This window comes from Streptomyces sp. NPDC046308 (assembly GCF_055588065.1).
Genome location: NZ_JBVJFB010000004.1, coordinates 531197 through 587118 on the forward strand (window position 1 = coordinate 531197; position 55922 = coordinate 587118).

General features: G+C 72.6%; 54 protein-coding genes, 6 tRNA genes and 1 other RNA gene (2 of these 61 running past the window's edge). 39 read left to right on the plus strand and 22 right to left on the minus strand.

All coding sequences use genetic code 11. From position 1 onward, the window contains the following. From ACZ6JT_RS19975 to ACZ6JT_RS20040, 14 genes are all read left to right on the plus strand, one after another. On the plus strand, window positions 1–158 hold the end of the coding sequence (locus ACZ6JT_RS19975; RefSeq protein ID WP_365468224.1) for a LysR family transcriptional regulator. It extends 748 nt beyond the left edge of the window; the window shows 158 of its 906 coding nt (coding positions 749–906); the start codon falls outside the window, past its left edge; its stop codon occupies window positions 156–158. A 79-nt stretch (window positions 159–237) separates the two neighbouring features. After that, entirely contained in the window at window positions 238–786 is a 549-nt protein-coding gene (locus ACZ6JT_RS19980) for a cysteine dioxygenase family protein (RefSeq protein ID WP_469211412.1), read from the plus strand. Next, window positions 786–1832 (plus strand): YeiH family protein, encoded by a 1047-nt coding sequence (locus ACZ6JT_RS19985; RefSeq protein ID WP_469211414.1) that lies wholly within the window; start codon window positions 786–788, stop codon window positions 1830–1832. Before ACZ6JT_RS19980 ends, ACZ6JT_RS19985 begins: the two co-directional genes overlap by 1 nt. 218 nt (window positions 1833–2050) lie before the next feature. Further along, window positions 2051–2998, plus strand: coding sequence for a trypsin-like serine peptidase (locus tag ACZ6JT_RS19990; RefSeq protein ID WP_469211415.1), 948 nt, complete (start codon window positions 2051–2053; stop codon window positions 2996–2998). A 150-nt stretch (window positions 2999–3148) separates the two neighbouring features. Next, a tRNA-Ser gene (locus ACZ6JT_RS19995) sits at window positions 3149–3233 on the plus strand. 371 nt (window positions 3234–3604) lie between these two features. Continuing rightward, entirely contained in the window at window positions 3605–4030 is a 426-nt protein-coding gene (locus ACZ6JT_RS20000; RefSeq protein WP_469211416.1) for a DUF6344 domain-containing protein, read from the plus strand. 517 nt (window positions 4031–4547) lie between these two features. Further along, window positions 4548–4859 carry a hypothetical protein gene (locus ACZ6JT_RS20005; RefSeq protein ID WP_469211418.1) on the plus strand — a complete coding sequence of 104 codons (312 nt, stop codon included), beginning with the start codon at window positions 4548–4550 and terminating at the stop codon, window positions 4857–4859. 209 nt (window positions 4860–5068) lie between these two features. After that, window positions 5069–6226, plus strand: coding sequence for an acyl-CoA dehydrogenase family protein (locus tag ACZ6JT_RS20010; RefSeq protein ID WP_469211419.1), 1158 nt, complete (start codon window positions 5069–5071; stop codon window positions 6224–6226). Continuing rightward, window positions 6223–7212: a bifunctional MaoC family dehydratase N-terminal/OB-fold nucleic acid binding domain-containing protein gene (locus ACZ6JT_RS20015; protein WP_469211420.1), complete on the plus strand. Its 990-nt coding sequence runs from the start codon at window positions 6223–6225 to the stop codon at window positions 7210–7212. The genes ACZ6JT_RS20010 and ACZ6JT_RS20015 overlap by 4 nt, the downstream gene beginning before the upstream one ends. Further along, on the plus strand, window positions 7212–8258 hold the full coding sequence (locus ACZ6JT_RS20020) for an acyl-CoA dehydrogenase family protein (RefSeq protein WP_469211422.1): 1047 nt from the start codon (window positions 7212–7214) through the stop codon (window positions 8256–8258). The genes ACZ6JT_RS20015 and ACZ6JT_RS20020 overlap by 1 nt, the downstream gene beginning before the upstream one ends. Continuing rightward, window positions 8255–8638 carry a MaoC family dehydratase gene (locus tag ACZ6JT_RS20025; RefSeq protein ID WP_469211424.1) on the plus strand — a complete coding sequence of 128 codons (384 nt, stop codon included), beginning with the start codon at window positions 8255–8257 and terminating at the stop codon, window positions 8636–8638. Before ACZ6JT_RS20020 ends, ACZ6JT_RS20025 begins: the two co-directional genes overlap by 4 nt. Then, entirely contained in the window at window positions 8635–9801 is a 1167-nt protein-coding gene (locus ACZ6JT_RS20030; RefSeq protein WP_469211425.1) for a lipid-transfer protein, read from the plus strand. The genes ACZ6JT_RS20025 and ACZ6JT_RS20030 overlap by 4 nt, the downstream gene beginning before the upstream one ends. Window positions 9802–9935: 134 nt before the next feature. After that, window positions 9936–10469, plus strand: coding sequence for a SigE family RNA polymerase sigma factor (locus tag ACZ6JT_RS20035; RefSeq protein WP_469211427.1), 534 nt, complete (start codon window positions 9936–9938; stop codon window positions 10467–10469). A gap of 152 nt (window positions 10470–10621) precedes the next feature. Next, window positions 10622–12271: a long-chain fatty acid--CoA ligase gene (locus ACZ6JT_RS20040; RefSeq protein ID WP_469211429.1), complete on the plus strand. Its 1650-nt coding sequence runs from the start codon at window positions 10622–10624 to the stop codon at window positions 12269–12271. Window positions 12272–12285: 14 nt separating this feature from the next. Here the strand turns inward: ACZ6JT_RS20040 and ACZ6JT_RS20045 are convergent, their stop codons facing one another. The 3 genes from ACZ6JT_RS20045 to ACZ6JT_RS20055 all read right to left on the minus strand — a co-directional run bounded on the left by ACZ6JT_RS20045 (window position 12286) and on the right by ACZ6JT_RS20055 (window position 16824). Beyond that, on the minus strand, window positions 12286–12861 hold the full coding sequence (locus ACZ6JT_RS20045) for an antibiotic biosynthesis monooxygenase (RefSeq protein WP_469211430.1): 576 nt from the start codon (window positions 12859–12861) through the stop codon (window positions 12286–12288). Window positions 12862–12874: 13 nt separating this feature from the next. Beyond that, complete coding sequence (locus tag ACZ6JT_RS20050) at window positions 12875–16273, minus strand: response regulator (protein WP_469211432.1); 3399 nt, start codon at window positions 16271–16273, stop codon at window positions 12875–12877. 119 nt (window positions 16274–16392) lie between these two features. Beyond that, window positions 16393–16824, minus strand: coding sequence for an SSI family serine proteinase inhibitor (locus tag ACZ6JT_RS20055; RefSeq protein WP_469211434.1), 432 nt, complete (start codon window positions 16822–16824; stop codon window positions 16393–16395). Between the two features lie 186 nt (window positions 16825–17010). Here ACZ6JT_RS20055 and ACZ6JT_RS20060 point away from each other — a divergent pair. The 12 genes from ACZ6JT_RS20060 to ACZ6JT_RS20115 all read left to right on the plus strand — a co-directional run bounded on the left by ACZ6JT_RS20060 (window position 17011) and on the right by ACZ6JT_RS20115 (window position 28063). Further along, window positions 17011–17101: transfer RNA gene (locus tag ACZ6JT_RS20060), tRNA-Ser, on the plus strand. 219 nt (window positions 17102–17320) lie between these two features. After that, window positions 17321–17393: transfer RNA gene (locus tag ACZ6JT_RS20065), tRNA-Arg, on the plus strand. A gap of 206 nt (window positions 17394–17599) precedes the next feature. Then, entirely contained in the window at window positions 17600–17965 is a 366-nt protein-coding gene (locus ACZ6JT_RS20070; protein ID WP_319723656.1) for a PH domain-containing protein, read from the plus strand. Window positions 17966–18611: 646 nt separating this feature from the next. Beyond that, a complete protein-coding gene (locus ACZ6JT_RS20075; RefSeq protein ID WP_469211437.1) occupies window positions 18612–19046 on the plus strand; it encodes an Lrp/AsnC family transcriptional regulator in 435 nt (144 codons plus the stop codon). After that, window positions 19043–19927, plus strand: a complete 885-nt coding sequence (locus tag ACZ6JT_RS20080; protein WP_469211439.1) for a DUF2797 domain-containing protein — start codon at window positions 19043–19045, stop codon at window positions 19925–19927. Before ACZ6JT_RS20075 ends, ACZ6JT_RS20080 begins: the two co-directional genes overlap by 4 nt. 148 nt (window positions 19928–20075) lie before the next feature. Next, the gene (locus tag ACZ6JT_RS20085) at window positions 20076–20414 is read left to right on the plus strand and encodes an antibiotic biosynthesis monooxygenase family protein (protein ID WP_469211441.1); all 339 of its coding nucleotides are present in this window, start codon (window positions 20076–20078) and stop codon (window positions 20412–20414) included. Next, a complete protein-coding gene (locus ACZ6JT_RS20090; protein ID WP_469211443.1) occupies window positions 20398–21279 on the plus strand; it encodes an amidohydrolase family protein in 882 nt (293 codons plus the stop codon). Before ACZ6JT_RS20085 ends, ACZ6JT_RS20090 begins: the two co-directional genes overlap by 17 nt. Before the next feature lie 99 nt (window positions 21280–21378). Next, on the plus strand, window positions 21379–22146 hold the full coding sequence (locus ACZ6JT_RS20095) for a response regulator transcription factor (RefSeq protein ID WP_030707909.1): 768 nt from the start codon (window positions 21379–21381) through the stop codon (window positions 22144–22146). A 92-nt stretch (window positions 22147–22238) separates the two neighbouring features. Next, window positions 22239–23735 (plus strand): sensor histidine kinase, encoded by a 1497-nt coding sequence (locus tag ACZ6JT_RS20100; protein ID WP_469211445.1) that lies wholly within the window; start codon window positions 22239–22241, stop codon window positions 23733–23735. A gap of 25 nt (window positions 23736–23760) precedes the next feature. Then, window positions 23761–25029: a bifunctional glycosyltransferase family 2/GtrA family protein gene (locus tag ACZ6JT_RS20105; protein ID WP_469211447.1), complete on the plus strand. Its 1269-nt coding sequence runs from the start codon at window positions 23761–23763 to the stop codon at window positions 25027–25029. Further along, the gene (locus ACZ6JT_RS20110) at window positions 25026–27269 is read left to right on the plus strand and encodes an ArnT family glycosyltransferase (protein WP_469211449.1); all 2244 of its coding nucleotides are present in this window, start codon (window positions 25026–25028) and stop codon (window positions 27267–27269) included. Before ACZ6JT_RS20105 ends, ACZ6JT_RS20110 begins: the two co-directional genes overlap by 4 nt. A 119-nt stretch (window positions 27270–27388) precedes the next feature. After that, entirely contained in the window at window positions 27389–28063 is a 675-nt protein-coding gene (locus ACZ6JT_RS20115; RefSeq protein WP_469211451.1) for a TetR/AcrR family transcriptional regulator, read from the plus strand. A gap of 79 nt (window positions 28064–28142) precedes the next feature. Here the strand turns inward: ACZ6JT_RS20115 and ACZ6JT_RS20120 are convergent, their stop codons facing one another. Further along, window positions 28143–29714: an MDR family MFS transporter gene (locus tag ACZ6JT_RS20120; RefSeq protein ID WP_469211584.1), complete on the minus strand. Its 1572-nt coding sequence runs from the start codon at window positions 29712–29714 to the stop codon at window positions 28143–28145. An 86-nt stretch (window positions 29715–29800) separates the two neighbouring features. Then, a complete protein-coding gene (locus ACZ6JT_RS20125) occupies window positions 29801–30259 on the minus strand; it encodes a MarR family winged helix-turn-helix transcriptional regulator (protein ID WP_469211585.1) in 459 nt (152 codons plus the stop codon). A 171-nt stretch (window positions 30260–30430) separates the two neighbouring features. On the opposite strand from ACZ6JT_RS20125, the gene ACZ6JT_RS20130 reads away from it, so the two are divergent. Continuing rightward, entirely contained in the window at window positions 30431–30673 is a 243-nt protein-coding gene (locus ACZ6JT_RS20130) for a hypothetical protein (protein ID WP_469211453.1), read from the plus strand. Between the two features lie 71 nt (window positions 30674–30744). On the opposite strand, the gene ACZ6JT_RS20135 is transcribed toward ACZ6JT_RS20130, so the two are convergent. The 10 genes from ACZ6JT_RS20135 to ACZ6JT_RS20180 form a co-directional block, all read right to left on the minus strand. Then, window positions 30745–31542: a hypothetical protein gene (locus ACZ6JT_RS20135; protein WP_469211454.1), complete on the minus strand. Its 798-nt coding sequence runs from the start codon at window positions 31540–31542 to the stop codon at window positions 30745–30747. A 50-nt stretch (window positions 31543–31592) separates the two neighbouring features. Next, a complete protein-coding gene (locus tag ACZ6JT_RS20140; RefSeq protein ID WP_376611786.1) occupies window positions 31593–32435 on the minus strand; it encodes an RNA polymerase sigma factor SigF in 843 nt (280 codons plus the stop codon). A 230-nt stretch (window positions 32436–32665) separates the two neighbouring features. Beyond that, on the minus strand, window positions 32666–33487 hold the full coding sequence (locus ACZ6JT_RS20145; protein WP_469211586.1) for an RNA polymerase sigma factor SigF: 822 nt from the start codon (window positions 33485–33487) through the stop codon (window positions 32666–32668). Window positions 33488–33951: 464 nt separating this feature from the next. Further along, window positions 33952–34113, minus strand: a complete 162-nt coding sequence (locus tag ACZ6JT_RS20150) for a hypothetical protein (protein ID WP_469211456.1) — start codon at window positions 34111–34113, stop codon at window positions 33952–33954. A gap of 364 nt (window positions 34114–34477) precedes the next feature. Beyond that, window positions 34478–34768 carry a hypothetical protein gene (locus ACZ6JT_RS20155; protein WP_469211457.1) on the minus strand — a complete coding sequence of 97 codons (291 nt, stop codon included), beginning with the start codon at window positions 34766–34768 and terminating at the stop codon, window positions 34478–34480. 108 nt (window positions 34769–34876) lie between these two features. Further along, window positions 34877–34963: transfer RNA gene (locus ACZ6JT_RS20160), tRNA-Ser, on the minus strand. A 59-nt stretch (window positions 34964–35022) separates the two neighbouring features. Further along, a complete protein-coding gene (gene tadA, locus ACZ6JT_RS20165; protein ID WP_051836524.1) occupies window positions 35023–35451 on the minus strand; it encodes a tRNA adenosine(34) deaminase TadA in 429 nt (142 codons plus the stop codon). Between the two features lie 59 nt (window positions 35452–35510). Continuing rightward, window positions 35511–36059: a tRNA adenosine deaminase-associated protein gene (locus ACZ6JT_RS20170; RefSeq protein WP_469211459.1), complete on the minus strand. Its 549-nt coding sequence runs from the start codon at window positions 36057–36059 to the stop codon at window positions 35511–35513. 337 nt (window positions 36060–36396) lie between these two features. Next, a complete protein-coding gene (locus ACZ6JT_RS20175; protein WP_030027564.1) occupies window positions 36397–36576 on the minus strand; it encodes a hypothetical protein in 180 nt (59 codons plus the stop codon). Window positions 36577–36660: 84 nt separating this feature from the next. After that, on the minus strand, window positions 36661–37602 hold the full coding sequence (locus ACZ6JT_RS20180; RefSeq protein ID WP_469211460.1) for a universal stress protein: 942 nt from the start codon (window positions 37600–37602) through the stop codon (window positions 36661–36663). 163 nt (window positions 37603–37765) lie between these two features. Between ACZ6JT_RS20180 and upp the strand changes: the two genes are divergently transcribed. Then, window positions 37766–38401, plus strand: a complete 636-nt coding sequence (upp, locus tag ACZ6JT_RS20185; RefSeq protein ID WP_030010426.1) for a uracil phosphoribosyltransferase — start codon at window positions 37766–37768, stop codon at window positions 38399–38401. Window positions 38402–38494: 93 nt separating this feature from the next. Here upp and ACZ6JT_RS20190 read toward each other — a convergent pair whose 3' ends face one another. Both ACZ6JT_RS20190 and ACZ6JT_RS20195 read right to left on the minus strand, forming a co-directional pair. Then, complete coding sequence (locus ACZ6JT_RS20190; protein ID WP_469211463.1) at window positions 38495–39166, minus strand: LytR C-terminal domain-containing protein; 672 nt, start codon at window positions 39164–39166, stop codon at window positions 38495–38497. Between the two features lie 93 nt (window positions 39167–39259). Continuing rightward, complete coding sequence (locus tag ACZ6JT_RS20195; RefSeq protein WP_030010424.1) at window positions 39260–39556, minus strand: type II toxin-antitoxin system VapB family antitoxin; 297 nt, start codon at window positions 39554–39556, stop codon at window positions 39260–39262. Between the two features lie 88 nt (window positions 39557–39644). Between ACZ6JT_RS20195 and ACZ6JT_RS20200 the strand changes: the two genes are divergently transcribed. Both ACZ6JT_RS20200 and opcA read left to right on the plus strand, forming a co-directional pair. After that, complete coding sequence (locus tag ACZ6JT_RS20200; protein WP_469211465.1) at window positions 39645–41288, plus strand: helicase HerA-like domain-containing protein; 1644 nt, start codon at window positions 39645–39647, stop codon at window positions 41286–41288. A 77-nt stretch (window positions 41289–41365) separates the two neighbouring features. Next, window positions 41366–42298: a glucose-6-phosphate dehydrogenase assembly protein OpcA gene (gene opcA / locus ACZ6JT_RS20205; protein ID WP_469211467.1), complete on the plus strand. Its 933-nt coding sequence runs from the start codon at window positions 41366–41368 to the stop codon at window positions 42296–42298. Here the strand turns inward: opcA and ACZ6JT_RS20210 are convergent. Then, a complete protein-coding gene (locus ACZ6JT_RS20210; protein ID WP_365468327.1) occupies window positions 42247–42720 on the minus strand; it encodes a cupin domain-containing protein in 474 nt (157 codons plus the stop codon). The two genes, opcA and ACZ6JT_RS20210, sit on opposite strands and share 52 nt — an antisense overlap. Before the next feature lie 55 nt (window positions 42721–42775). After that, complete coding sequence (locus tag ACZ6JT_RS20215; protein WP_469211470.1) at window positions 42776–43378, minus strand: HhH-GPD-type base excision DNA repair protein; 603 nt, start codon at window positions 43376–43378, stop codon at window positions 42776–42778. Window positions 43379–43490: 112 nt separating this feature from the next. Between ACZ6JT_RS20215 and ACZ6JT_RS20220 the strand changes: the two genes are divergently transcribed. The 3 genes from ACZ6JT_RS20220 to ACZ6JT_RS20230 all read left to right on the plus strand — a co-directional run bounded on the left by ACZ6JT_RS20220 (window position 43491) and on the right by ACZ6JT_RS20230 (window position 46873). Further along, complete coding sequence (locus ACZ6JT_RS20220) at window positions 43491–44303, plus strand: VOC family protein (protein WP_469211471.1); 813 nt, start codon at window positions 43491–43493, stop codon at window positions 44301–44303. Window positions 44304–44436: 133 nt separating this feature from the next. Further along, window positions 44437–45207: a hypothetical protein gene (locus tag ACZ6JT_RS20225; RefSeq protein ID WP_469211472.1), complete on the plus strand. Its 771-nt coding sequence runs from the start codon at window positions 44437–44439 to the stop codon at window positions 45205–45207. Between the two features lie 130 nt (window positions 45208–45337). Then, window positions 45338–46873, plus strand: a complete 1536-nt coding sequence (locus ACZ6JT_RS20230) for an MFS transporter (protein ID WP_469211474.1) — start codon at window positions 45338–45340, stop codon at window positions 46871–46873. Between the two features lie 80 nt (window positions 46874–46953). Here ACZ6JT_RS20230 and ACZ6JT_RS20235 read toward each other — a convergent pair. Next, window positions 46954–47041 (minus strand) — tRNA-Ser (locus ACZ6JT_RS20235). A 108-nt stretch (window positions 47042–47149) separates the two neighbouring features. Between ACZ6JT_RS20235 and ffs the strand changes: the two genes are divergently transcribed. The 6 genes from ffs (at window position 47150) to ACZ6JT_RS20265 (ending at window position 55775) form a co-directional block, all read left to right on the plus strand. Further along, an RNA gene (gene ffs / locus ACZ6JT_RS20240) (signal recognition particle sRNA small type) lies at window positions 47150–47244 on the plus strand. Window positions 47245–47311: 67 nt separating this feature from the next. Continuing rightward, the gene (locus ACZ6JT_RS20245; protein WP_469211477.1) at window positions 47312–49537 is read left to right on the plus strand and encodes a DNA polymerase III subunit gamma and tau; all 2226 of its coding nucleotides are present in this window, start codon (window positions 47312–47314) and stop codon (window positions 49535–49537) included. 61 nt (window positions 49538–49598) lie between these two features. Then, a complete protein-coding gene (purD, locus tag ACZ6JT_RS20250) occupies window positions 49599–50852 on the plus strand; it encodes a phosphoribosylamine--glycine ligase (RefSeq protein ID WP_469211479.1) in 1254 nt (417 codons plus the stop codon). Window positions 50853–51161: 309 nt separating this feature from the next. Continuing rightward, window positions 51162–52967 carry a M48 family metalloprotease gene (locus ACZ6JT_RS20255; protein ID WP_469211588.1) on the plus strand — a complete coding sequence of 602 codons (1806 nt, stop codon included), beginning with the start codon at window positions 51162–51164 and terminating at the stop codon, window positions 52965–52967. Between the two features lie 317 nt (window positions 52968–53284). Then, on the plus strand, window positions 53285–54772 hold the full coding sequence (locus ACZ6JT_RS20260; RefSeq protein WP_469211480.1) for a N,N-dimethylformamidase beta subunit family domain-containing protein: 1488 nt from the start codon (window positions 53285–53287) through the stop codon (window positions 54770–54772). A 97-nt stretch (window positions 54773–54869) separates the two neighbouring features. After that, on the plus strand, window positions 54870–55775 hold the full coding sequence (locus ACZ6JT_RS20265; RefSeq protein ID WP_469211483.1) for a phosphoribosylaminoimidazolesuccinocarboxamide synthase: 906 nt from the start codon (window positions 54870–54872) through the stop codon (window positions 55773–55775). Between the two features lie 48 nt (window positions 55776–55823). Here ACZ6JT_RS20265 and ACZ6JT_RS20270 read toward each other — a convergent pair. Continuing rightward, window positions 55824–55896 (minus strand) — tRNA-Gly (locus ACZ6JT_RS20270). A gap of 24 nt (window positions 55897–55920) precedes the next feature. Continuing rightward, on the minus strand, window positions 55921–55922 hold a 2-nt sliver of the coding sequence (locus ACZ6JT_RS20275) for a response regulator transcription factor (RefSeq protein WP_030707959.1). 610 nt of this gene lie beyond the right edge of the window; only 2 of the gene's 612 nt are visible here; its start codon lies beyond the right edge, outside the window; its stop codon straddles the right edge of the window (only 2 of its three bases are visible, at window positions 55921–55922).

Below are 55922 nucleotides of genomic sequence, written 5' to 3' on the forward strand. Positions count from 1 at the left end.
CCTCCCTCTCGCTGAACCGGGTCTGCGGGCGGGCGCTCCAGCCCGCCGCCCGCCGGCACATCGCCGCCTACGTCTACCGGGACCACCTGCGGATACCGGCGACGGCCGTGGTGCTCGACGCGCTGAAGCAGGTGGCGGCGAACCGGATCGGCTGCTGACCAACCCATAAGCGCTGTTTGGTATTTCAGGTCATAACTGTCGTTGGACGTGATGAAACGGCGGCAGCACGCTGCCGATATGACCACCACCACACCGGCCCGCACCACCACGAGGATGGCCGCCCTCGTCAGTGAGATCCGCACGGTCGTGGAACGGGGCCTGGCTCCCGATCTCACCGCGTACCTGGTGGGTGAAAGGCTCGCCCCGCACCTGGGTGCGCCCGACCTGCTGGCGCCGGCGCAGCAGGAAGGCGACCCGGAGCGGTACCGCCAGCACATCCTGCACGCGGAGTCGGACGGCAGCTTCTCGGTGGTGGCCCTGGTCTGGCTGCCCGGACAGGAGACCTGTATCCACGACCACGTGTCGTGGTGCGTGGCAGGGGTGCACCAGGGCGAGGAGAGCGAACGCCGCTTCCGTCTGGCACCGGGTGTCGGCCCGGCCCGCCTGGTGGCCACCGAGGACGTGGTCAACGCCCAGGGCGAGGTCTGTGGCTTCGCCCCGCCGGGAGACATCCACAAGGTGCGCAACTCCTGCGGCACCAAGGCGATATCCGTGCACGTCTACGGCGCCGACGTGTCCCGGCTGGGTACCAGCATCCGCCGCGTCTACGCACTCCCCGTCGACTGATGGCCCTCCTTCACCGCCCTCACGGAGCGGCGGTCCGGCATGTTTCACGTGAAACATCCACCCCCTGGCCCGGGTTGGCGATGGCTGCGGGCGGAGCGCTGACCGCGTGGTGCATCCACCGCGCCGTGCCCGCCGTGCCCATGCTGACCGCCTCCGTGATGCTGGGCATCGCGGCGGCGCATCTCCCCGGTCTGCGGGGCTTCGTACGGGGAACGGCGCGCCCGGGCCTGTCCCTGGCCGGCCGGCGGCTGATGCGCATGGGCATCGTCCTGCTGGGCCTCGGTCTGGGGCTGGACCAGGTGCTCCGGCTGGGCTGGACCACGGTGGCGATGGTGGTGGGGGTGGTCGCGGCCACCTTTCTCGGCACCGTCTGGCTGGGGCGGCGCCTCGGACTCCCAGGAGACCAGCCCTTGTTGATCGCCACCGGGTACTCGATCTGCGGGGCCTCGGCGATCGGCGCGGTGAGCGAGGTGTCGGGCAGCGACGAGGAGGACGTGGCCGCGTCGGTGGCCCTGGTCACCCTCTGCGGAACCCTCGCCATCGCGGTACTCCCCCTCCTCCAAAGTCCGTTGGGACTCTCCGATCCGGCCTTCGGCCGGTGGGTCGGCGCCGGCGTCCACGACGTCGGCCAGGTGGTGGCGACCGCGCAGACCGCGGGCCCGGACGCCCTGGGCGAGGCGGTACTGGTCAAGCTCATGCGCGTGGCCCTGCTCGCCCCGCTGGTGGCGGCCGTGGCCTTCTCCGTACGGGCCCGGCGGCGCGGGGTGCGCAAGGCCTCGGGCCGCCGCCCGGCCCCGGTTCCGCTGTTCGTGGCCGGCTTCCTGGCCGCGGCCGCGCTGCGCGCCACCGGCGCGGTGCCCGACGTAGCGCTGGAGTGGGCGCACACCGCACAGGAGGCACTGCTAGCAGCGGCGCTGTTCGGCCTGGGGAGCGCCGTGCACCTGCCGACGCTGGCGCGGACCGGGGGGCGGGCGGCGGCGCTCGGACTCGGGGCGTGGGTGGTGGTGGCCGGCGTCTCGTACGCGGGCGTGCTGCTCACCGTATGACGGCACAACGGCGCCGAGTTGGCCATTTCCTGGCCGGAACCGACCGAACGTTCCGACTGGCCGCTGACATTGACGCGCGGCCGTGCCACTCTGCCCCGGCAGGGCCGCACCATGCACCGCAGGCGCCCCGCACCAGGCACAGCCGATCCGCACCGACCGCTCTTCACCCCCACCCTGCCCGGCTTCCACCGGACCGGGCACGGCAGAAGGAGTCATGCGTGAATCGTCATCGCACGGCCTTATCCGTCCTGCTCTCGGCGGGCGCCCTGGTCGCGGGCGTCCTGACGGCGGCCACCCCCTCCCTCGCGGCGGACGCCCCAGCGTCCTTCCGGCAGCAGCACACCTCCGGCTTCTGGACCGCCGAGCGGATGCGGAGCGCCACCCCGCTGGACGTGACGGCTGCCCCTGGCACCGCCCGCACGGCGGTCGCCACCTCGGCGGCGCCCACCAGGGTCGCGCCGACGGCTGCCGCGTCCCCCACGGCCTTCCCGCAGGCGGGCGGCGCGTGGACGGGCGGTGGCGCGGTCGTGAAGACCTCGGGCCGGGTCTTCTTCACGATGGGTGACCGGACCGCCTCCTGCTCCGGGGACTCGGTGACCAGTGCCAACGGCAGCACCGTCATCACGGCCGGCCACTGCGTGAAGTACCAGGGCGCCTGGCACACGAACTGGGTCTTCGTCCCCGCCTACAACAACGGGTCCGCGCCCTACGGCCAGTGGTCGGCCACCAAGACCTTCGCCACCGACCAGTGGGCGGCGAGCGAGGACATGAACATGGACGTCGGCCTGGCCGTCGTCGCCCCGCTGAACGGGCAGACCCTCAGCCAGGCCGTCGGCGCCCAGGGCATCCTCTTCAACGGCGGCTACAACAAGAAGATGTACTCCTTCGGCTTCCCCGCGGCCGCCCCGTACGACGGCACGAAGCTCGTCTACTGCAGCGGCAACAGCGGCAAGGACTTCCTGCTGACCAAGGACCACAGCCTGGGCTGCAACATGACGGGCGGCTCGAGTGGCGGCCCCTGGTTCCAGGACTTCAACGAGGCCACGGGCCTGGGCACCCAGGTCTCGGTGAACAGCTTCGGCTACACCTTCCTGCCGAACCGCATGTACGGCCCCTACTTCGGCAACGAGGCGAAAGCGGCCTACGACAAGGCCCAGACGTCCTGACGCGGTGTGGGAGCCCGGCGGAGCCCCCGCTCAGCTGCGGGTGAGCAGGGCTCCCCGCCGGGCACGTGCCAACGGTGAATCAACGGAGCCGCGAGCATCCCCGCCAGCCGGTACGCTGTACCCGCTCCGCCGCTGGTCGGCAGGGGCGAGGGTGGGTTGCCCGAGCGGCCTAAGGGAACGGTCTTGAAAACCGTCGTGGCGCGAGTCACCGTGGGTTCAAATCCCACACCCACCGCTTGCAGGTCAGAGAAGTAGCAGGTCACAAGGGGCGTCCCTCAGCGAGGGGCGCCCCTTCGTCGTCCGCTCCGTCTCACCCCGGATCCCGATCACGGCCACCAACGCCGGCAAAGAGGAGTCGGGAAAACGTCCATGACGGATGACCTTCCGGCGGGGTGACCTCTCTGGAGCGCCTGGTGCCACCGAACTGGCGGCACCCCTTCGCTGTTCCAGGTGTTCGGAGCGGGCCTGCTTGGCGTCCATACGTCCTTCCGGGTGGTGTTTGTCGGAACATCGGCGCGGAAGGTGGGGGCGGTGCGGTTGCGAACACATCATGACGAATGTATGCAGATCCGCCCGTCGGAACATCGCGAATCGAGGCACCCCGTCATGGCTCACCGCAGCGTCCTCACGTCGATCTGGACCTCCCTCCTCACCGCCCTCGTGGCCTTCCTCTCCTCCCTCGGCCTCGGCGGCAAGGCGGCTCTGGCCGCCGCCCCGGCCGGCGACTTCGCGGCCCAGCCCGCCGCGGCCGCCCTCTCCGTCGCACGGCCGGCCGTCGCGGCCCGGCGGACCTGGAGGGCGATGATGCGGGGCGGTTCGCTGCCGCCGACCATCAAGCAGCGGATCCGCGCCGAGGCCCACGGCAAGTCCCCCTCCGTCCGCCGCTCCACCACCGCCGCGGCCATGGGTGCCGGACAGGGAACCACCGCGCCGCTCCTGACCCCGGCCGCATCCCCAGTCGGAGCACGCGTCGGGGCCGCAGTGGGAGTCCCGGTGGCCACCGCCCGAGGAGCGCTCGCGCTGGCCGCGTGACCCCGCAGTCGCAGTCGTAGCCGTAGTCGTAGTTCTGGACGTACCCGTAGTCGTAGTCGTAGTCGTACGGCGCTGGAGCCCGGTCGGTCGCGACCGTGGATCGCGCCGCGTGGTGTCCCCGGAGCGGGGCACGGATGGATCACCCCGGCGTGCGCCGGGTGGTGCAGGGGGCGTGAAGCTTGGCAGTGCAGGGCCGCAGGCCCGGGAGACGGTGGGGTTCCCGGACGGCGCGGCCCTTTTCGGCATGTCCGGGGCCGGCCGGTCTGGCGGAACGATTTTTCCCGTGTGCAACACGGGCCGCAGCCGCTCCCAAGGCGCTGACCTGGGCCTTCGAGGGCGCGAATGAGGTTTATCCGATGTTGGTCATACTTGCGGGGGAATCGGGGACTCCGGGGTGGTTCGCCGGGGATTCGGTGGGCAACTCTGGTCTCGCGACGTCGTCACCACGAACGACCGAGGCGGTCGGCCAACTGCCTTGGAGCGAATCCCACTTCGGTTTTCTGGAGGAAAAGAAGACATGGCAAGCATCCGTACCGCCCGCGTCATCGCCGTCGTCGCCGCTCTGCCCCTCGCCGTCGCACTCTTCGGCGGTGTGGCATCGGCCGACAACGGATCTTTCGCGAACGACGGATCGAATGCGAGCGTCGCCGGCATCATCGGCAGCGGCGTGGGTGGGAACAACACCGGCAACTCGTCCACCTCGCAGCAGGTGGCCACCGGTTCCGGTGCCTCCAACCAGAACAACACAGCGCAGGTCAACGGCTCGGCCCTCACAGCGATCCACCAGGCCAACTCGAACGTGGCGGTCAACTTCCACCCCTGGTGGTAGATGCGGCCTGAGCCGCCGCTCCGATTCTTGAGGGCGTCTGTGCGACCGGACCGGCTGGGGTCCGGTAGCGCAGGCGCCCTCGCGCATGCCCGCCCTCCCGGCCCGAGGGCAATCCCTCCGCCCCGCCTCCTCTCCCGACCTTGACACCACAGGTAAATCTGACGGACAGTCAGATGTCCTCGATGATGTGATGCCGGGAGGCCAGCGCCGTGCACCTCGCTCCGACCGAAGGCCAGTCGCGGCTCCGCGCCGAACTGCGGGAGTACTTCCAGGACCTGCTGCCGGACGGAGTCCCCGAAGACCCGGCCCGCCAGCGCGAACTGCTGCGCCGCATCGGCGCCGACGGGTTGCTCGGCCTCGGCTGGCCCGTCGAGTACGGCGGCCAGGGGCGCGGCGCGGACGAGCAGTTCGTCTTCTTCGACGAGGCCTACCGGGCCGGCGCCCCCGTCTCCATGGTCACGCTCAACACCGTCGGCCCGACCCTGATGAAGTACGGGACGCAGGAGCAGAAGGACTACTTCCTGCCCCGGATCCTCGCGGGCGACCTCGTCTTCGCCATCGGCTACTCCGAACCCGAGGCCGGCACCGACCTCGCCTCCCTGCGCACCCGCGCTGTCCGCGACGGGGCGGACTGGCTGATCGACGGACAGAAGATCTTCACGTCCAACGCCCAGAACGCGGACTGGATCTGGCTCGCCTGCCGCACCGACCCCGAGGCCCCGAAACACAAGGGCATCTCGATCATCCTGGTGCCCACCGGCGACCCCGGCTTCTCGTGGACCCCGATCGAGACCGTCGGCGGCCTCACGACCACCGCGACGTACTACGACTCCGTCCGCGTGCCCGCCGGTAACCTCGTCGGCCCCGAGCACGGCGGCTGGGGCCTGATCACCAACCAGCTCAACCACGAGCGCGTGGCCCTCGCCGCCATCGGCATGCAGGCGGAGGACTTCTACGGGTACGCCCTGAGCCGTGCCCGCACCCCCGACCCGGTCACCGGCGAGCGGCCCGCCGACCTGCCCTGGGTGCAGGCCCGCCTGGCCGAGGCGCACGCGCGACTGGCCGCCGCACGCCTCCTCAACTGGCGCCTCGTCCAGGACGTGGCCGGCGGCAGCCTGGCCCCGGGCGATGCAAGCGGCGTGAAGTTCCTCGGCACCGAGTCCACCGTCGAGGTGTACCGGATGTGCCAGGAGGTGGTGGGCGAGGAGGCCCTGATCCGTGGGCCGGGCCCCGGCGCCTTCGCGGGCGGCGAGCTGGAGCGGATGAACCGGGCCGCCCAGATCAACACCTTCGGCGGCGGGGTCAGCGAGGTCCAGCGGGAGATCGTCGCCATGATGCGGCTCGGCATGAAGGGGAGGAAGCGATGACCGCGGACGCCACGCGCACGGGAACCGCCACGGGCACGGGCTCGGGGACCGAACCCGGAACCGGCGGGGCCGAGGAGGCCGCCCGGTTCCACGCACTCCTGGCGGCCTTCGAGGGACAGCCGGCCGCCATCGCGGGTCGGGGCAAGGACGCGGTCAACGCGCCCATGATCCGCCACTGGTGTGAGGCGATGGGCGATGCCAACCCCGCCTACACCGGGCCGGACGCCATCGCTCCGCCCACCATGCTCCAGGCTTGGACGATGGGCGGTCTCTCCGGCCACTCCGACCGCTCATCCGCCTACGACGAACTGTTCGCGCTCCTCGACGGCGCCGGCTTCACCTCCGTGGTCGCCACCGACTGCGAGCAGGAGTACCTCCGCCCACTGCGCCCGGGTGACGCGATCACCTTTGACGCCGTCATCGAGTCCGTGTCACCTCGCAAGACGACCAAGCTGGGCACCGGCCACTTCGTGACCACCCGCATGGACGTCCAGGCGAACGGGGAACCGGCCGGCACCCACCGTTTCCGGATCCTCAAGTACGCCCCGGCTGCCAAACGGGAGAGGAAGCCGGAGAAGAAGCCAGAGGCCCGCCGCCCCCGCCCGGTGGTCAACCGCGACAACCAGGGATTCTGGGACGGGGTCCGGGACCACAGGCTGCTGATCCAGCGCTGCACCTCCTGCGCCGCCCTTCGCTTCCCGTGGCTGCCCGGCTGCAACGCCTGCGCGAGCCCCGACTGGGACACCGTCGAGGCCTCGGGAGCCGGCACGGTGTTCAGCTACGTCGTGATGCACCACCCGCCCTTCCCGGCGTTCGACCCGCCCTACGCGGTCGCCCTCGTCGAGCTCGCCGAGGGCGTCCGCATGATCAGCAACATCACCGGTGTGCCGTACGACAAGGTGCGCATCGGCCTGCCCGTCCAGCTGGAGTTCCTGCGCGTCGACGACGACCTCGAACTCCCCGTCTTCCGCGGGAGTGAGGGCTGATGGACTTCCACCCCACCGAGGAACAGGCCGCCGCGGCCGGTCTCGCCGCCCGGATCTTCGCCGATCTCGCCACCCACGAACGCCTCGCCGCCGCCGGCACCGGCAGCGACGCCGAACTGTGGAAGGCCCTCACCACGGCCGGACTGACCGCCGCCGTCGAGGAGGTCGGCCTGCTCGGGCTGGTCCTGCTGCTGGAGGAACAGGGCCGCACCACCGCGCAGGTTCCGTACGCCGCCACCTGCGCGTACGGCATCCTCCCCGTGGCCGCGCACGGCAGCCCCGAACAGCGCGCCCGGCTGCTGCCCGCCCTTGGTACGGGCGAGGCGGTCGCCACCGGCGCCTTCCCGGCAGGCGGCCGGATCACCGCCTCCTCCGACGGCCGCCTCACCGGCACCGCCCCCGCCGTGCCCTGGCTGCGCGACGCCACGCACGTACTGGTCCCGGACGCGGACCGGGTGCTGTGGCTCGTACGGACCGGCGCGCCCGGAGTGGAGACGGCACCGGTGGAGACCACCGCCCCCTGGTCGGCGGGCCGGCTGACCCTGACCGGAGCCAGGGGCGAACGCCTCGGGACCAGCTCCAGCGCCTACGAGGACACCCTCGCCGCCGCCCGGACCGCCTTCGCCGGCCTCCAGGCGGGCGTCTGCGCGGGCTCGCTCGCCCGGGCGGTGGAACACACCTCCACCCGTGAGCAGTTCGGCCGGCCGCTCTCCACCAACCAGGGGGTGATGCTCCGGGCGGCCGACGCCTACATGGACACCGAGGCGATCCGGGTGACCGCCTACGAGGCGGCCTGGCGCATCGACCAGGGCCTGCCGGCCCGTGAGCACGCGCTGACGGCGGCCTGGTGGGCCTCGGAGGCGGGCAAGCGGGTCGTGCACGCGGGCCAGCACCTGCACGGCGGCATGGGCGCCGACCTGGACCATCCCGTCCACCGGCACTTCCTGTGGGGGCGCCAGCTGGACGCCTACCTGGGCTGCGGCAGCGAGCTGCTGGCCGAACTGGGAGCTTCGATCGCTTCGACAGCCGAGGGAGAACACGCATGATCATCGGCGACACGCTGCCGCCGCTGGAGATCCCGGTCACCCGCACGCTGATCGTCGCGGGCGCGATCGCCTCCCGCGACTACCAGGACGTGCACCATGACGCGGCGCTCGCGCAGGAGAAGGGCTCCCCGGACGTCTTCATGAACATCCTGACCACGAACGGCCTGGTCGGCCGGTACGTCACCGACCACCTGGGGCCGCACGCCGTCCTGCGCAAGGTGGCCATCCGCCTCGGTGTCCCCAATTACCCGGGCGACACCATGACCCTCACCGGGACGGTCACCGCCGTGTCCGGGAACACCGTCGAGATCCGGGTCGTCGGTGCCAACGGCATCGGCCACCACGTGTCGGGGACGGTCACCGCGGAGGTGCCGGCATGAGCGTCCGCACCCGGGACGAGCTCGGCGGCCGGGCCGCCATCGCGGGCATCGGCGCGACCGAGTTCTCCAAGGACTCTGGCCGCAGTGAGCTCAAGCTGGCCGTCGAGGCCGTGCACGCAGCCCTCGACGACGCCGGGCTCACTCCCGCCGACGTCGACGGCATGGTCACCTTCACGATGGACAGCAGCCCCGAGATCACCGTCGCCCAGGCGGCCGGGATCGGGGACCTGTCCTTCTTCTCCCGCATCCATTACGGCGGCGGCGCGGCCTGTGCCACCGTCCAACAGGCCGCCCTCGCCGTCGCCACCGGGGTCGCGGAGGTCGTGGTCTGCTACCGCGCCTTCAACGAGCGCTCCGGGCGCCGCTTCGGCTCCGGGGTACAGCAGCGCGAGCCCTCGGCGGAGGGGGCGGCCCTCGGCTGGTCCCTGCCGTGGGGGCTGCTGACCCCCGCCTCCTGGGTGGCCATGACCGCCCAGCGCTACCTGCACACCTACCACCTCACCCCCGAGGCCTTCGGGCACGTCGCGGTCACCGACCGCCGGCACGCCGCGAACAACCCGGCCGCCTACTTCCACGGCAAGCCCATCACCCTCGCCGACCACGCCGCCTCACGCTGGATCGTGGAGCCGCTGCGGCTGCTGGACTGCTGCCAGGAGACCGACGGCGGCCAGGCCCTCGTCGTCACCACGGCCGAGCGGGCCCGGGACCTGCGGCACGCGCCCGCCGTGATCACCGCGGCCGCGCAGGGAGCCGGACGCCGCCAGGAGGCCATGACCTCCTTCTACCGCGACGACCTCACGGGGCTGCCGGAGATGGAGGTGGTCGCCCGCCAGCTGTGGCGGACCAGCGGACTGCGCCCCTCGGACATCGACGTGGGCATCCTCTACGACCACTTCACCCCCTTCGTGCTGATGCAGCTTGAGGAGTTCGGCTTCTGCGGGCCCGGCGAGGCCGCCGATTTCGTGGCTGCGGACGCCCTGCCGATCAACACCCACGGCGGTCAGCTCGGCGAGGCGTACCTGCACGGGATGAACGGCATCGCCGAGGCCGTCCGCCAGCTGCGCGGCACCTCCGTCAACCAGGTGGCGGGCGCGGCGCACGCCCTGGTCACGGCCGGGACCGGGGTGCCGACCTCAGGGCTGATCCTCGGAGCCGACGGCTGAGACCCGGTCCTCTGGGCCCCCGCTCCCTCCACCTTCAGGGGGTGGGGCCCGCCCTACTCCTACAACCTGAGATGGATCCCCCATCGGCACCTGCGGCCGATCCCAGGGCGGGCGGGCGCTCCTAGCGTGGAGACATGACCACGCCTGTGTGCACGCTCGCCTCGAATCCGACGCCGTACCCGTCGTTCTCGGCGTACGTCCGGACCCGCGGCACGGTCCTGATGCGCACCGCGCGCTCCCTCACCGCCAACCCGTGTGACGCGGAGGACCTGCTCCAGACCGCCCTGGCCAAGACGTACGTGGCCTGGGACCGCATCGAGGACCATCGCGCCCTGGACGGCTACGTCCGGCGGACCCTGGTCAACACCCGTACCTCCCAGTGGCGCAAGCGCAAGGTCGACGAGTTCGTCTGCGACGAGCTCCCGGAGACCGAGGAGATGCCGGCCTCCGATCCGGCGGAGGCACAGGCCCTGCGCGACGCGATGTGGCGCGCCGTGACCCGGCTGCCGGACCGGCAGCGGGCCATGGTCGTCCTGCGCTACTACGAGGACCTGAGCGAGGTGCAGACCGCGGAGCTGCTGGGCGTCTCGGTCGGCACGGTCAAGAGCGCTGTCTCCCGCGCATTGGGCAAGCTGCGCGAGGATCCGGAGCTCACTCCGATCCGATGAGGCGCGGAATGTTTCACGTGAAACCAGAGGATGTTTCACGTGAAACACGGCTCGGTTTCCACCCCCGGGTAGTGACATGCCGAGCGGTATGTGCGCAGAATCGGCAGCATCCGTAGCCGCCGCAGCGCCGCAGCGCTCATCGGGAGGACGCTTTGCTCAGCACCATGCAGGACGTACCGCTCCTCGTCACCCGCATACTCCGTCACGGGATGACGATCCACGGGAAGTCCCAGGTCACGACCTGGACCGGGGAGGCTGAGCCGCACCGCCGCAGCTTCGCCGAGATCGGCACCCGCGCCACCCGCCTCGCAAGCGCCCTGCGCGACGAACTCGGCGTGCAGCAGGACGACCGGGTCGCCACGCTCATGTGGAACAACGCCGAGCACGTCGAGGCGTACTTCGCGATCCCTTCCATGGGCGCCGTTCTGCACACGCTCAACCTCCGGCTGCCTCCCGAGCAGCTGGTCTTCATCGTCAACCACGCCGCAGACCGGGTCGTGTTGGTCAACGGCACCCTGCTGCCGCTGCTCGCGCCCCTGCTGCCGCACCTGCCGACCATCGAGCACGTGGTGGTCTCCGGCATCGGCGACCGCTCCGCGCTCGACGGCCTGAACGTGCGCGTGCACGAGTACGAGGAGCTGCTGGAGGGCCGCCCGGACAGCTACGACTGGCCCGAGCTGGACGAGCGCCAGGCGGCGGCCATGTGCTACACCTCCGGCACCACCGGGGACCCCAAGGGCGTCGTCTTCTCCCATCGGTCGCTCTACCTGCACTCCATGCAGGTCAACATGACCGAGTCGATGGGGCTGACCGACCGGGACACCACCCTCGTGGTCGTCCCGCAGTTCCACGTGAACGCGTGGGGGCTGCCGCACGCCACCTTCATGACCGGCGTCAACATGCTGATGCCGGACCGCTTCCTGCAGCCCGCGCCGCTCGCCGAGATGATCGAGCGGGAGAAGCCCTCGCACGCCGCGGCCGTCCCCACCATCTGGCAGGGTCTGCTGGCCGAGGTAACCGCCAACCCGCGCGACCTGACGTCGATGAAGCACGTCACCATCGGCGGCTCGGCCTGTCCGCCCTCCCTGATGGAGGCGTACGACAAGATCGGCGTCCGCGTCTGCCACGCCTGGGGCATGACCGAGACCTCCCCCCTCGGCACGATGGCCCACCCGCCGGCCGGGCTGACCGCCGAGGAGGAGTGGCCCTACCGGATCACCCAGGGTCGCTTCCCCGCAGGCGTCGAGGCCCGCCTGGTCGGTCCCGCCGGCGACCTCCTGCCCTGGGACGGAGCGTCGGCGGGCGAGCTGGAGGTACGCGGCAACTGGATCGCGAGCTCCTACTACGGTGGGGCGTCCGGCGAACCCTTCCGGCCCGAGGACAAGTTCAGCGCCGACGGCTGGCTCAAGACCGGGGACGTCGGTGTCATCAGCCCCGACGGCTTCCTCACCCTCACCGACCGCGCCAAGGACGTCATCAAGTCGGGCGGCGAGTGGATCTCCAGCGTGGAGCTGGAGAACGCGCTGATGGCACACCCCGAGGTCGCCGAGGCCGCTGTCGTCGCCGTCCCGGACGAGAAGTGGGGCGAGCGTCCGCTGGCAGCCGTCGTCCTCAGGGAGGGCGCGACCGTGCACTACACCGGACTGCGCGAGTTCCTCTCCCAGTCCATCGCCAAGTGGCAACTGCCGGAGCGCTGGACGGCGATCGAGGCCGTGCCGAAGACGAGTGTCGGCAAGTTCGACAAGAAGGTGATCCGTCAGCAGTACGCGGACGGCGCGCTGGAAGTCACCAAGCTCGACTGACGCCCGCCGCGTGGCTAGCCCCGCGTGAGCCACGGCCGCAGCAGCCTGCTGACGGCGGGCATGGCCACGTAGGTCATCAGGGTGCTGAAGACGACGGCGAAGGCCGCCGTCCGCAGCACGAAGTGCAGATCCACCAGGTACGGCCCGAGCACCGCGTTGCCCACGAGCGAGATCGGGAAGATCGCCAGCCCTGAGCTGATCGCCATCTTCCACCGGGGCGGCGCGGGCCGGGTCGTACCCGGCTTGGCGAACCACGTCTCCATCCCGTGCAGTTCCCGGCGGGCTATCTCCGTGTGGTGGTGGCCGAGGCAGTTGGAGAACCACTGGGCCCGCTCCGGGGAGTCCTGCCAGCGCTGGAACGCCGCCTGGTTGCGGAAGCGGTGGACCAGGAACCACGGCCCGCCCTCCGTCGCCGGACGGAAGAGCCCGTACCCCAGGTGGTCGGGGAAGCCTGCGGCCGTCTCCAGGATCCCGTGGGCCCAGGCCTCGAAGGTCTCCTCGTGCCCCGGGTCCACCTGACGCGCGATGAGCAGGTTCACCTCCCCGTTGTCGGCGGGGACGGTGTGCTCGCTGGTATGGGTGATGGCCATCGGGCCAGGATTACTAGTTGGTGCCGATCTTGGCCAGCAGGTCCACGATGCGGCCCTGTACGTCCGCCGTGGTGGCCCGCTCGGCGAGGAAGAGCACGCTCTCGCCGGAGGCCAGCCGGGGCAGGTCCGCCGGGTCGATGCCCGTCGTCGTGTAGACGACCAGCGGGGTCCGGTTCAGCTGCCCGTTGGCGCGCAGCCAGTCCACGATCCCGGCCCGGCGTCGGCGCACCTGCATCAGGTCCATCACCACCAGGTTGGGCCGCATCCGGGTCGCCAGCTCCACGGCATCGGTGTCGGCGCCCGCCCGGGCGACCTGCATGCCGCGCCGTTCCAGGGCAGCGGTCAACGCGGTCGCGATCTCGTCGTGCTCCTCGATCAGCAGGACCCTCGAGGGGTGCTGCTCGCTGTCGCGCGGTGCCAGCGCCTTGAGCAGGACGGCCGGATCGGCGCCGTACGCCGCTTCGCGCGTGGCGTGCCCCAGCCCGGCCGTGACCAGTACGGGCACCTCGGCGGCGACCGCGGCCTGGCGCAGGGACTGCAGGGCGGTCCGGGTGATCGGACCGGTCAGCGGGTCGACGAACAGCGCGGCGGGGAACGCGGCGATCTGCGCGTCCACCTCCTCGCGGGAGTGCACGATCACCGGACGGTAGCCGCGGTCGCTGAGCGCCTGCTGCGTCTGCACATCGGGCGCGGGCCACACCAGCAACCGACGCGGATTGTCCAGGGGCTCCGGCGGGAGCTCGTCGTCCACGGGCTGGGGCACGGGCCGGTTGACCACCTCGACGGCGCCGCCCGGGCCGTCGAGCGGCTCGGGGCCCTCGTCGGAGCCCGCCTCGGGGGCTCCTATGGCGAACGCCCGGCCCTGCGGGGCGGGCTCGGCGAGCCGGCGACGGCGGCCGGATCCGGAGCCGCCGCCGGCCCCGGTGGCGTTGGGGTCCACGGAGATGCCCTGCCCGAGGGTGCCGAGGGCGCGCACGCTGATCGGCTGCGCGGCCTGACCCTCCGCCGGGGCGTCCTGCGGCCGACGCGCTCCGGGCGCGGCGGCCGGGCCGGAGGGCTCGTCGTCCTCGGAGCCGGTACGGGCCGCCGGAACCGGCCAGGCCGGCGTGCCGGGCAGTGCCCGGCGCCGGCCGGTCGGATTTTCGGCGGACTCGGCGGGCTGCGGGGCGGGGGCTTCGGGCGCGCCGCCGCCGGGAGCGGCCAGCACGCGGCGGCCGCGGCGCCCGGCCGGGGTGTCGCCGTCGCCGTCGGCGGGAGCGGCGGCCGGGCCGGCCATGGCGGGGGCCTGCGGAGCGGAGGGAGCCGGAGTCGGACCGGCGGGCAGCGCGAAGCCGCCCTCGGGGGCGATGGGCCGCGCGGGCGCGGGCGTCGGCCCGAGCCCGGTCGCCGGAACGGGGCCGCCGGACTGCGCCGGACCGGCCGGACCCAGCGTCCGCCGTCGCCCCGCAGGGTGCTCGGTCAGCGGAACCGGGGGCACCGCGGGTACGGGTGGGAGGGCGGGCATGGCGGTGCCCTGCGGGGGCACGGCCCGCCCGGATCCACCCTGGCCGCCCTGGCCGTCGGGACCGCCCGGGCCTCCGAGGCCGCCGGGGCCGCGGACTCCGCCCGGACCGCCGGTGCCGTCGGCCTCGCCGTTGCCGTCGCCGGCCCGGCCGCGCCTGCGCCCGGTACCGAGTCCGGCCGGATTCACCGGGGACTGGGCGAGCTCCGGGCCCGCGTCTAGAAGGCCTGCCTCCCCCGCCCGCCGCCGTCCGGAGGGCAGTGCCAGCGCGCTCCCGCCCTGGCCGGCCGGCGCGGCGGCCGCACTCGGTACCTCGTCGTCCAGGAAGGCGTCCACTCCGCGCCGGCCCCGCCGGCCGCCGGAGACCTTGCCGGGGGCGGCGCCCCCGGACGTCCCGGCGCCGTCCGTGGTCGGGCCGGCCGGGGACTCCTCCGCCGGCTCCGGCAGCGTGACCGTCCCGGCACCCGAGCCGAGCGGGAGCTCCAGCACGTACGCCCCGCCGGGCGCACCCGGAACCTCCACCGTCTGCAGCACGCCTCCGTGCGCGGTCACGATCCCCCGCACGATCGGCTCGTGGACCGGGTTCCCGCCCTCGTACGGCCCGCGCACCTCGATCCGTACGACGTCTCCGCGCTGGGCGGCGGCCACCACGATCGTCGAGTCGCCGTACCCGCTGCCCTGGGCGGTCTTGCCGGTGGCGTCCACCCCGGCGACGTCCGCGACGAGGTGCGCGAGCGCGGTCGCGATCCGGGCGCCGTCCACCTCGGCCTCGATGGTCGGCGCGTGGACCGCGAACTGCACGCGGCCCGGCCCGATCAGTTCGACCGCGCCGTCGACGCCCGCCGCCACGACGGTGTTGATCAGGACCTTCTTCTTGGCGAGCCGGGCCTGGCCGGAGTCCAGGCGCTGGAAGCCGAGGACGTTGTCCACCAGCGTGGTCATCCGCGAGTACCCGGCGGCCAGGTGGTGCAGGAGCTGGTTGGCCTCCGGCCACAGCTGTCCCGCGTCGTCGGCGGCCAGGGTCGCCAGCTCACCGCGCAGCTCGTCCAGCGGTCCGCGCAGCGAGTCGCCGAGGACGGCCAGCAGCTGCGCGTGCCGCGCGGCCAGGGCGTCGTAGGGCCGCCGGTCGGTGAAGGTCATGACGGCGCCGACGAGCTGCTCCCCGTCGCGTACGGGAGAGGTCGTCAGGTCGACGGCGACCGGCTGCCCGGCCTTGTTCCACAGCACCTGCCCGCGCACGCGGTGCTTGCGCCCGCTGCGCAGGGTGTCGGCGAGCGGGGACTCCTCGAAGGGGAACGGCGAGCCGTCGGCGCGGGAGTGCTGGACCAGGCCGTGCAGTTCGCGGTTGCCGAGGTCGGTGGCGCGGTAGCCGAGGATCTGGGCGGCGGCCGGGTTGACCAGTACCACCCGGCCGTCGGTGTCGGTGCCCACGACCCCCTCGGCGGCGGCGCGCAGGATCATCTCGGTCTGCCGCTGGGAGCGGGCCAGCTCGGCCTCGGTGTCCACGGTCTGCGAGAGGTCCCGGACCACGAGCATCAGCAGCTCGTCACCGGTGTACGAGGGTTGCGGCTCGCGGTAGGCGTCGCGGCCGTCGAGATGGGCGCTGGTGATCTCGACGGGGAACTCGGAGCCGTCGGTGCGGCGCGCGATCATCCGCTTTGGTTTGGCGCGGCCGCCTTCGTCCTCGCCGGGCCGGCGCATGGAGCCGGGGATCAGCTTGGAGTCGAACTCGGGCAGGAGGTCGAGCACGCCGCGGCCGACGAGCCCCGTGCCGGGGCTCTCCATCACCTCGAGGGCGATCGAATTGGCGTTGACGACCGTGCCGTTGGCGTTGACGAGCAACAGCGCGTCCGGAAGAGCGTCGAGTATTGCTGCGAGGCGAGCAGCGCCTCGGGATGGCCTGCTGCTCACGACGAGCTTCCTCCCTGACCACAACTACCGGCAAGTCACGGGAGGAGTCTAAGGCCACAGGCCCGCGGCGGGGCGGCCGATGTGCGGTGGATACCGCACATTCCGCGCATCCTCCCAGGTCAGGAACGCCCACTCGGAAGCAGAGGTTCCAGCTCGTCCCAGCGGCTGATTTCGCATCCGTTCGTCCGCCGAAACGTGGCGTCCACTTTGTGGCCGTTCCAGGTTCCGGTGATGCGGGCGGTGGCGGGGCCGCCGTGCTGCATGGTGCAGAGCTGCCGCTTGGAGACCGGGGCGAAGGGGTCCTTCCCCTCCTTGGCGAGCTGGTCCAGCCGTGCGCAGGCGCCCGCGGCCTGTGGGTGGTCGCCGCCGACGGGGTCGCATTCGAGCCGGTACTCCCGGTCCAACTGACGGTTCCCGGTGTCGGCCATGGCGATGGTGAGGCGGTCGGGCGGCGCCAGCAGCTCGCCCAGGGGCCCGGGCAGCGGTGGGAGCGGCCCAGCGGCCGCGGCGGCCAGGGCGGAGGTGACGGCGAAGGCGGCGAGACGCAGCATGGGGCACTCCAGGTCGTCCGTACGTCGTACGCCTGACCAACGACGGGGGCCCGCCGACGTTGCGTGCCGTGGCCGCTTTAAGGCTTTGCCCTCCGCCCGTCCCTCCTAGTACCGTGGGAGCGGATTGGTGAGGGGCCCTGCGCCTGTGTCATCATCTGCACGCACCCTCGTACGCGAGGGTGTGCTGGAGGCGTCGCCTAGTCCGGTCTATGGCGCCGCACTGCTAATGCGGTTTGGGGCTTACCCCCCATCGAGGGTTCAAATCCCTCCGCCTCCGCACCTCATCGAAGCCCCGGTCCTGACGGACCGGGGCTTCGATGCGTTCCGGGGCAATCCGCTCGGCTCCGACCTCTGTGCGAACCCCATGCGGACGATCTTCATCCGAGGTGTTTCCGCAGGTCAGCAAGGGTTTGGCTAATGGATTTCGCGTCCCGGCGAGGTCCATGTATTGTTGTTCTCGCAAGGCCAACGGGGCGCAAAACCCCGAGAAGCCCAAGCACTCGTAGCTTAACGGATAGAGCATCTGACTACGGATCAGAAGGTTGCAGGTTCGAATCCTGCCGAGTGCACAGCAGGATGAAGGCCCCCAGGAGAAATCCCGGGGGCTTTCGTCGTATGTCCTGTGCATGCCCTGTCGGGGGTGTCTCCTCCTTGATGGGGAGGGGGTCCCCCGGAGGTAGTCAGGGGCGGGATGGCTCTGGCGGGTGACGCCGACTACCCGGCGGCCTCGGTACGGTTTTCGAAGATCGTCCGAAGTCGGAAAACGGGGGCACTCATGGGACTGTTCGGGAATGCGCACACCGTCGACCCCGTGTCGGCGCAGCGGGACTACGCGCGACTGCTGGGGCAGGGGGAGCAGGTGCACGCCGCCTTCCTGTTGATCCGGGACACGATCCTGTTCACCGACAGGCGGCTGGTGCTCGTCGACAAGCAGGGGCTCACGGGAAAGAAGGTGGAGTACCACTCCGTCCCCTACCGGAGCATCACCCACTTCTCCGTGGAGACCGCCGGCCACTTCGATCTCGACGCCGAGCTCAAGATCTGGATATCCGGCAGCCCGGCGCCGATCGAGAAGACCTTCACCAAGGGTGTCGACATCTACGAGGTGCAGGCGATCCTGACGCAGTTCGTCGCTCGGTAGCGGGAGCCTCCGGGGTTGGAGGACGCGGGGGAGGCCGGTCACGCGGACGGCGGCCGAGGGGGGTGCCGTCCGGGGCCTGACACAGGACGCCGTTCTCCGTCGCGGCCGCCCACAGCCGGCCCTCGTCGTCGAAGCCGATGTTGTCGACCCGCGCGCAGGCGGTGAAGGCTCGGTCGTCGGTGGGGTGGTGCCGTCGTCGGTGACCTTGAAGGCGCGGATGTGGCCCGCGCCCGTGTACGCGGCGTACAGCACCTCTCGTCATGCTGCCGTCCGGCTCGGTGCTGGGGACGTGCCGGTTGCCGTGCTCACTGGTGATCAGGCGGCCTTCGCGGTCTACGGGTTGCCGTTGGAGTGGCCGGCGGGGGGCGGAAGACCGAGACCGCGCCGCTCTCCTCGTCCCAGCGGAACATGCGGCCGTTGGGGCGTCGCTCCACACGAGCTGCCGCCAGGCAGGGAGGTGCAGCGGGCCCTCCGCCCAGCGGCAGTCGTCGTAAGGCCGCTCCAGCCGGGCGTCTCCGTTGGCTCAGCGGCCGGTCCGGAATTCCTCCTGCGGCAGTTTTGCCGAATTCCGTTCGGTCTGATGGTGAGATTGCAGGATCAGGTACCGTCTTGGCGAGGGTCGACAGGCCCACGAGAGGGAGACTGCGTGGACGACATCGACCGTGCGCTCGTCCTGCGCCTGCAGCAGGACGCCGGCCAGTCCTACGCCGCTCTCGGCACGGCCGTCGGCCTCTCGGCCGGGGCCACCCACGAGCGCGTACGCAAACTGCGGGAGCGCGGGGTGATCCGGCGGACCACCGTCGACGTCGACCCGGCGGCCGTCGGCAGTGGGGTCCTCGCCTACGTGATGGTCGACTCCAACGCCTGGATGGGCGAGGCCGGTGCCGACTTCGCCGCGATTCCCGAGATCCAGGAGGCGCACATCATCGCGGGCAGTGCCTCCGTGCTGGTCAAGGTGCGCACGGCCTCGACCGAGCAGCTGCAGGACGTCCTGCGCCGCCTCTACGCCATCGAGGGAGTGAGCGGCACGCATGCCACGGTCGTGCTGGACACCTTCTTCGAACGGCCGCTCCCGCTGTGACCTGGTGGTGCACCGGGATCCGGTGGAAGGACGGCCGGCCGGCCATCGGGTGGTACGGCGAGGGGCGCGGCGAGCGGACGAGCGTGCCGGCGTACGGGCAGCGGCTGGCCTTCGCGGCGAGCGGGGAGCGGCACTGCCTCGGTGTGTGGCGGGCCGGGAGGCGGACGCCCTGTCCGACCGTGGCCCTCGTGCCCGGCCGCTCCGGAAGCGCGCAGTGCCCCGAATGCGCCCGCCTCGACAGGTCGTTCTCCGTGGCGGCCGATACCAACGCCGCCGATCCGCGCACCTACCGGGTCTACCTGGCCTGGTTCGGGCCCGGCATGGTCAAGGTGGGGATCACCGCCGAGGAGCGTGGCTCCGCCCGGCTGCTGGAGCAGGGCGCGGTGGCCTGGTCCTGGCTGGGCCGCGGGCCGTTGATGGCGACCCGGCGCACCGAGGAGCTGCTGCGGGCGGCGCTCGGGGTGCCGGACCGGATCGCGTACGCCCGCAAGCGCGCCGTACGGACCCAGCTGCCGTCGGGGCCGGACCGGGCCCGGGAGGTGGCCGAGCTGCACGCGCGGGCGGCGGCGCTGCCCGGGTGGCCGGAGTCGCTGGAGCGGGTGGGGTGCGAAGTGGTCGACCATGCCGAGGCATTCGGGCTGGACGGGTTGCCGGCGGCCGCGCGGGTGCTCACCGAGATGGTTCCCGGCGGGGCCGTCGTGGGGCGGCTGGTGGGCGCGGCCGGTCCCGATCTGCACCTCGAGGACGGGCTCGTCGTGGACACCCGGCTGCTGGCCGGCTGGGAGCTCACCGCCCCGGAGGACGGGGCGGTGACATCGGTCCCGGTGGCGGAGATCCCGTCGGCCGCCGGCGCGCCCGCCGAGCAGGACGGGCTGTTCTGAGGCGTACCGCCCGCCCCGGTTCGCCCCCCGGTCAGCCGCGTTCGGCGCCGGTCAGGCGCGGTCGGCCAAGGTCAAAACTTGGATCCCTTTGGCCTTCGGGAGCCGTTTGCGGTGGACACGCCAGGGCCGTCCACGGAGGGTGGAGGGCATGAGCATGCAGCCGGTACCGGCCTTCGAACCGCCTTATGTCATGGCCGTTTTCAGCAATGTCCGTACGGACGACGACAGCGGATATCCCGAGACCCTCGCCCGGATGGAGGAGATGGTCGCGGCGAATCCCGGATACCTCGGGTACGAGTCCGCCCGCACCCCGGGCGGTCTCGGCATCACCGTGGCCTACTTCCGTGATCACGAGTCCCTCACCGCCTGGCGGGAGGACCTGGAGCACCGGGCGGCCATCAAGCAGGGCCGCGCCGACTGGTACGAGAGCTACACCCTGCACGTCGCGACCGTCGAGCGGAGCCACGGCTTTGCCCGCAACGGCTGAGGCGGTCCGCGCCTTCCGGGAGCGCCTCGGGCTGCCCGGACTGGTCGACGTCCACACGCACTTCATGCCCGAGCGGGTCCTGGACAAGGTCTGGGAGTACTTCGACGCGGTCGGCCCGCTGACCGGCGTCGAGTGGCCCATCACCTACCGGCACGAGGAGGAGCAGCGGGTCGCGCTGCTGCGGGAGTTCGGGGTCCGGGCCTTCACGGCCATGCTCTATCCGCACAAGCCGGAAATGGCCGCCTGGCTCAACGCATGGTCCGCCGATTTTGCCGCCCGCACCCCCGACTGCCTGCACACCGCGACCTTCTTCCCGGAGGGGGGCGTCGCGGCGTACGTCCGCCAGGCCGTCGACTCGGGGGCCCGGATCTTCAAGGCACACCTCCAGGTCGGTGACTACGACCCCAACGACGACCGGCTGGATCCGGTGTGGGGGCTGCTCGCCGAGGCCGGCATCCCGACCGTGATCCACTGCGGGTCGGGCCCCGTGCCGGCCAAGTACACCGGCCCCGAGCCGGTCGGTCGGCTGCTGGCCCGCCACCCGCGGCTGCCGCTGGTCATCGCCCACATGGGGATGCCCGAGTACGCCGACTTCCTGGACCTCGCCGACAGGTACCCGGAGGTGCGCCTGGACACCACCATGGCCTTCACCGACTTCGCCGAGCGGATCAGCGCCTTCCCGCCCGGTGACCTGGGTCGGCTCGCCGATCTCGGCGACCGGATCCTGCTCGGCACCGACTTCCCGAACATCCCCTACCCCTACGAGCACCAGCTCGTGGCCCTCGAACGGCTCGGCCTCGGCGACGACTGGCTCCGGGCGGTCTGCCACGACAACGGCGCCCGGCTCTTCCGGCTCGACGGCTGAGAGTCCTTTCCGCGGCTGAGGTCCGGCCCCTGCCGTTTCTCAGGAAATTCACAGACTGGGACAAGAACGCTCTCAGAGGTCCCGGCCAGCGTGGTCGGTATGACTGCGACGACCACCTCCCACGCGTCCACGTCCACCAGCAACCACACGGCCCTCGTGCGGCCCGACGGCGGACCCTGCCGGGTGCTCGTCGTCGACGACGAGGCCTCGCTCTCCGAGCTGCTGTCCATGGCCCTGAGGTACGAGGGCTGCGAGGTCCGGAGCGCCGGCGACGGTGCGGGTGCGGTCCGGGCGGCGCGGGAGTTCCGGCCCGACGTGGTGGTCCTCGACATCATGCTCCCCGACATGGACGGTCTCGCCGTCCTCGGGCGGCTGCGCCGGGAGATCCCCCAGGTCCCCGTGCTGTTCCTGACCGCCCGGGACTCCGTGGAGGACCGGATCGCCGGTCTCACGGCGGGCGGCGACGACTACGTCACCAAGCCGTTCAGCCTGGAGGAGGTCGTGGCCCGGCTGCGCGGCCTGGTCCGGCGCTCGGGCGCGGCGCAGGCGGCACGCGGCGGCTCGGTGCTGGCCGTCGGCGACCTGCGGCTCGACGAGGACAGCCACGAGGTGGTGCGGGGCGGCCGGGAGATCCACCTGACCGCCACCGAGTTCGAGCTGCTGCGCTACCTCATGCGCAACCCGCGTCGGGTGCTGAGCAAGGCGCAGATCCTGGACCGGGTGTGGTCGTACGACTTCGGCGGCCAGGCCAATGTGGTCGAGCTCTACATCTCCTACCTGCGCAGGAAGCTGGAGAGCGGGCCCGGCCTGGCTCCGATGATCCACACCCGGCGCGGCGCCGGATACCTGATCAAGCCGGCCGAGTAGTGCGCTTCCGCTTCCGCTTCCCTTCCCGCGGAGGTCGGCGACCGCGTGCGCGCCGGCCCTGGTCCCTGCGGACCCGGCTCGTCGTCTCGGCCGTGGCACTGATCGCCGTGGTGGGCGCGGCCATCGGGACCGTCACCACCCTCGCCCTGCGCTCGTACCTGGTCAACGAGCTCGACGACCAGCTGAAGACCTCGGTCAGGATGGCCGCCCGCGGGCCCGTCGGGAAGCCGTCCTGGCAGAACGGCGTCGGCTTCGTCACGGCCCCCGGAAGCCCGCTGAACGCCACCGGGGTGCGTCTGGACCCCGCCGGGACGGTGCTCGGGACCGCCCGCAACGTTCGTGTCGAGGGCGTGCCCGACGAGGCGCCGGGCCTCACCGAGGCCCAGAGCAAGGTGCTCGCCGCGACCGCCCGGAAGGCCGCCCAGGCCGCGCAGGGCGGGCCGGGCGCGCCGGCCGGGACCGGGCCGGTGGACGCCGATCTCCCCGGCCTGGGCTCCTACCGGGTCCTGGCCGCGCCGGACGGGAGCCTCGCCCTCGCTTTCCCGCTGCGCGAGGTCGACTCCATCGTGGGCACCCTGGTCGGGGTCGAGGTCTGTGTCACCCTGGCCGGGCTGATCGCGGCTTCCCTCGCCGGGCAGGCCCTGGTCGGGGTCGCGCTGCGTCCGTTGCGCCGGGTGGCCGCCACTGCCACCCGGGTCTCCGAACTCCCCCTGCACAGGGGCGAGCCCGCCCTCCACGAGCGGGTCCCCGATGCCGAGGCCGACCCGCGCACCGAAGTGGGCCAGGTCGGCGCGGCCATCAACCGGATGCTGGGGCACGTCTCCTCCGCCCTCACGGCCCGCCAGCAGAGCGAGATGCGGGTCCGGCAGTTCGTCGCCGACGCCAGCCACGAGCTGCGCACCCCGCTGGCCTCCATCCGCGGCTACGCCGAACTGACCCGCCGCGGACGGGAGGAGCCGGGCCCCGACACCCGGCACGCCCTCGGCCGGATCGAGTCCGAGGCCACCCGGATGACCGGCCTCGTCGAGGACCTGCTGCTGCTGGCCCGGCTCGACGCGGGCCGTCCGCTCTCCACCGCCGACGCCGAAACCGACCTGGCCCCGCTCGTCGTCGACGCCGTCAGTGACGCACGGGCCGCAGGGCCGGGACACCACTGGCGCCTGAACCTGCCCGAGGAGCCCGCGCCCGTACGGGCCGACCCGGCCCGGATCCAGCAGGTCCTCGTGAACCTGCTCGCCAACGCCCGCACGCACACCCCGCCCGGCACCACCGTCACCGCCCATGTTTCACGTGAAACATCGGCCGTCCGGCTGTGCGTCGAGGACGACGGGCCCGGCATTCCTCCGGAGCTGCTCCCCCACGTCTTCGAGCGCTTCGCCCGCGGTGACGCCTCCCGCTCCCGCACGGCCGGCTCCACCGGCCTCGGGCTCGCCATCGTCCAGGCCGTGGTCGCGGCGCACGGCGGGCGGGTCGGCGTACAGAGCGAGCCCGGGCGGACCCGGTTCGAGGTCGTGCTGCCGCTCGCCCGGGCCGCCGCCACGGCGGAGCCGGACTCACAGACGGGGCACAGGCTCACCACACAGCGGTGACAGGCCGCTCCACGAGGGTCGGAGCATGCCAACCGACACCTCTCCCGGGGCCCTTCCGGCACGGATGCCCCTCGCGCCCGTGCCGGGTGAGCCCGTCCTCGACGTGGTGATCCCGGTCTTCAACGAGCAGAAGGACCTCGGCCCGTGCGTCCGCCGGCTGCACGAGCACCTCACCAGGACCTTCCCCTACCCCTTCCGGATCACGGTCGCCGACAACGCGAGCACCGACCGCACCCCCGAGGTCGCGGCCGGCCTCGCCGCCGCACTGGACGGCGTACGCAGCACCCGGCTGGAGGAGAAGGGCCGGGGCAGGGCGCTGCGTACCGTGTGGTCCGAGTCCGAAGCACCCGTCCTCGCCTACATGGACGTGGACCTCTCCACCGACCTGAACGCCCTGCTGCCGCTGGTCGCCCCGCTGATCTCCGGTCACTCCGACCTGGCCATCGGCACCCGGCTGGCCCGGTCCTCACGGGTGGTGCGGGGCGCCAAGCGGGAGTTCGTCTCCCGTGCCTACAACCTCCTGCTGCGGTCCTCGCTCGCCGCCCGGTTCAGCGATGCCCAGTGCGGGTTCAAGGCCATCCGTCGCGAGGTCGCCGAGCGGCTGCTGCCGCTGGTGGAGGACACGGGCTGGTTCTTCGACACCGAACTGCTCGTGCTCGCGGAGCGGGCCGGGCTGCGGATCCACGAGGTGCCGGTGGACTGGGTCGACGACCCCGACTCCACCGTCCACATCGTCAGGACCGCCACCGAGGACCTGAAAGGGGTCTGGCGCGTGGGGCGGGCGCTGGCCGTCGGAGCACTCCCGCTCGACCGGCTCGCCCGCCCCTTCGGCGACGATCCGCGCGACCGCACCGCGCTGCCCGGGGTGGACGGCGGACTGGCCCGCCAGCTCCTCGGCTTCTGCGCCGTCGGAGCCCTGTCCACCCTGCTCTACCTGCTGCTGTACTCCGCCTTCCGCGGCGGGACCGGCCCGCAGGCGGCCAATGGAGCCGCCCTGCTGCTCTCCGCCGTCGCCAACACCGCTGCCAACCGCCGGCTCACCTTCGGTGTCCGGGGCCGGGACCGGGCCGTGCGCCACCAGGCCCAGGGGCTGGTGGTGTTCGGCATCGGGCTGGCCCTGACGAGCGGTTCCCTCGCGGCGCTCGGAGCGGCCACCGCCGATCCCGCGCACGGCACCGAACTGGCCGTCCTGATCACCGCCAACCTCGCCGCAACCGTGCTGCGGTTCCTGCTCTTCCGCGCCTGGGTCTTCCCCGACCGGCGCGACACTCCTGCGAAGGACGACATTCGATGACCACCGCGGCAACTCCGCTCTTCCCGGTCCCCGAGACCCGGGTCCGTACCGGCCGGCGCGCCGTGGACCGGCCCCGCTGGGAACGGCCCGCCCTCGCCGGACTGCTGATCGCCACCGCCGCCCTGCTGCTGTGGGACCTGGGCTCCTCCGGTTACGCCAACTCCTTCTACTCCGCCGCCGCGCAGGCGGGCAGCGAGAGCTGGAAGGCCTTCTTCTTCGGCTCCTCCGACGCCGGGAACTCCATCACCGTGGACAAGCCCCCGGCCGCCCTCTGGCCGATGATGCTGTCGGTCCGGCTGTTCGGGCTCGGCTCCTGGCAGATCCTCGTCCCGCAGGCCCTGATGGGCGTCGGCACGACGGCCGTGCTGTACGCCGCCGTACGCCGCCAGTTCGGGCCCGGTGCGGCGCTGCTGAGCGGAGCGGCCTTCGCGCTCACGCCCGTCGCCGCGCTGATGTTCCGCTTCAACAACCCCGATGCGCTGCTGACGCTGCTGCTGACCGTCACGGTGTACTGCGTGCTGCGGGCCCTCGACGGCGCCCGCACCCGGTGGCTGGTCTGGGCGGGTGTCGCCGTCGGCTTCGCCTTCCTCACCAAGACCCTGCAGGCCTTCGTGATCCTGCCGCCGCTCGCGCTGCTGTACGCGGTCTGCGCGCCGACCCGGCTGCGCAGGCGCCTGGGCCAGCTGCTGCTGGCCGGGCTCGCGATGGTGGCGGCCGGCGGCTGGTGGGTGGCGATCGTGGAGCTGTGGCCCGCGTCCTCCCGCCCGTACATCGGAGGCTCGCAGAACAACTCCTTCCTGGAACTGACCCTGGGCTACAACGGCCTGGGCCGGATCAACGGCAACGAGACCGGCAGTGTCGGCGGCGGGACCCGTACCGGCGGGGCCGCCGCCTACGGCCTGCCCGAGGGCGCCGTCGGCGGCCCGGGCGGCAGGGCCGGGGGAGGCGGCTGGGGGGAGACGGGCTTCGACCGACTGTTCGCGGGCAACATCGGCGGGCAGATCTCCTGGCTGCTCCCCGCGGCGCTGGTGCTGCTGGTGGCCGGGCTGGTGGTGACCTGGCGGGCCCGCCGGGCCACCGACTCGCTGGACGGGATGGCCCGGGCGGCCTTCCTGGCCTGGGGCGGCTCGCTGCTCATCACCGCGATCGTCTTCAGCTACATGCAGGGCATCTTCCACGAGTACTACACCGTGGCCTTGGCGCCGTTCGTGGCCGCGCTGATCGGCATGGGCGTCGCCGTCCTGTGGGAGGAGAGGGGCAGCGCGGTCGCGGCGATCACCCTTTCCGGCACGTTGGCCCTCACGGCTGTCTGGTCGTACGTCCTGCTGGACCGCGCCACCGGCTATCTGCCGTGGCTGCGCTGGACGGTGCTGGTGGGCGGGCTGCTCGCTGCGGCCGCACTGCCGTTCGCCGCGCGGGTGGGCCGCCGGATGCTGCCGGCCGTGGCGGCGCTGGGAGTGGCGGCGGCCCTGGCCGGGCCGCTGGCGTACTGCCTGACCACGGTGAGCACCGGGCACACCGGTTCCATCGTGACCGCCGGACCGGCGGTGGCGGGCGCCCGGGGCGGGCCCGGCGGCATGATGGGCGGCTTCCGGGGCGTCGCAGGCGGGATGCCGCAGGCAGGGCCGGGCGGCCAGGGTGCCCAGGGCGGTCAGCCGGGCACGGGCGGGCCGGGCGGCGGTCAGCCGGGTGCCGGACAGCCGGGTGCCGCACCGGGCGGCGGGCTGCCACAGGGCGGTATGCCGCCGGGCCAGGGCACCGCGGGCGGACGCGACGGCGGCCGCGGCGGCGCACGCACGGGCGGCGGGCCGGGCGGGGCGGGCGGTCTGCTGAACGGGGCGCAGGTCGGCGCCGAGGCCAGGACGGCCCTGACCACCGACGCCGACGAGTACACGTGGGCGGCGGCCGCCATCGGCTCGCAGAACGCGGCCGGTTACCAGCTGGCCTCGGGCGCGCCCGTCATGGCGATCGGCGGCTTCAACGGCAGCGACCCCTCGCCGACCCTGGAGCAGTTCAAGGCGTACGTGCGGGCAGGGAAGATCCACTGGTTCATCGGCCAGGGCGCCGCCGCGGGCGGCCCCGGCACCGGCGGACCGGGCACCACCGAGGGCGGTGCGCGGATGGGCGGCGGGCCGGGCGGCGGCACCAGCAGCGAGATCGAGAACTGGGTGAAGGCCGGCTTCAAGGCGTCCACGGTCGGAGGGGCCACGTTCTACGACCTGACCGCCCCCACGTCGTGATCCGGTCGGATCCGGTCCGATCGGGTCTCATCCGGCCCGATCGACCGGACACCCCCTAGCATCAAGAGGGCGGACCGGGCATTCCGGGCTGATCCACCTGTCGTGAGGAGGGTGCCTCGATGGTGACCGCGGTCGATCCGGGCGAGACCCGGACCAGTGTGTGGCTGACCGCCAAGCCCGCCGCTCCCGCCAGACGCCGCACCGAGGCACCCTCCGGACTCGACCGGGAGCGGATCACCGCCGCGACCATACGGCTGCTCGACGCCGAGGGGCTGGCCCGCTTCTCGATGCGGCGGCTCGCCGCCGGTCTCGGGGTCACCGCGATGTCCCTGTACTGGTATGTGGACACCAAGCACGATCTGCTCGAACTCGCCCTGGACCGAGCCCTGGGCGAGTTCAGGCCGCCGGCCGGGCCGCCGGGGACCGGCGAGGCGGGCTGGCCGGGCGGGCTCCAGACGCTGGCCCGGGGCTACCGGAGGGTCCTGGCGGACCACCCGTGGGTGGCTCCGCTCACCGCCGCCTATCCGAACATCGGCCCGCACGCGCGGGCCTTCGACGCCGCTCTCCAGCGGCTGCTGGACGCCACCGGCCTGGCCGACGCCGCCCGGACGGGCGCCCACCTGGCCGTGTCGCAGTTCCTGCAGGGCTGCGGGGGCGCGGTCCGGCGGGCGCCCGAGGCCGACTTCTGCCTCGCGCTCGACGTCCTGATCGCGGGCATCGAAGCCAAGGCAGGGCCCGAGGCCAAGGCAGGGCCCGAGGCCAAGGCAGGGCCCGGGGTCAAGGCCACGGCTTGAGGCCGCGGCCCAAGGCGGCCCTCCGCCTCCCCGATGGGAACGACTCGGGGCCCCGACAGCGTCAGGGCCCTCACGTCGCTCAGGCCTTGACCGTGGCCTGCGCGGCGGACGCCGCCGGCTCGGGCGAGGAAGCCGCCGGGGAGTGGGCCGCCGGCTTCGACTTCAGCGCGACCTCCTTGATGAACACCACCAGCACCAGGCCGAGGAGCGCGAACGGGGCCGCGTAGAGGAAGACGTCGCCGACGCCGTGCCCGTACGCGGACTCGATGACCTCGCGGATGGGCGCGGGCAGCTTGTCGAGGTCGGGGATGCCGCCCCCGGCGGTGCCGCCCCGGCCCGCGGCTGCGGCCTTCGGCCCGAGTGCGGCCAGCCCGTCCTGGACGTAGTGCGTGACCCGGTTGGCCATGACCGCGCCGAGCGCGGAGACGCCCATGGCGCCGCCGAGCGAACGGAAGAAGGTGACGACCGAGCTGGCCGCGCCCAGGTCCTCGGGGGCCACCTGGTTCTGGGTGGCGAGGACGAGGTTCTGCATCATCATGCCGAGACCCAGGCCGGTCACCGCCATGTAGATCGCGATGTGCCAGTACGGGGTGTCGTACCGCAGGGTGCCCAGCAGGCCCAGACCGACGGTCAACAGCACGCCGCCGGAGACGAGCCAGACCTTCCACTTGCCGGTCTTGGTGATCACCTGACCGGAAAGAGTGGAGGAGACGAAGAGGCCGGCGATCATCGGAATCGTGAGGATTCCGGACATCGTGGGGGACTCGCCGCGGGCCAACTGGAAGAACTGGCTGAAAAACACGGTGCCCGAGAACATCGCGATGCCCACGAACAGCGAAGCCGCCGAGGCCAGGCTGATGGTCTTGTTGCGGAAGAGCCGCAGCGGGATGATCGGGTCGCTCGCGCGGGACTCGACGAGGACGAAGAGCAGGCCGAGCACCACCGCGCCGCCCGTCATGGCCCAGGTCTGCCAGGAGATCCACTCGTAGGAGTCGCCGGCCTGCGTGACCCAGATCAGCAGCAGCGAGACCGCCCCGCTGATCAGGAAGGCGCCCAGCCAGTCGACCTTGACGTCGCGGCGCACGACCGGGAGGTGCAGGGTCCGCTGGAGCACGATCAGGGCGATGATCGCGAAGGGCACGCCCACGTAGAAGCACCAGCGCCACCCCAGCCAGTCGGTGTCGGTGATGACACCGCCCAACAGCGGGCCGCCGACGGTGGCGACGGCGAAGACCGCGCCGAGGTAGCCGCTGTACCGGCCGCGCTCGCGCGGGGAGATCATCGCGGCCATGACGATCTGGGCGAGGGCCGACAGACCGCCGACGCCTATGCCCTGGACCACGCGGCAGGCGATGAGCGTGCCGGTGTTCTGCGACAGGCCCGCGACCACGGAGCCGAGGACGTAGATCACGAGCGAGATCTGGACCAGCAGCTTCTTGCTGAAGAGGTCGGACAGCTTGCCCCACAGCGGGGTGGCCGCCGTCATCGACAGCAGGGCCGCCGTGACCACCCAGGTGTACGAGGACTGGGTGCCGCCGAGGTCGCTGATGATCTGGGGCAGGGCGTTCGACACGATCGTGGACGACAGGATCGCCACGAACATGCCGAGCATCAGCCCGGACAGCGCCTTCATGATCTGCGGGTGGGTCATGGTCACGGCCGCGGAAGCGGATGCTTCCCCGGCCGTGGCCTTGGGTGTGTTGTCGGTCGTCGTCTCCGACTGCGCCATGTCTTTCCTTAAGTCCAGAAGCTCGATCGGAGTCGGGCCAGCAGGGTGTTGAGCAGGTCGATGTCCTGGGCGGACCAGCCGTGCAGGGCTCTTTCCAGCGCGGCCGTGTGGCGGGCACCGAGCTCGGCGAGCAGCGCCCGGCCGGTCGGCGTGAGCCGCAGGATCCGGCAGCGTCCGTCGCCGGGGTCGGTCTCCCGCTCGATCCAGCCGCGGTCGGCGACGTGCGTGACGTGCCGGCTGGTCACCGAGATGTCCACCGCCATGAACTCGGACAGCCGGCTCAGCCGCATCTCGCCGTGCCGGTCGAGCACGGTGAGGACGGCGGCCGCGCCGGGCGGACAGTCCGGGGGCAGGCTGCGGGCGAGCTCGCGCCTGACCGCGCCGATCCCGGTGAGCTGGCGGGCCAGCTCCTCGTGCGGAGTGGGTGGAGTGGGTGGAGGGGGTGGATTGGGTGAAGGGGGCGGCATCGGCGCCGTGGCCGGAGTCGGGGCGGTCGCAGTCGTCCGCGCGGTCATCGTCACCGGGTCCCCTCCATCTTGTTGCTTCAGGCAACCATAGAAGCGAATGGTTGCTACAGGCAAACGAATCCGGGGGGTGGGGCGGTAAAAGAATCGGAAAACCGGCTAGGGTCCTGCTCCATGGCTGAGAACCACAACTCACAGGTCCCCGAGGGCAACTACGACCCCGCGGGCAGCACGCAGATGTTCCGGGCGTTCGTCGAGGAGGCCGCACCGGCCCGCCAGGCGGCACCGGGCTCCCGCCAGCAGCGCCGCGCCGCGGAGCAGGAGCGGTCCGGGTCCTCGGGCTCGACCGCGAAGGTGGCCCTGATCATCGGGCTCGTCCTCCTGATCGGTGCGGCCGCCTGGGTGGTCCTGCACTGACGATTCGGGCCGGGGCCGGGTCCCGCGGCCCCGACCGCCTGCTGCGGTCCCGGGGGCGCGGTCGGCCGGCCTCAGCTCCAGGTGGCGGTGACGTTCCGGGTCTCCACGTGCATGCCCAGCGGCACCCGCCAGGCCTCCACGCACACCGTGTAGGTCTGCGTCTTCGAGGCTCCGCCGGCGAGGGGCGCCGGCAGTGGCTGGGTCGTGGTGATCGTGGCCCAGTCGATGCCGAGCGCGCCGATGACGTGCGTCGCGAAGCTGACCGTGCCGGCGCGGGCCGCCGTCGTGCCCGTGTTCGTGAAGGTCACCGTGACCCGCTCGCACCAGCGGTCGGCCGCGGCCGCCCTGGTCGGCTCGGACAGCGTCAGCTTCGCCGGGGTCGTGGGCGGGGCCGGGGGTTCGCTGCCGGGCCTGGTCGAGGGGCCGCCCGGGCTCGTGGGCGGCGTCGACGGTGTCCCCGGAGCGCCCGGCGCGTTCGGCGTGCCCGCCGGAGGGGTCCGGCCGGGGCCCGCCGGGGTGCCGCCGGGAGCGCCCGTGGAGCCGCCGGCGGTGGTGGTCGCGGCTCCGCCCGGAGTGGAGCCGCCCGGGAGCCCGGATCCCGGGGCCGGGGCCGAAGCGTCGTCCGATGGGCGGGCCGACGTACCGGCCGACGTGGCGGAGTCGCCCGCCGCGGACGGGCCGCCGAGCTGCTGGAATTCGACCTGTCCCCGCGGCGCCACGTTCTCCCCCTCGGCCCGCTCGGGGCCCGGGGCCGCTGCGCCCACGGCGACGTAGCCGTCCCGTGCCGGGCCGTCGCAGCCGGTGAGAGCGGCGACGGCCGTGCAGCACAGGGCGAGGAGGGCGGTGGCCGCCCGCGATCCCTTTCGCATCGCGCCAGTTTTCCTGACGGATCGTCAATTGGGAAGCGGGCGGAGCCCGGTCACTCTCCGATGAGGCCTGCGCGCAGCTGCGCGAGGGTGCGGGTCAGCAGCCGGGAGACGTGCATCTGGGAGATGCCGACCTCCTCGCCGATCTGCGACTGCGTCATGTTCGCGAAGAACCGCAGCATGATGATCTGCCGTTCCCGGGGCGGGAGTTTGGCGAGCAGCGGCTTCAGGGACTCGCGGTACTCGACGCCTTCGAGCGCGGTGTCCTCGTACCCGAGGCGGTCCGCGAGCGAGCCCTCGCCACCCTCGTCCTCCGGAGAGGGCGAGTCGAGCGAGGAGGCGGTGTAGGCGTTGCCGACGGCGAGACCGTCGACCACGTCCTCCTCCGAGACCCCGAGCACGGCGGCGAGCTCCGGTACGGTCGGCGAGCGGTCCAGTTTCTGGGCGAGCTCGTCGCTGGCCTTGGTCAGCGCCAGACGCAGCTCCTGGAGCCGCCGCGGGACGCGGACGGACCAGGACGTGTCCCTAAAGAATCGTTTGATCTCGCCCACGACGGTCGGCATCGCGAACGTCGGGAACTCCACGCCGCGTTCGCAGTCGAACCGGTCGATCGCCTTGATCAGGCCGATGGTGCCGACCTGGACGATGTCCTCCATCGGCTCGTTGCGGCTGCGGAAGCGAGCCGCGGCGTACCGCACGAGGGGCAGGTTCAGCTCGATCAGGGTGTCGCGTACGTACGCCCGTTCGGGGCTGTCCGCGTCCAGGGCGGCGAGTCGCTGGAAGAGGGAGCGGGAGAGGGTGCGGGTGTCGATGGCTTCCGAGCGGTCGGACGCTGCCGGCGGCGTCACGCTCTTGACGAGTGTGAGCACCTTGGAGCTGCCCTGGTCTACGGACATGCCACCCCCTTGAGGTCGCGGACGGTCGCGTACGGCGCGCCCGTCGGAGGAACGCAGCCTCCACCTGAATACCGGAGGCGGGGCTGCGGCAAACGCGGTTCAAGCAGAATGTCACATGTCGGCAACACGCTGTAGCGCCAAGTCGACATATATCTCCAGCGACAGAAGCGCTCGGAAGGCGATCAGCCCGATCTGTCGGGAAACGTGCGGATGATCTCCACTCGTTACGGTTACGCCTCGATCCTGTTTGCGGATCTCAGTCGGGCGAAGCTCCGCGCGAGCAGCCGCGAGACGTGCATCTGGGAGACCCCGAGCTCGACGCTGATCTGTGACTGCGTCAGGTTGTTGTAGTACCGCAGGAGCAGGATCCGCTGTTCGCGCTCGGGCAGTTGTACGAGGAGGTGGCGGACGAGGTCGCGGTGCTCGACCCCGGCCAGCTCGGGGTCCTCGTAGCCGAGGCGGTCCAGCAGCCCGGGCATGCCGTCGCCCTCCTGGGCGGCTTCCAGCGAGGTCGCGTGGTAGCTGCGCCCGGCCTCGATGCAGGAGAGCACCTCGTCCTCGGTGATGCGCAGGCGTTCGGCGATCTCCGGGGTGGTCGGGGTGCGCCCGTGGAGCGTGGTGAGGTCCTCGGTGGCGGCGTTGACCTGGACCCACAGCTCGTGGAGGCGGCGCGGCACGTGGACGGTGCGGACGTTGTCGCGGAAGTACCGCTTGATCTCGCCCACGACGGTCGGCATCGCGAAGGTCGGGAACTGCACGCCGCGGTCCGGGTCGAAGCGGTCGATGGCGTTGATCAGGCCGATGGTGCCGACCTGGACCACGTCCTCCATCGGCTCGTTGCGGCTGCGGAAGCGGGCGGCCGCGTACCGGACCAACGGGAGGTTGGCCTCGATGAGAGCCCCGCGCACCCGGGTGTGCTCGCTGGTGCCCGGCTCCAGGTCCTTCAGCTGGCCGAAGAGGACCTGGGTGAGGGCGCGGGTGTCCGCGCCCCGGCTCGGGGGTCTCGGTGCGGCCGGGGGCTCCTCGGGCGGCGACTCCTGGCGGGGCTCCAGAAGGGGCTCCGGAAGGGGCTCGGGACGGGGCTCGGGACGGGATTCCTGCCCCGGCCCGTGCCCCGGCCCTGGCCCCTGCCCCGGCCCCTGTCCTGGCGCCTGCCCCGACTCATGCCTCGGCGCATGCCCCGGCTCCTGGTCCGGTTCACGCCCCGGGTCCTGCCCGGACTCCTGCCCGGACTCCTGGCGGGGCTCCTGCTGGGTCGGCACCTGGGGGTCTTGCTGGGGTGGCACTTGAGGCGCAGTACTGGCCGGCACGGTCACGCCACCCCTTCAGTCAACTCATCCGTCAAAAGCGGTCATAGCATCACAAGAGATGTGCACTGTGCGCAAGCACCGTATAACGCCGTGTTGAGGGCAAGTTGGGCATATCAGGGCAATACGCCCAGCGATGGGGATGCAAAAAGCCCCCCACCCGTCGGAGTGGGGGGCCGGAATTCCGGGAACCGCTTCAGCGTACGGGGTCAGCGCACCAGTTCGGTCATGAACTCGCCGATGCCGGATGCGGCATCCGATATCCCCTGGAAGCCTATTTCCACCATCTCGGCCGCCCTCTTCGGCTGGGTGATGATCACGAAGAGGGCGAACACGGTGAGGGCACCCGTGATGAGTTTCCTGGTGTCCACGAGCGGGCGGCCTCCCCAACCGGTCCTTGCAAGTCGGGTGAGTCTAACCGGTCAAGATTGGACACTGACGTGTCCTTTAAGGACCAATGACCCGGTGCTCCAGGTCCTTTGCCGCTGGGTCGGGGGGTGCGGCGGCCGCAGGATGGGGGTGAGCCCACCGGTTCTGGCAGGAAACCGGCGGGTGAGGGACAGGGCCTCACTGCGGGGTCCGAGCCGCGAGCTTCCCCCTGACCGCGGCCCGGATCGGCAGGTCCGTCCTCGTCGGGGGAAGTGGCTTCGTCCCCCCGGATGCCACTTCCCCCGTCCCCTACGTCGAAGGCCCCGACCCCGGTCGGGGCCTTCCTCGCGTCGTACGGGAACGGGACTACTCGAGGCCGCCGGCGAGGCCCAGCACGGGCTCCACGGGGGCGATCACCGGGTACAGCTGGTTCGGCACCTCCATGAGCGCGTTGAGCTGGTTCGCACCCTCGCTGAGCTTCGACCCGACCTCCGAGACGGAAGTGGGCTGGGCGCCCGCCGGCATCCCGGGCGCGGCCGTCGGCAGGTCCGGGAGGGCGAGGGGGGCGATCGGGGCGGCCGAGGCGGCGGGTGCGGCGAGGCCCGCGGCGGCCCCCGCGAGGGCGATGGCGGCGAGGATGCGCTGGGTCTTGGTCATGCCGTGACAACGGCCGAAGGGGCGGGCGGTCACGCGGCTGTCCGCCGGACGGGAGCGCCGCGAACGCCGAGAGCCCCGACCCTTGCGGGGCGGGGCTCTCGTTCAGAGCGGTAGCGGTGGGATTTGAACCCACGGATAGCTTGCACCATCACACGCTTTCGAGGCGTGCTCCTTCGGCCGCTCGGACACGCTACCGAGAGAGAGCTTAGCCCAAGGTGGCCCGTGCGCCGAAATCCGTATCCGCGGGCCCGCCGTCACAGCTCACGGAAGAAGTCCGTCAGCTGCCGGGCGCACTCCTCGGCGAGGACGCCGCGGACCACCTCGGGACGGTGGTTGAGCCGGCGGTCCCGTACGAGGTCCCACAGGGACCCGGCGGCGCCCGCCTTCTCGTCGTCCGCGCCGTAGACGACCCGGGCGACGCGCGACTGCACGAGCGCGCCCGCGCACATCACGCACGGCTCCAGGGTCACCACGAGGGTGCACCCCGGAAGCCGCCATTCGCCGCGTGCGGCGGCCGCCCGGCGCAGCGCCACGACCTCGGCGTGCGCCGTGGGGTCGCCGGTCGCCTCGCGTTCGTTGTACCCGGTGGCGAGGAGCTCCCCGTCCGGGCCCAGCACGACGGCGCCGACCGGCACATCGCCGGCCGGCACCGCCCGGGCGGCCTCCTGGAGCGCCAGGCGCATGGAGTCGCGCCACGGGTCCCGTACGGGATCGGTGGTGCGCGTGTCGTGCGTGCGGATCACTAGCGGACGGCCTCCAGGACCTCGGTGGCGCCGAGGGATTCGGCGATCTCCGAGAGGGCGTCCCCCTCGAGGGTCATCAGTTGTTTGTTGGTCACCCCGAGGTCGTCCAGGAGCAGCGGGTCGCCGAGCGGACCGGCCGGTACCGGTTCCGCGCCCGTCCCGCCCGCCACGTCCTCGTCGGCGTCCTCGTCCGCGTAGGCCGCGATGGCGTCCTCCTCGCCGTCCTCGGTGCCGTCCAGGTCCAGCTCGTCGAGTTCGTCGTCCTCCTCGTCGCTGCCCAGCAGCTCTTTGGTCAGCATCGAGCCGTAGGAGCTGCGGGCGGCCACGGAGGCGTTCGATACGAAGTACCGAGGGTCCTCCTCGCCGTCCACGCGGACGACGCCGAACCAGGCGTCCTCCTGCTCGATGAGGGCGACCACCGTGTCGTCGTCGACAGCGGCGGACCGGGCGAGATCGATCAGATCACTGAGGGACTCGACGTCGTCGAGTTCCATGTCGCTCGCTTCCCACCCGTCTTCGGTGCGCGCGAGCAGTGCGGCGAAATACACCGTGACTCTCCCACTGGTCTTAGGCGTGCCGGTTGGAGGTCCCCCCGGCCGGAGGTTGGGGCCGTGACGGCCGCGTGCTCGCCGTTCGTGCCCCGCCCAATCGGCATCGTGGCAGAAACAGCGGCTTTGCGAGAGGTCTTCGACGCTTGCGTCGTGCCGTGCCGTGTCCCTGCGGGGGGCTCCCGGGGTTGCGGGGGCGGGGCGGCGGGGCCGTGCCGGGGGGTGCGTGGCGGGCGGTACGGCTCGGCCGTGTCGCGGCGCGCCGGGCCCGGCGGCCGGCTCCCCGGGGCTCCCCCCCCGGACCCTCCCCAAGACTTCGTCCGGGGGGACTCGGGGGTCACCAGCGGAAGGTGCGCATCCGCATCTGCTGGCGCATGCGGGCCGCGCGGGCGCGGCGGGGCTGGACGCGGTCGCGCAGGGCGCGGGCCTCCATGAGGTCGCGCAGGAACTGCGCGCGGCGGGCTCGGCGCTGGGCCGCGGTCTCCGGCGCATCGTCGCTCGGCTGCGTGTCGGGCATCGGCCACCACCCTGGGCTGGTCGGTCGTTTCCCCCTGCACCCACCTTCCCCCCGACGGGGCGTTTGATGCCACCCCTGCGCAGGTCAGACGTCGTCCCTGAGGGTCGGGACGATCGCCACCGGGCCGTGCGCGTGGTGCAGTACCGCATGGGCCACCGAGCCGATCTGCAGGGACATGGCCGTACGCCGCGGGTGGTGGCGGCCGACCACCACCAGGGCCGCCGACCGGGAGGCGTCGACCAGCCGGCCCGCCGGGTCGCCGGGGACCGCGGCCTGCTCCACGGGGACGTCCGGGTAGCGCGTGCGCAGGGGCGCCAGCCGCGCCGTCTGGGAGCGGAGCATCTCCCGCTCGGCCGGTACGCCGTCCCCCTCGTCGGCGAGGCCCTCCGGCGGGATCACCTCGAAGGGCCGGTCGATCACCAGGGCCGGGGCGGGCGGGACGGCGTACGCGGAGACCACCTGGACGGTGGTCCCCCGCACGGCCGCCTCCGCGAAGGCGAAGGACAGGACGTCGTCGGGCGTTTCGGCGGCGTGCAGTCCGAGCACCACGCGCCCGGCGGACTCCTCGGAGCCGGCCGCCCCGGCGCCGCGCTCGGCGTGCGGGACCACCACCACGGGGCACGGGGCCGTCGACGCCACCGCCCTGCTGCTCGAACCGAGCAAGAGGCTCGCGAAGCCGCCGCGGCCCCGGGAGCCCATCACCAGCATCAAGGCCCCCGCGCCGATCACCCGCAGCGCCTCGGGTACGGAGCCCTCCAGGGCCTCGTACCGGATCCCCTCGGGCAGCTCGGGGCCGCCGCCCAGCAGGGCCCGTACCCAGTCCTTCACGGGGTCGGCGAACTCCGCCGGCTGCGAGGCGTCGTGCAGGGCCGCCCGGCGGCCGGCATACAACTGGGCGTGGTCGGGCAGAACATGGGCGATCATCAGCTCCGTACCGTGCCGGACGGCTGCGGCCCTCGCCCACTCCAGGGCCTTGAGGCTGTGTTCGGACCCGTCGACGGCGGCGATCACCGGTGCGTTGCTCATCCGTCCAGCGTGCTGGGCGTCCGCGCGGGTCGCATCCGCAGGCCGCTGCGGGCGTAGCCGCCGCTTCGGACGCGAAGGGGCCGTGTCACCGCGTAGCCTTTTGGGTGCAGGTCGCGTCGTGCGGCCGTTTTTGCTGGTCGCAGGCTCAGTTTTGGAGGATGTTGTGCGTTTGCAGGTCGTCGATCACCCCTTGGTGGCGCACAAACTCACCACCCTGCGCGACAAGCGCACCGACTCCGCCACCTTCCGGCGGCTCGCCGACGAGCTGGTCACCCTGCTCGCGTACGAGGCCACCCGCGACGTGCGCACGGAGCAGGCCGACATCGAGACGCCGGTCGCCCCGACCACCGGCGTGAAGCTCTCCCACCCGCGCCCGCTGGTCGTACCGATCCTGCGGGCCGGCCTCGGCATGCTCGACGGCATGGTGCGGCTGCTGCCGACCGCCGAGGTGGGCTTCCTCGGCATGGTCCGCAACGAGGAGACCCTGGAGGCCTCCACGTACGCGACGCGCATGCCGGAGGACCTCTCCGGACGCCAGGTCTACGTCGTCGACCCGATGCTCGCCACCGGCGGCACGCTCGTCGCGGCGATCCAGGAGCTGATCAAGCGCGGCGCCGACGACGTGACCGCCGTGGTGCTGCTGGCGGCGCCCGAGGGCGTCGAGATCATGGAGCGCGAGCTGGCGGGCACGCCGGTGACCGTGGTGACGGCCGCGGTGGACGAGCGGCTCAACGAGCACGGCTACATCGTGCCGGGGCTGGGCGACGCGGGCGACCGGATGTACGGCTCGGCCGAATAGCCGTCCGACGGCCGGCCGGCCGGCACCGCGCACCGAAGGCGGAGCGGCCGGCCGGGACGCCGGTACGCGGTTCAGGCGTTCAGCACGTGGCGTTCAGCATTTGGCGGGCGCGGGCACGGGGTTGGCCAGGACGGCCAGCGCCTTGTCCGCGTCCTCCTTCGTACTGAGCTCCTTGAAGGCGTCGCCCAGGATCAGGTCGATGTCCGCGCCCTCGCGGGTGTCGGTCTGTTGGGTGGTGCCGGCGAGCTGGGTGCCCAGCACGGAGAAGGCGGCCTTGTCCGTCGTGGGGGAGCCCAGCAGTATCCCGGTGCCGGGGACCTTCTTGTCGAAGTCGGCCGGGGCGTTGCCGACGTGACCGATGACGAAGCCGCGTTTGGCCAGTTCGTCGCCGACCGCCTTGGCCAGGCCCGCGCGCGGGGTCGCGTTGTAGACGTTGACCGTGATCTCGCCGGGCGGCGGGAGCACGACCGCGGGTTTCGCGGCGGCCGAGGCGGTGGTGGCGGCGACGGGGCCGCCCTTGGCAGCGCCCTTGGGCGGCGTCGTGGGGCAGTCCTTGGCACCCGCAGCCGTGTTCCGCTTGGGGCTGTCGCCGCGGAACACGTCGATGAGCTGCAGTGCCCCGTAGCCGACCAGGGCAAGCGCGAGGACCGAGCCGAGGATGGCGAGGGCGATCCGAGGACGGCTCCGCTTACGGCTCATACGGGGGTAGGCGGCTCCCGTGACGCGGTACTTTCCGCCCATGCCGGGGGGAGTGAGCATGCTCATGGGCGCAGCGTAGTGCGGCCCGGTGGCGATGCCTACTAAATGATCTGCTGATAGGTCAATGGCGACCCGAAAGGCGCAATCTACGCGAACACGTCAGTCCATCTCGAGGACGCGGGCGTGCAGCACCTGGCGCTGCTGCAGGGCGGCGCGCACGGCGCGGTGCAGCCCGTCCTCCAGGTAGAGGTCGCCCCGCCACTTCACGACATGGGCGAACAGGTCGCCGTAGAAGGTGGAGTCCTCGGCGAGCAGCGTTTCGAGGTCCAGCTGTCCCTTGGTCGTCACGAGCTGGTCGAGCCGGACCGGGCGCGGCGCGACGTCCGCCCACTGCCGGGTGGTTTCCCTGCCGTGGTCGGGGTACGGCCGCCCGCTTCCGATGCGCTTGAAGATCACACGGAAAGCCTACCGGGCCCGCGCCTGCGGGCGCAGCCTCGAAGCGGTGGTGCAAAAGTGGCGAACAGTGCTATTTGGGGAGTGATCCATGAGCGAGAGCACCGAGCCCGCCGTCCCGGCGGACCAGACGGACCCAGCCGACAAGATCGCCGCCGGGTACGCCTTCACCGGACCCGCGCTCGATCTCGGGGCCCTCCTCTGGGACGGCGGCTGCCTGCCCGAGCGTCAGATCCGCATCCCGCTGTCGATGCTGGGCCGCCACGGGCTGATCGCCGGCGCCACCGGCACCGGCAAGACCAAGACGCTCCAGCTCATCGCCGAGCAGCTGTCGGCGGCCGGCGTGCCCGTCTTCCTGGCGGACGTCAAAGGGGACGTCTCGGGGATCTCGGCGCCCGGCACGGCCGGCCCGAGGATCGACGAACGGGCCCGGGAGGTGGCCCAGAAGTGGGAGCCGAACGCGTACCCGACCGAGTTCTACTCCCTCGGCGGGATCGGCCCCGGGATCCCGGTCCGCTCGACCGTCACGAGCTTCGGCCCGGTCCTGATGTCCAAGGTGCTCCAGCTCAACCAGACGCAGGAACAGTCCCTCGGCCTGATCTTCCACTACGCCGACACCAAGGGCCTGGAGCTGATCGACCTCAAGGACCTGCGCGCGGTCGTCGCCTTCCTCGTCTCCGACCAGGGCAAACCCGAACTCAAGGGCATCGGCGGCCTGTCCACGGTGACGGCCGGGGTGATCCTGCGGGCGCTGACGACCTTCGAGCAGCAGGGCGCCGCCGAGTTCTTCGGAGAGCCGGAGTTCGACACGAGCGAATTCCTGCGCACGGCCCCGGACGGTCGCGGACTGGTCTCCGTACTGGAACTCCCGGCGGTCCAGGACAAGCCCCAGCTCTTCTCCACCTTCCTGATGTGGCTGCTGGCCGACCTCTACAACGACCTGCCGGAGGTCGGCGACCTGGAGCGGCCCAAGCTCGTCTTCTTCTTCGACGAGGCGCACCTGCTGTTCAGCGGGGCCTCGAAGGCCTTCCTCGCCTCCATCACCCAGACCGTGCGCCTCATCCGCTCCAAGGGCGTCGGTGTCTTCTTCGTGACGCAGACTCCCAAGGACGTACCGGCGGACGTGCTCGCCCAGCTCGGCAACCGGGTGCAGCACGCACTGCGCGCCTTCACCCCCGACGACGCCAAGGCGCTGAAGGCGACCGTGCGGACCTTCCCCAACTCCCCGTACGACCTGGAGGAGCTGCTCACCGGGCTGGGGACCGGCGAGGCGGTCGTCACCGTGCTCAGCGAGAAGGGCGCCCCGACCCCGGTCGCGGCGACCCGGCTGCGGGCCCCGCAGTCGCTGATGGGGCCGATCGAACCGGCCGCCCTGGACCGGGCGGTGAAGTCCTCGCCGCTCTGGTCGCGCTACGCGGAGCCGGTCGACCGCGAGTCGGCGTACGAGAAGATCAGCGCCGAGCAGGCCGCGGCCGAGGCGCGGGCGGAGGCCGCCGCGGCCGCCGCCGAGGCCGAGAAGCACGCCGAGGAGGCGGAGAAGCAGGCGGAGAAGGAGGCCAAGGAGGCGGAGAAGGAGGCGGCGAGGGCCGCGCGCAGCGCTCCGAAGCCGGATCCCTCACTGGCCGAACAGGTGGTGCGCAGCGGGGTGTTCCGCTCGCTGGCACGCTCGATCGGGACCCAGCTGGGCCGGGAGATCTCGCGCTCCGTCTTCGGAACGGCGCGCAAACGGCGGTGACACCGCCGGGCGGCCTTCGAGGCGGAGTCGAGCGAACCGATTGCCGCTACCCGGGTGCGCGCTGACAGACTCGTCGCATGCGGACCGAACTCACCGACACCACGTCCAGCAAGGTCAACCGGGCGCTGCTCGAAGCCCGCCGGGCCGTAGGCAGCCCCGCCATGGGGCTGGTGCTGACCCTCGTCGTCGTCACCGACGAGGAGAACGCCTACGACGCCGTGCGCGCGGCCTCCGAGGCCTCGCGCGAGCACCCGTGCCGCATCATCGCGGTGATCAGGCGGGTCTCACGCGGCCCGCTCACGCTCCGCGCCACCCGGATGGACGCCGAACTGCGGGTCGCCGCCGACGCCGGGAGCGGGGAGGTCGTGCTGCTGCGCCTGCACGGCGCGCTGGTCGAGCACACCGCCTCGGTCGTGCTGCCCCTGCTCGTGCCGGACGCGCCCGTGGTGGCGTGGTGGCCGGCCGACGCCCCCGCCGACCTGGCGTGGGACCCGCTGGGCGCGCTCGCGCAGCGCCGCATCACCGACGCGTCGGCCGCCGCGGACCCGGTCGCCGTGCTCGACGAGCGGGCCGCGGGCTACCAGCCCGGCGACACCGACCTGGCCTGGACCCGGCTGACCCCGTGGCGGGCGCTGCTGGCGGCCGCCCTCGACCAGAAGCCGCTCCCGGTGACGGGAGCGACGGTGGAGAGCGAGGCCGGCAACGTCAGCGCCGAGCTGCTGGCGCGCTGGCTGGAGGACCGGCTCGGAGTGCCGGTCGACCGGGCGGAGAGCCCCGGCCCGGTGATCACCCGGGTCAGCCTGCGGACCACGGGCGGCGAGATCCGGGTGGACCGGCCCGCGGGCGCGCTGGCCACCCTGGTCCTGCCGGGGAGCGTGGACCGCAAGGTGGCCCTGAAGATCCGCAGCAACGCCGAACTGATCTCGGAGGAGCTGCGCCGCCTCGACGCGGACGTGGTCTACGGCTCCGCGCTGCGGCGGCGGCCGCTCCAGACGGGGCTCTCCGCGTAGTGGTTGTCGTAGGTCGCCGAGCTGTCCTTGATGTCCTGCACGGTGGCCTCGCCCGCGTTGACCCGGCCGAGCAGCCGGTAGTAGTCGAAGCGCGCCATGCCGGGGGTGAAGCCGACGAAGACGCTGGCCGTGTGGCCGGCGGCGGGCGCGAAGGCGTGCTTGACGCCCGGCGGGACCGCTATGAAGTCGCCGGCGCCCAGGGTGTGGATCTCGTCGTCGACGAGGACGTCGAGCTGCCCGGCGGTGACGTGGAAGAACTCGGTGGCCTTGGTGTGGAAGTGCACCGGGGCTCCGGCCGCGCCCTCCTCGAAGGTGGCGGTGTTGCAGGTGAGCTCGTCGGTGTCGGTGAGCAGGGTGATGAGGCTGCCGGGGGCGTCGTAGATGGCTTCGGCAGTGGCGGCGCGCGTCAGGTTCTCTGTCATGAGCCCCAATCTACGTTCGGGCAGCGGGAATTGGATCTTCCTTTTTCCGGCCGCGTCAGGACCCGCCGGCGGCCTTCGCGGCCTTGGCGGCGGCCTTCATCTCCTGCTTGTGCGCCCGCACCTTGGCCAGCGACTCCGGGCCCGTGATGTCGGCCGCCGAACGGTAGACGTTCGCCTGCCCGTACCCGCCCGCGGCCTCCCGCCACCCCGAAGGGCGCACACCGAGCCGCTTGCCCAGCAGGGCGAGGAAGATCTGCGCCTTCTGCTCCCCGAAACCCGGCAGCGCCTTGAGCCGCTTCAGCAGCTCCCGGCCCGTCGCGGCGTCGGCCCAGACCGCCTCCGCGTTCCCGCCGTAGTGCTCCACCAGGTACGCGCACAGCTGCTGGATCCGCGTCGCCATCGACCCCGGATACCGGTGCACGGCGGGCTTCTCGGAGAGCAGGGCGGCGAAGGCCTCCGGGTCGTACGCGGCGATGGCGTGCGCGTCCAGATCGTCGGCGCCCATCCGCTGCGCGATCGTCCAGGGCCCCGCGAACGCCCACTCCATGGGTACCTGCTGGTCCAGCAGCATCCCGACGAGCGCGGCGAGCGGGCTCCGGCCGAGCAGCGCGTCGGCGTCCGGCTGCTGCGCCAGCCGGATGGTGATGTCCTTGTCCATGGCACCAGCGTCCCGCGTGGGCGCGCTCCCCGCGCGGTCGGCACACCGCGCGCCTAGCGTGAGTACGACGACGGGTACGAGACGACAGCCACGAGTCGAGGAGCGATCGATCATGCCTGAGTTCTCCGAGGGCGCGCCGTGCTGGGTGGACGCGATGTTCACCGATGTGGAAGGTGCCAAGGCCTTCTACGGCGACGTGCTGGGCTGGACCTTCGGCGAAGCCAGCAGTGAGTACGGCAACTACACGCAGGCCTATTCCGACGGCAGGGCCGTGGCGGCCGTCGTGCCGCCGATGCCGGGGGTCGACGCGCCCTCGCAGTGGTGTCTGTACTTCGCCTCGCCCGATGCCGCGGCCACCGCCGAGAAGATCACCTCGGCCGGCGGCGAGGTGCTGATGGGCCCGATGCAGGTGGGCGCCTTCGGCACGATGGTGATCGCCAAGGAGCCGAGCGGCGCCGTCTTCGGTGTCTGGCAGCCGGGTGAGCACAAGGGCTTCGAGAAGACGGGCGAGGCCGGCTCGTACGCCTGGGCGGAGGTCTTCACCCGGGAACCGGCCAAGGCGGACGAGTTCTTTCCGAAGGTGTTCCCGTACGGCGCCCAGCAGATGGACCCGGGCGACGACCCCGAGACGGCGAACATCGACTTCAAGATCTTCAGTGTGGGCGACGGCGGGAACCCGGTGCTGGGCCGGATGAAGATGACCGACGAGTTCCCGCCGGAGGTCCCGCCGTACGTCCAGATCTACTTCGGGGTGCCGGACTGCGACGAGGCGGTCGCGAAGACGAAGAAGCACGGCGGGAAGCTGCACTTCGGGCCGATGGACAGCCCGTTCGGCCGGTTCGCGGCGGTCACCGACCCGCAGGGCGCCGCCTTCGCGGTGATCGACATGTCCACGACGGTCGGGGAGATGCCCTCCTTCGGCTGAGCCGCGCAGGCGGGTGGGGGTGGGGCGGGGCGGGGCGGGCGGCGGATCGCGCGGCCCGCCCGACCGTGAGGCCGTACCCCCGGGCAGACTTCGCTCCCTAAACGTACGTTCGAGCGGTGCGGGGGCGGATTCGATGAGGCGTGCAACGGTCTTGGCGGCGGCGGGATGCGGGCTGGTGATGCTGGCGGCGGCCTCGTGCGCGCCGCCCCCGGCGCCGCCGTTGGCACCGAAGGCCTCACCCCCGCCCGCGCCTTCGCTGCTGCTCCCGCCCTCGCCGGTGCCGTCGGTGCCGTCGGTTCCGGCGACGACTCCGACTCCGCCCTCGACGTCCGGGCCGGCCGCGCCGGTCGGGGAGGGGCAGGTCACGCCCGCCGACGCCCCGCTGCTGGAAGCGGTCCGCCGGCGCTGGCCGGTGGCCGCGGCGCAGGGCGACGACTCGATCATCGTGATCCACCGTGAGCCCGAGGCCGGCGCGGGCGAGTTCGCCTGGATGCCGGACGACCGCCACTACTGCCTCGCCGTGGTCCGTGGCGAGCGGGCGGACCTCGACTGCAGGCCGCTGCCCACGTCCTGGGCGCGGATCGGGATCCGACTGGTGACCAAGAGCGGGCTGCACCCCGGCGGGTCCGGCGAGCCCGGTGAGTCCGGCGCGAGCGGCACCCGTACGGTCTACTTCGCCATCGTGGACGGCGGCCACGGCCCGTACCGGTACGCAGGATCCGCGACGCCGAGCCCGGGCGCCGGGCCGGTCCGCGACGCCACGGCCGTCTTCGCCTCGGGCCGGACGCTGAGCCTGCTGACGTACGAACGCCCCTCCCCGGACGTCCTGCCGCGCGGCGGCCCCGACATCTGCAGCACGGACAACGCCGTCTGCTTCCCGGCGCTCGACGCCTACGTCGGCTAGGCGCCGCCGACCGGGCGGGCCACGGCGGCTCCGGACTGCCTCTTGCGAACGCTGTACGCATGAGCGTACGTTGTTCACACGCAAGCGAACGCTGTACGCAGCGACGCGAGGAAAACGGGAAGGGATCACCGTGGACGTGGACGTGGACGTGGACGTGGACAGGGCTGAGGCTCGCAATCCGCGACGCTGGCTCATCCTGATCGTGCTCTGCCTCAGCACCCTGGTGCTGGTCGTCGACAACATGGTGCTGACGGTGTCGATCCCGCCGATCGCTGAGGACCTCGGCGCCGGCGCCGAGGCCATCCAGTGGATCATCGAGTCGTACATCCTGGTCTTCGCCGGGCTGCTGCTCACGGCGGGCAGCCTGTCCGACCGCTTCGGCCGCCGCCGCGTGATGGTCGTCGGACTGGCCCTCTTCGGAGTCGCCTCGCTCCTCGCGGCCTACGCCGACTCCCCCGCCCAGCTCATCGCCGGCCGCGTGGTGATGGGCATCGGCGGCGCCCTCGTGATGCCGAGCACCCTCTCCATCCTGATCACCGTCTTCGACGAGGAGGAGCGCCGCAAGGCCATCTCCGCCTGGGGCGCGGTGGCCGTGCTCGGCCTCGTGGGCGGCCCGGGGCTCGGCGGCGTGCTCATCGCCCACTTCTGGTGGGGCGCGGTCTTCCTGATGAACGTGCCGATCGCGCTGCTCGCCATCGCCGCCGCGCTGATCCTCATGCCGGAGTCCAAGGGCCCCTGGCGGCGCCCCGACTTCGCGGGCATGGCCCTGTCCGTCACCGGTATGACGGCCCTGATCTGGACGATCATCGCCCTCCCGAAGGACGGCCTGACCGCCGCGTCCACCCTCACCGCGCTCGGCATCGCCGTGGTCGCCCTGACCTCCTTCGTCGTCCACGAGGTCCGCACAGACTCCCCGATGGTCCCGCTCGCCCTCTTCCGCGACCGGATGTTCAGCGGCGCCAGCTTCTCCCTCGTGCTGCTGACCTTCGCCAACGGCGGCCTGATGCTGGTCCTGACCCAGTACCTGCAGTTCGTCGGCGGCTACACCCCCACCGAGACCGGCCTCGCCTTCACCCCGCTGGCCGTCGCCACGCTCCTCTTCAACGGCCTCGGCGCCACCCTCGGCCGGAAGATCGGCAACCGCGTCATGACCGCCGTCGGCCTGGCGGTCATCGCCTCCGGCTTCGGCGTCCTGACCACCCTGGAAGCGGGTGACGGCTTCGCGCCGCTGGCCACCGCCATGGTGCTGATGGGCATCGGCAGCGGGCTGGCCATGCCGGCCGCCACCGCCGCCCTGATGGGCGCCGTCCCCGAGGAGCACGCCGGCGTCGGCTCCGCCCTCAACGACACCGTCCAGCAGGCCGGAGCCGCCCTGGGCGTGGCCGTACTGGGGGCCGTGCTCTCCACCACCTACGCCGCCGGGCTGCCCGGCTCGGCCCCGGACGCCGCCCGCCACTCCGTCGCCGCGGCGCTGACCGACCCGGCCCTGGCGGACGCCGCCCGCGACGCCTTCACCTCGGCGATGTCGGCGACCTTCACGGCGGCGGCGGCCGGAGTCCTGGCCGCCGCGGCCCTGGCCCTGGTCCTGATGCGCGACCGGACCCGAACCGGAGCCCCCGCGCCCCGAACCGAGACCCCCGAGCCGGCGAACCCCGTCGCGCACTGACCGGCGCACGGCAGGCTCCGGGAACGCAGAAGGCCCCGGCCGGTTTCCCGGTCGGGGCCTTCAAGTGCCCGGTGAGGCACTGGCGGAGGATACGAGATTCGAACTCGTGAGGGGTTGCCCCCAACACGCTTTCCAAGCGTGCGCCCTAGGCCACTAGGCGAATCCTCCGCCGCAAACAATACAAGACGTTGAGGGGTGCTCGCGAACGTGATCGTCGGCGGGAGGACGGACCGGGGTCCGGGTCGATTCCGGGGGCATCCATCCGCTAGGGTGGGGCCAGCCCCTCACGTGGCGCTATCTCACCCAACTCCCCCAGGGCCGGAAGGCAGCAAGGGTAAGTGGGCTCTGGCGGGTGCGTGGGGGGCGCTTTGCGCTCCCGGGGGCCTTGGTGGCGCCGGCGGGCCGCTGTTGTCGGTGGGCCCGGATAACCTCGTAGACGTGTCGTCCCTTGCGCTGTACCGCCGCTATCGCCCCGAGTCGTTCGCCGAGGTCATCGGGCAGGAGCATGTCACTGCACCGCTGATGCAGGCCCTGCGGAACAACCGGGTCAATCACGCGTACCTGTTCAGCGGGCCGCGCGGGTGTGGGAAGACCACCAGCGCGCGCATCCTCGCCCGGTGTCTGAACTGTGAGCAGGGTCCCACTCCGACCCCCTGCGGGGAGTGCCAGTCCTGCCGGGACCTCGCCAGGAACGGGCCGGGGTCGCTCGACGTCATCGAGATCGACGCCGCCTCGCACGGTGGTGTGGACGATGCCCGTGACCTGCGCGAGAAGGCCTTCTTCGGGCCGGCGTCCAGCCGCTACAAGATCTACATCATCGACGAGGCCCACATGGTCACCTCGGCGGGCTTCAACGCCCTGCTGAAGGTGGTCGAGGAGCCGCCGGAGCACCTCAAGTTCATCTTCGCCACCACCGAGCCGGAGAAGGTGATCGGGACCATCCGGTCCCGGACGCACCACTACCCCTTCCGGCTGGTGCCGCCCGGCACCCTGCGGGACTACCTGGGCGAGGTCTGCGGGCGGGAGGGAGCCACGGTCGAGGACGGTGTGCTGCCGCTCGTCGTGCGCGCCGGCGCCGGGTCCGTGCGTGACTCGATGTCCGTCATGGACCAGCTGCTCGCCGGCGCGGGCGAAGGCGGTGTGACGTATGCCATGGCGACCTCCCTGCTCGGGTACACCGAGGGGTCCCTGCTCGACTCCGTCATCGACGCCTTCGCGGCCCGGGACGGGGCGGCGGCCTTCGAGGTCGTCGACCGGGTGGTGGAAGGCGGGAACGACCCGCGCCGGTTCGTCGCCGACCTGCTGGAGCGGCTGCGCGACCTCGTCATCCTGGCCGCCGTGCCCGATGCCGGGGAGAAGGGGCTGATCGACGCCCCCGTCGACGTGATGGAGCGGATGCAGGCCCAGGCCTCCGTGTTCGGGGCCGCCGAGCTGTCGCGCGCCGCCGATCTGGTCAACGCCGGCCTCACGGAGATGCGCGGCGCGGCCGCGCCCCGGCTGCAGCTGGAGCTGATCTGCGCCCGCGTGCTGCTGCCCGCCGCCTTCGACGACGAGCGGTCCTTCCAGGCCCGGCTCGACCGGCTGGAGCGCGGTGGGGCCGCCGCCTTCGCCGCCCCGCCCGCCATGGGTTACGTGCCCGGGCCCGAGGCGCACGCCATGGCGCCCGCCGGTCCCGGCGGGGGTCCCGCCGCCGCGCGCGCCGCCGCCGCTGCCGCCCAGCCGCCCGCCCCGGTGCCGGCTCCCGCGCCGGTACGGACTCCCGCGCAGTCGGAGGCTCCGGGTCAGTCGGCGCCCGCCGCCCAGGCCCAGGCCCCGGCCGCCCAGGCCCATGCCGCGCCCGCAGCTTCCGCCCCCGCCGCCCCCGCCGCCGCGCCCGGCGCCTGGCCCGGAGCCGCCCAGCCCGGCAGCGGCGCCCCCGGCGCCTGGCCCGGAGCCGCGGCCCCGGCCGCCCCCGCGACGCCGGCAGCGCCCGCCGCCCCGGCCGCCGGTGCCTGGCCCAGCGCCTCCGCCCCCGGCCAGGGCGCGCCCGCGCCCGTCGCCCAGCCGGCGGCAGCCGCACCGGCCCCGGCTCCGGCCGCCGCCCCTTCCCCCGGCATGGCCGCCGGCGCCGGGCAGGTCCAGGCGATGTGGCCCGCCGTCCTGGAGGCCGTGAAGAACCGCCGCCGCTTCACCTGGATCCTGCTCAGCCAGAACGCCCAGGTCACCGGCTTCGACGGCACCACCCTCCAGCTCGGCTTCCCCAACGCCGGAGCCCGCGACAACTTCGCGAGCAGCGGCAGCGAGGACGTGCTCAAGGCGGTTCTGGCCGAGCAGTTCCAGGTCAACTGGAAGATCGACGCCGTGGTGGGCGGCGGTGGCCCGGCCCCCGTGGCCCAGGCCCCCTCCTCCTACTCCGCCCCGCCGCCCCCCGCCTACAACCCGCCGCCGGCGCAGCCCGCCCCGCAGGCGGCCCCCGCGCCCCAGTACCCGCAGCAGCAGCAGCCGCCCCAGCAGTCGGCTCCGGCCCCGCAGCCCCCCGTACAGCAGGCGCCCCCGCCGGTGGCCCCCGAGGACGACTTCGCGGAGGAGGACGATCCCGACCTCGTGGAGAGCGCCCTGACCGGACACGACCTGATCGTGCGCGAGCTGGGAGCCACCGTTGTGGAGGAATACACGAACGAGTAGCGGCCTCCCGATTGGGTGGCCGCACGAAACGCGCCACCGCGGCCGGGCTACCCTGGGCGGCGTGAAGGTCCTCGTCATCGGCGGCGGCGCCCGCGAACATGCCCTGTGCCGCTCTCTGTCCCTCGACCCCGACGTCTCCGCGCTGTACTGCGCTCCCGGCAACGCCGGCATCGCCGAGGTGGCCGAGCTCCGCCCGGTCGACGCCCTCGACGGCGATGCCGTCGCCGCCCTCGCCACCGAACTCGGCGCCGACCTGGTCGTCGTCGGCCCGGAGGCCCCGCTGGTCGCCGGGGTCGGCGACGCCGTGCGCGCCGCGGGCATCCCCGTCTTCGGCCCGTCCGCCGAGGCGGCGCAGCTCGAGGGCTCCAAGGCCTTCGCCAAGGACGTGATGGCCGCGGCCGGGGTCCCGACCGCGCGCAGCTACGTCTGCACCACCCCGGAAGAGGTGGACGCGGCCCTCGACGCCTTCGGCGCCCCGTACGTCGTCAAGGACGACGGGCTCGCGGCCGGCAAGGGCGTCGTGGTCACCGACGACCTGGCCGCCGCCCGCGCCCACGCGCTCGGCTGCGACCGCGTGGTCATCGAGGAGTTCCTCGACGGCCCCGAGGTCTCCCTCTTCGCCATCACCGACGGCGTCACCGTGGTCCCGCTCCAGCCCGCGCAGGACTTCAAGCGCGCCCTGGACGGCGACGAGGGCCCGAACACCGGCGGCATGGGCGCGTACTCCCCGCTGCCCTGGGCCGACCCGAAGCTGGTCGACGAGGTCATGGAGCTGGTCCTCCAGCCCACCGTCGACGAGCTCCGCCGCCGCGGCACCCCCTTCTCGGGGCTGCTCTACGCCGGCCTCGCGATCACCAGCCGCGGGACGCGCGTCATCGAGTTCAACGCCCGGTTCGGGGACCCCGAGACCCAGGTGGTCCTGGCCCGGCTGCGCACGCCGCTCGCGAGCGTGCTGCTGAACGCCGCCAACGGCACCCTGGACACCGAGGAGCCGCTCGTCTGGCGTGACGACGCGGCCGTCACGGTGGTCATCGCCTCCCACAACTACCCCGAGACGCCCCGCACCGGGGACCCGATCGAGGGCCTGGCCGAGGTGGCCGCCGAGGACGCGCCCGACGCGTACGTGCTGCACGCCGGGACCCGGCGCGAGGGCGACGCGATCGTCAGCGCGGGCGGCCGCGTGCTGTCCGTGACGGCGACCGGTTCCGATCTGGCACAGGCCCGCGAGAAGGCGTATAAGGCGGTGGCGCGCATCCGGCTGGACGGCTCGCAGCACCGTACGGACATCGCGGCGAAGGCCGCCGGGCTCGGCTGACCAGCGGCTCCGCGGACCCGCGGGCCCGGTGCGCGGATCCCGCGCCCGGGCCCGCGGGCGTGTTCGCGTGCGAGTGCATCCGGCCGCGTTCGAACGCACCCACCTTTACCCAAAGCCATTCCATCGGGTGATCGTCACCCTGTCTGCCTGACGGCCGGGCGTGCCCCAACTAGGGTGCGATGCCAAGCATTCCGGCACTTGGCCCACCGGCATTGCGATGTCAGTGGCGGGTGTCACAGTGGGGGAGTGAGCAACGTCGCCGCAGGGCAGAGGGGGTGAGGTCCGGCCGTGTCCGGAACCGGTTCGATCATGGAAGCGGGCGTGCCGTCCGCACGTTCCCGCGCTCTCGCCGTGCTGCGCGTACGCAGCAGGGCCCTGGCCGTCGGGCTGCTGCCCGCCGCCCTCGCGGTGGTGCTGGTGGCCGCCCGGATGACGGGCCGGCTGGCCGGTGATCCCTGGCCCGTGGTGACCCTCGTGGTGTGTCTGGTCGCGGCCGTGGTGCTGCTCGTCGGCGGCGTCTTCGGCGCCGTGGTGCTGCGGGCGAGTCCCGCCGTCACGCCGACGGTGCCGCTGTCCGAGGCCGCCGCGCCCGATCTCTACCGGCTGGTGCGGGACCTGGCCGACCGCATGGACGTGCCGCCGCCCTCCGCGATAGCCCTGACGCCGGACTGCGACAGCTGGCTGGAGGACCGTACCCACGCGGCCCACCGCCGCCGCGCCATATCCGTCGGCCCGGAGTCCGAGCAGGGCGCCGCCCCCGTGCTGGTGATCGGTTCGCCGTTCCTGTGGTGGATGCGCGTCGCGGAGCTACGGGCCGTCCTCGCGCCGGTCGTCGCCGGTACGGGACCTTCCGCGCACCCGGACATAGCCGACGCGCGCGGCTTCGTACGGGGCCTCGACGCGGCCGTGGACGTGGGCAACCGGCGCGGGCTCGGCTGGATCGGCGCCCCGGCCCGGCTGCTGCTGCGGCTGTGCCGCACGGACGCCACCGAAATGGAGCGCGGGGTGGCCGCGGCCGCCTCGGAGCGTGCACAGGGTGTGGACTACGGTCTGCGCATCGTCGCCCAGGAGCAGGTCGGCCTCGCCTACGCGGGCTGGGACCGGCTGCTGACCCGGGTCGCGCTGCCCGCCTGGCGGATGGGTCGCTGGCCCGCGCACCTCGACGCCGGAGTGGTCTCCGCGCTGACCGAGCTGTCGCGGCGGGACCGGCTGGCCAACGGGTTCACCTCGCGGCTCGGCGAGCGCCCCGCCTGTGACCTGCTGGAGCAGCCAGGAGTGGTCGACGAGGCGACGTCGCTGCTGGCCGCGCGACTCTTCCACGGCGGGCCGGCCGAGCCCGGGCCGGACTGGTCCCCGGTGGACTGGACGGCGTATCCGGAGGAGGTCGTGGACCGCAAGTGGCGTGCGGAGGCGGCCCGGCTGCACGCGGCGCTGGACGCCCTGGCCGTCCCGGCGGGACGGCCCGTCGGCCCCGGCGGACCGGCCGCTGCTTCCACCGGCGCCACGGGGCCCACAGGGTCCGCCGGCTCCGTCGGCCCCGGAGCCCTGCCCGGCACGTCGGCCTCACGGGCCGCGTCGGCCGCCCACACCGCGTCGGCCACACCGTCTGCGTCCGCGGCGGCGGCGGGACCGGCCACGATCGAGGCCACCGGCTCCGCCCGGCCCGCCGTGGACGGCTTCGCCGGACCCACGCTGGAGCGGGTGCTGGGCTATCTCACGGACCCCGCCGGCGCGGGCGCGGCCTCGGAGGCCCTGGCCGGCCGGCTCAGCGGGGACCTGGCCCGCGAGGAGCGGGCCGCCGGTCCGGCCGCCGGTGCCGGGAAGGCACGCGGCGCGGACGCCGTGCCGCTGTTCCCGCTCCAGCCGCAGCGCAGCGGCCGGGACCTGCTGGCCGACCACGTGACGGCGCTGGTGTGCTGCGCGGCCGTGGACTCGGCCGGGGCGGCCCCCGGGCTGGACTGGCTCGACGGGCCGGTTCTGCTGGTCGACGGCGACCGCCGCTCCGACCTGGCCCCGCGCGTGATGTGCCTGGTCGAGGACGGGAACCCGGAACCGCTGCGGGACTGGCTCGCCGACCTCGGCGTCCGCCCGGAGAAGCCGATCCGGCTGGTCTGAGCCGGGACCGCACCGGTCCGCACCGGTCCGCACCGGTCCGCGGCAGGCCGCGACCGTGCCCCCGACCCCGCTCCCTGCCAGCCCCTGTTCGCCGCCCCCGAAGGGCTTCGGCTCGTACGAACAAGCGGATGGGAATGTTCCGATCCCGTCAATTCGCGACGAACGGTGACGGACTGAGCGCGTTATGTGATGTGCTGGGACCGGTCGCGGCTGGATGTCCTGAACCGGGGTGTCCGAGAACTGCCGTCTCAGCAGCGAGGCTGCCGCGCACCGGGACGATGTACGCCCGTTCGGGGGAGCGAGGGAGGGGAGCGGTCATGGGTGCGGACCAGATCCGGCGTTGGGAGTCAGGTGCGCTCGCGCACGCGGTGACCGACCCCTTCGGTCAGGGCCCGCTGCCCTGGTTCCGGGGGAGCGAGCTCTACTTCGACGACACGGGCCACGTCGTCCCCTGGTACGTGGACCCGGCCGCCGCGGCCGCCGGCACCGGCCAGATCCCCCGCGCCCGCGGCAACGGCGGTCCCCGCACCGCCGACGACGTGCACCGCCAGATCAAGGGCTTCGCCTCCACCGGCGCGGTCACGCCCGGCGAGGCCATCGACTTCCACATCACCGTCGACCCGCCCCAGCAGTTCTCCGTCGACGTCTACCGGATCGGCCACTACGGCGGCGACGGGGCCTCCAAGATCACCACGAGCCCGCGGCTGTCCGGCATCGTCCAGCCGGCCCCCCTGACGGCCGACCGCACCGTCTCCTGCCACCACTGGTGGCTGTCCTGGCGCCTGCAGGTCCCCTCCTACTGGAGCGTCGGCGCGTACGTCGCCGTCCTGACCACCGCCGACGGCTACCGCTCCCACATCCCCTTCACGGTCCGCGACGACCACCCCGCCGACCTCCTGCTCCTGCTCCCGGACATCACCTGGCAGGCGTACAACCTCTACCCGGAGGACGGCCACACCGGCGCCAGCCTCTACCACGCCTGGGACGAGGACGGCCGGCTGCTCGGCGAGCAGGACGCCGCCCACACCGTCTCCTTCGACCGCCCCTACGCGGGCGCCGGCCTGCCCCTGCACGTCGGCCACGCCTACGACTTCATCCGCTGGGCCGAGCGCTACGGCTACGACATCGCCTACGCCGACACCCGCGACCTGCACGCGGGCCGCGTCGACCCCACCCGCTACCGCGGCCTGGTCTTCCCCGGGCACGACGAGTACTGGTCGGCCCCCATGCGCCGCACCGTCGAGCGCGCCCGGCTGCACGGCACCTCGCTCGTCTTCCTCTCCGCCAACACCATGTACTGGCAGGTCGAGCTCTCCCCCTCCCCCTCCGGGGTCGCGGACCGGCTCCTCACCTGCCGAAAACGGCGCGGTCCGGGCCGCCCCAGCCTGTGGCGCGAGGTCGACCGCCCGGAGCAGCAGCTGCTCGGCATCCAGTACGCCGGCCGGGTCCCCGAGCCCGCGCCGATGATCGTGCGCAACGCCACGCACTGGCTCTGGGACTCCACCGGAGCCGGCGAGAACGACGAGCTGCCCGGCCTGGTCGCCGGCGAGGCCGACCGCTACTTCCCGCGCACCCAGCTCCCCGAGCACCAGGACCGGATCCTGCTGGCGCACTCCCCGTACCTCGACAGCGAGGGCCACCGGCGCCACCAGGAGACCTCCCTCTACCGGGCGCCCAGCGGGGCCCTGGTCTTCGCCTCCGGCACCTTCGCCTGGTCCCCGGCCCTCGACCGCCCGGGCCACGTCGACGAACGGGTGCAGCGGGCCACCGCCAACCTCCTCGACCGGATCTGCAAGCACGACTGACCGCGAACCGACCCGCAGGGCGGACCCCTGTCCGCGGCAGGGGACGCAGGTGCGCGAGAATCGGGGTGCGCTTCATACAGAACCACAGGGAGACCCCGTGTCCGGATTCGTCGAAAAGCCCGAGCCGGTTCAGGTTCCGGGCCTCGTCCACCTCCACACCGGCAAGGTGCGCGACCTCTACCGCGACGAGGACGACCGCCTCGTCATGGTCGCCAGCGACCGCCTGTCCGCCTTCGACTGGGTCCTGCCCACCGAGATCCCGGACAAGGGCCGCGTCCTGACCCAGCTCTCCCTGTGGTGGTTCGACCAGCTCGCCGATCTCGTCCCGAACCACGTCATCTCCACCGACCTGCCCGCGGGCGCCCCCGCCGACTGGGCCGGCCGCACGCTGGTCTGCCGCAACCTCGACATGGTCCCGGTCGAGTGCGTGGCCCGCGGCTACCTCACCGGCTCCGGCCTCGCCGAGTACAACCAGACCCGTACGGTCTGCGGACTCGGCCTCCCCGAGGGGCTCGTGGACGGCTCCGAACTGCCCGGCCCGATCTTCACCCCGGCCGCCAAGGCCGAGGTCGGCGAGCACGACGAGAACGTCTCCTACGAGGAGGTGGCGCGCACCACCGGCGCCGAGACGGCCGCGCTGCTGCGCCAGACCACCCTGGCCGTGTACGGCCGTGGCCGGGACATCGCGCGCGAACGCGGCATCATCCTCGCAGACACCAAGTTCGAGTTCGGTTTCGACCCGAAGGACGGCACCCTCGTCGTCGCCGACGAGGTGCTGACCCCGGACTCGTCCCGCTTCTGGCCGGCCGACCAGTGGGAGCCGGGCCGCTCGCAGCCCTCCTTCGACAAGCAGTACGTCCGCGACTGGCTGGCCTCCCCGGCCTCCGGCTGGGACCCGAAGGGCGAGCTCCCGCCGCCGGCCCTCCCCACGCAGGTCGTCGCGCAGACCCGCGCCAAGTACATCGAGGCGTACGAGCGGCTCACCGGCCTGACCTGGTCCTGAAACACGAAGAAGCCCCCGGTCCGAGGACCGGGGGCTTCTTCACTACAGAGCGGACAACGCGACTCGAACGCGCGACATCCACCTTGGCAAGGTGGTGCTCTACCAACTGAGCTATGTCCGCAGGTGCGCCGTAACGCGAGAACCACT

Excerpts from the sequence above, each read along its gene's own strand:
- ACZ6JT_RS19980 (WP_469211412.1), top strand. The coding sequence starts at position 238 with ATGACCACCACCACACCGGCCCGCACCACCACGAGGATGGCCGCCCTC.
- ACZ6JT_RS19985 (WP_469211414.1), top strand. The coding sequence starts at position 786 with ATGGCCCTCCTTCACCGCCCTCACGGAGCGGCGGTCCGGCATGTTTCA.
- ACZ6JT_RS20000 (WP_469211416.1), top strand. The coding sequence starts at position 3,605 with ATGGCTCACCGCAGCGTCCTCACGTCGATCTGGACCTCCCTCCTCACC.
- ACZ6JT_RS20005 (WP_469211418.1), top strand. The coding sequence starts at position 4,548 with ATGGCAAGCATCCGTACCGCCCGCGTCATCGCCGTCGTCGCCGCTCTG.
- ACZ6JT_RS20015 (WP_469211420.1), top strand. The coding sequence starts at position 6,223 with ATGACCGCGGACGCCACGCGCACGGGAACCGCCACGGGCACGGGCTCG.
- ACZ6JT_RS20020 (WP_469211422.1), top strand. The coding sequence starts at position 7,212 with ATGGACTTCCACCCCACCGAGGAACAGGCCGCCGCGGCCGGTCTCGCC.
- ACZ6JT_RS20025 (WP_469211424.1), top strand. The coding sequence starts at position 8,255 with ATGATCATCGGCGACACGCTGCCGCCGCTGGAGATCCCGGTCACCCGC.
- ACZ6JT_RS20030 (WP_469211425.1), top strand. The coding sequence starts at position 8,635 with ATGAGCGTCCGCACCCGGGACGAGCTCGGCGGCCGGGCCGCCATCGCG.
- ACZ6JT_RS20035 (WP_469211427.1), top strand. The coding sequence starts at position 9,936 with ATGACCACGCCTGTGTGCACGCTCGCCTCGAATCCGACGCCGTACCCG.
- ACZ6JT_RS20045 (WP_469211430.1), bottom strand. The coding sequence starts at position 12,861 with ATGGCCATCACCCATACCAGCGAGCACACCGTCCCCGCCGACAACGGG.
- ACZ6JT_RS20055 (WP_469211434.1), bottom strand. The coding sequence starts at position 16,824 with ATGCTGCGTCTCGCCGCCTTCGCCGTCACCTCCGCCCTGGCCGCCGCG.
- ACZ6JT_RS20070 (WP_319723656.1), top strand. The coding sequence starts at position 17,600 with ATGGGACTGTTCGGGAATGCGCACACCGTCGACCCCGTGTCGGCGCAG.
- ACZ6JT_RS20085 (WP_469211441.1), top strand. The coding sequence starts at position 20,076 with ATGAGCATGCAGCCGGTACCGGCCTTCGAACCGCCTTATGTCATGGCC.
- ACZ6JT_RS20095 (WP_030707909.1), top strand. The coding sequence starts at position 21,379 with ATGACTGCGACGACCACCTCCCACGCGTCCACGTCCACCAGCAACCAC.
- ACZ6JT_RS20105 (WP_469211447.1), top strand. The coding sequence starts at position 23,761 with ATGCCAACCGACACCTCTCCCGGGGCCCTTCCGGCACGGATGCCCCTC.
- ACZ6JT_RS20110 (WP_469211449.1), top strand. The coding sequence starts at position 25,026 with ATGACCACCGCGGCAACTCCGCTCTTCCCGGTCCCCGAGACCCGGGTC.
- ACZ6JT_RS20115 (WP_469211451.1), top strand. The coding sequence starts at position 27,389 with ATGGTGACCGCGGTCGATCCGGGCGAGACCCGGACCAGTGTGTGGCTG.
- ACZ6JT_RS20120 (WP_469211584.1), bottom strand. The coding sequence starts at position 29,714 with ATGACCCACCCGCAGATCATGAAGGCGCTGTCCGGGCTGATGCTCGGC.
- ACZ6JT_RS20125 (WP_469211585.1), bottom strand. The coding sequence starts at position 30,259 with ATGCCGCCCCCTTCACCCAATCCACCCCCTCCACCCACTCCACCCACT.
- ACZ6JT_RS20130 (WP_469211453.1), top strand. The coding sequence starts at position 30,431 with ATGGCTGAGAACCACAACTCACAGGTCCCCGAGGGCAACTACGACCCC.
- ACZ6JT_RS20135 (WP_469211454.1), bottom strand. The coding sequence starts at position 31,542 with ATGCGAAAGGGATCGCGGGCGGCCACCGCCCTCCTCGCCCTGTGCTGC.
- ACZ6JT_RS20140 (WP_376611786.1), bottom strand. The coding sequence starts at position 32,435 with ATGTCCGTAGACCAGGGCAGCTCCAAGGTGCTCACACTCGTCAAGAGC.
- ACZ6JT_RS20155 (WP_469211457.1), bottom strand. The coding sequence starts at position 34,768 with ATGACCAAGACCCAGCGCATCCTCGCCGCCATCGCCCTCGCGGGGGCC.
- tadA (WP_051836524.1), bottom strand. The coding sequence starts at position 35,451 with ATGCGCCTGGCGCTCCAGGAGGCCGCCCGGGCGGTGCCGGCCGGCGAT.
- ACZ6JT_RS20175 (WP_030027564.1), bottom strand. The coding sequence starts at position 36,576 with ATGCCCGACACGCAGCCGAGCGACGATGCGCCGGAGACCGCGGCCCAG.
- ACZ6JT_RS20180 (WP_469211460.1), bottom strand. The coding sequence starts at position 37,602 with ATGAGCAACGCACCGGTGATCGCCGCCGTCGACGGGTCCGAACACAGC.
- ACZ6JT_RS20190 (WP_469211463.1), bottom strand. The coding sequence starts at position 39,166 with ATGAGCATGCTCACTCCCCCCGGCATGGGCGGAAAGTACCGCGTCACG.
- ACZ6JT_RS20200 (WP_469211465.1), top strand. The coding sequence starts at position 39,645 with ATGAGCGAGAGCACCGAGCCCGCCGTCCCGGCGGACCAGACGGACCCA.
- opcA (WP_469211467.1), top strand. The coding sequence starts at position 41,366 with ATGCGGACCGAACTCACCGACACCACGTCCAGCAAGGTCAACCGGGCG.
- ACZ6JT_RS20210 (WP_365468327.1), bottom strand. The coding sequence starts at position 42,720 with ATGACAGAGAACCTGACGCGCGCCGCCACTGCCGAAGCCATCTACGAC.
- ACZ6JT_RS20215 (WP_469211470.1), bottom strand. The coding sequence starts at position 43,378 with ATGGACAAGGACATCACCATCCGGCTGGCGCAGCAGCCGGACGCCGAC.
- ACZ6JT_RS20220 (WP_469211471.1), top strand. The coding sequence starts at position 43,491 with ATGCCTGAGTTCTCCGAGGGCGCGCCGTGCTGGGTGGACGCGATGTTC.
- ACZ6JT_RS20225 (WP_469211472.1), top strand. The coding sequence starts at position 44,437 with ATGAGGCGTGCAACGGTCTTGGCGGCGGCGGGATGCGGGCTGGTGATG.
- ACZ6JT_RS20255 (WP_469211588.1), top strand. The coding sequence starts at position 51,162 with ATGGAAGCGGGCGTGCCGTCCGCACGTTCCCGCGCTCTCGCCGTGCTG.
- ACZ6JT_RS20260 (WP_469211480.1), top strand. The coding sequence starts at position 53,285 with ATGGGTGCGGACCAGATCCGGCGTTGGGAGTCAGGTGCGCTCGCGCAC.